General features: G+C 71.9%; 51 protein-coding genes, 1 pseudogene and 1 riboswitch (2 of these 53 only partly in view). Of the genes and pseudogenes, 29 read left to right on the plus strand and 23 right to left on the minus strand.

What is annotated here, in order from left to right:
- The 3 genes in view from P2Q00_RS23385 to amaB are tightly spaced (at most 50 nt apart) and all read left to right on the plus strand, a layout consistent with a single transcriptional unit that may run on beyond the window.
- On the plus strand, positions 1-684 hold the 3' portion of the coding sequence (locus P2Q00_RS23385) for an NAD(P)/FAD-dependent oxidoreductase (protein ID WP_275774616.1). 492 nt of this gene lie to the left of the window's left edge; the window shows 684 of its 1176 coding nt (coding positions 493-1176); the start codon falls outside the window, past its left edge; it ends in the stop codon at positions 682-684.
- Positions 685-734: 50 nt separating this feature from the next.
- Positions 735-2126, plus strand: a complete 1392-nt coding sequence (gene hglS, locus P2Q00_RS23390; protein WP_275774617.1) for a 2-oxoadipate dioxygenase/decarboxylase — start codon at positions 735-737, stop codon at positions 2124-2126.
- 38 nt (positions 2127-2164) lie between these two features.
- Positions 2165-3697: an L-piperidine-6-carboxylate dehydrogenase gene (amaB, locus tag P2Q00_RS23395; RefSeq protein WP_275774618.1), complete on the plus strand. Its 1533-nt coding sequence runs from the start codon at positions 2165-2167 to the stop codon at positions 3695-3697.
- 4 nt (positions 3698-3701) lie between these two features.
- Here the strand turns inward: amaB and P2Q00_RS23400 are convergent, their stop codons facing one another.
- Positions 3702-4514, minus strand: a complete 813-nt coding sequence (locus P2Q00_RS23400) for an EamA family transporter (RefSeq protein WP_425579500.1) — start codon at positions 4512-4514, stop codon at positions 3702-3704.
- Positions 4515-4681: 167 nt separating this feature from the next.
- On the opposite strand from P2Q00_RS23400, the gene P2Q00_RS23405 reads away from it, so the two are divergent.
- Positions 4682-5539, plus strand: coding sequence for a LysR family transcriptional regulator (locus P2Q00_RS23405; protein WP_275774813.1), 858 nt, complete (start codon positions 4682-4684; stop codon positions 5537-5539).
- On the opposite strand, the gene P2Q00_RS23410 is transcribed toward P2Q00_RS23405, so the two are convergent.
- Complete coding sequence (locus P2Q00_RS23410; RefSeq protein ID WP_275774620.1) at positions 5524-6177, minus strand: TetR/AcrR family transcriptional regulator; 654 nt, start codon at positions 6175-6177, stop codon at positions 5524-5526. The two genes, P2Q00_RS23405 and P2Q00_RS23410, sit on opposite strands and share 16 nt — an antisense overlap.
- A 57-nt stretch (positions 6178-6234) precedes the next feature.
- Here P2Q00_RS23410 and P2Q00_RS23415 point away from each other — a divergent pair, with 57 nt between their 5' ends.
- From P2Q00_RS23415 to P2Q00_RS23435, 5 genes are all read left to right on the plus strand, one after another.
- Positions 6235-6921: a class II aldolase/adducin family protein gene (locus P2Q00_RS23415; protein ID WP_275774621.1), complete on the plus strand. Its 687-nt coding sequence runs from the start codon at positions 6235-6237 to the stop codon at positions 6919-6921.
- Positions 6918-7856: a carbohydrate kinase family protein gene (locus P2Q00_RS23420; RefSeq protein WP_275774622.1), complete on the plus strand. Its 939-nt coding sequence runs from the start codon at positions 6918-6920 to the stop codon at positions 7854-7856. Before P2Q00_RS23415 ends, P2Q00_RS23420 begins: the two co-directional genes overlap by 4 nt.
- 160 nt (positions 7857-8016) lie before the next feature.
- Entirely contained in the window at positions 8017-9498 is a 1482-nt protein-coding gene (locus P2Q00_RS23425) for an MFS transporter (protein ID WP_275774814.1), read from the plus strand.
- An 86-nt stretch (positions 9499-9584) separates the two neighbouring features.
- Entirely contained in the window at positions 9585-10505 is a 921-nt protein-coding gene (locus P2Q00_RS23430; RefSeq protein ID WP_275774623.1) for an NAD-dependent epimerase/dehydratase family protein, read from the plus strand.
- On the plus strand, positions 10502-11437 hold the full coding sequence (locus tag P2Q00_RS23435; protein ID WP_275774624.1) for an RNA polymerase sigma-70 factor: 936 nt from the start codon (positions 10502-10504) through the stop codon (positions 11435-11437). Before P2Q00_RS23430 ends, P2Q00_RS23435 begins: the two co-directional genes overlap by 4 nt.
- Positions 11438-11446: 9 nt before the next feature.
- Here P2Q00_RS23435 and P2Q00_RS23440 read toward each other — a convergent pair whose 3' ends face one another.
- The 4 genes and pseudogenes from P2Q00_RS23440 to P2Q00_RS23455 form a co-directional block, all read right to left on the minus strand.
- Entirely contained in the window at positions 11447-11872 is a 426-nt protein-coding gene (locus P2Q00_RS23440) for a VOC family protein (RefSeq protein ID WP_275774625.1), read from the minus strand.
- 13 nt (positions 11873-11885) lie between these two features.
- The gene (locus P2Q00_RS23445; RefSeq protein WP_275774626.1) at positions 11886-12674 is read right to left on the minus strand and encodes a helix-turn-helix transcriptional regulator; all 789 of its coding nucleotides are present in this window, start codon (positions 12672-12674) and stop codon (positions 11886-11888) included.
- Positions 12675-12804: 130 nt separating this feature from the next.
- Positions 12805-13581: an SDR family oxidoreductase gene (locus tag P2Q00_RS23450; protein ID WP_275774627.1), complete on the minus strand. Its 777-nt coding sequence runs from the start codon at positions 13579-13581 to the stop codon at positions 12805-12807.
- Positions 13582-13592: 11 nt separating this feature from the next.
- A pseudogene (locus tag P2Q00_RS23455) lies at positions 13593-14039 on the minus strand (enolase C-terminal domain-like protein); the annotation flags it as partial.
- A 251-nt stretch (positions 14040-14290) separates the two neighbouring features.
- Between P2Q00_RS23455 and P2Q00_RS23465 the strand changes: the two are divergent.
- A complete protein-coding gene (locus P2Q00_RS23465; RefSeq protein ID WP_275774628.1) occupies positions 14291-14854 on the plus strand; it encodes a LysR substrate-binding domain-containing protein in 564 nt (187 codons plus the stop codon).
- Between the two features lie 3 nt (positions 14855-14857).
- On the opposite strand, the gene P2Q00_RS23470 is transcribed toward P2Q00_RS23465, so the two are convergent.
- Both P2Q00_RS23470 and P2Q00_RS23475 read right to left on the minus strand, forming a co-directional pair.
- Positions 14858-16297, minus strand: coding sequence for a C40 family peptidase (locus P2Q00_RS23470; protein ID WP_275774629.1), 1440 nt, complete (start codon positions 16295-16297; stop codon positions 14858-14860).
- 56 nt (positions 16298-16353) lie between these two features.
- Positions 16354-16528: riboswitch (cyclic di-AMP (ydaO/yuaA leader) on the minus strand.
- 302 nt (positions 16529-16830) lie between these two features.
- Entirely contained in the window at positions 16831-17208 is a 378-nt protein-coding gene (locus P2Q00_RS23475) for a DUF5997 family protein (protein WP_275774631.1), read from the minus strand.
- A gap of 58 nt (positions 17209-17266) precedes the next feature.
- Here P2Q00_RS23475 and P2Q00_RS23480 point away from each other — a divergent pair, with 58 nt between their 5' ends.
- From P2Q00_RS23480 to P2Q00_RS23495, 4 genes are all read left to right on the plus strand, one after another.
- Positions 17267-18076: a LysR family transcriptional regulator substrate-binding protein gene (locus P2Q00_RS23480; protein WP_275774632.1), complete on the plus strand. Its 810-nt coding sequence runs from the start codon at positions 17267-17269 to the stop codon at positions 18074-18076.
- A 185-nt stretch (positions 18077-18261) separates the two neighbouring features.
- Positions 18262-19011 (plus strand): hypothetical protein, encoded by a 750-nt coding sequence (locus P2Q00_RS23485; protein WP_275774815.1) that lies wholly within the window; start codon positions 18262-18264, stop codon positions 19009-19011.
- Between the two features lie 116 nt (positions 19012-19127).
- A complete protein-coding gene (locus P2Q00_RS23490) occupies positions 19128-20162 on the plus strand; it encodes a permease (protein ID WP_275774633.1) in 1035 nt (344 codons plus the stop codon).
- Positions 20159-20893: a TIGR03943 family putative permease subunit gene (locus tag P2Q00_RS23495; protein WP_275774634.1), complete on the plus strand. Its 735-nt coding sequence runs from the start codon at positions 20159-20161 to the stop codon at positions 20891-20893. Before P2Q00_RS23490 ends, P2Q00_RS23495 begins: the two co-directional genes overlap by 4 nt.
- A 137-nt stretch (positions 20894-21030) precedes the next feature.
- Here the strand turns inward: P2Q00_RS23495 and glnA are convergent, their stop codons facing one another.
- Complete coding sequence (glnA, locus tag P2Q00_RS23500; protein ID WP_275774635.1) at positions 21031-22440, minus strand: type I glutamate--ammonia ligase; 1410 nt, start codon at positions 22438-22440, stop codon at positions 21031-21033.
- A gap of 86 nt (positions 22441-22526) precedes the next feature.
- Positions 22527-23405, minus strand: a complete 879-nt coding sequence (locus P2Q00_RS23505) for an alpha/beta fold hydrolase (RefSeq protein ID WP_275774636.1) — start codon at positions 23403-23405, stop codon at positions 22527-22529.
- Between the two features lie 120 nt (positions 23406-23525).
- Here P2Q00_RS23505 and P2Q00_RS23510 point away from each other — a divergent pair, with 120 nt between their 5' ends.
- Positions 23526-26126 carry an ATP-binding protein gene (locus P2Q00_RS23510; RefSeq protein WP_275774637.1) on the plus strand — a complete coding sequence of 867 codons (2601 nt, stop codon included), beginning with the start codon at positions 23526-23528 and terminating at the stop codon, positions 26124-26126.
- 106 nt (positions 26127-26232) lie between these two features.
- Positions 26233-27621, plus strand: coding sequence for an FAD-binding oxidoreductase (locus P2Q00_RS23515; RefSeq protein ID WP_275774638.1), 1389 nt, complete (start codon positions 26233-26235; stop codon positions 27619-27621).
- Between the two features lie 78 nt (positions 27622-27699).
- Here P2Q00_RS23515 and P2Q00_RS23520 read toward each other — a convergent pair whose 3' ends face one another.
- The gene (locus tag P2Q00_RS23520) at positions 27700-30831 is read right to left on the minus strand and encodes an acetyl-CoA carboxylase family protein (protein WP_275774639.1); all 3132 of its coding nucleotides are present in this window, start codon (positions 30829-30831) and stop codon (positions 27700-27702) included.
- A 92-nt stretch (positions 30832-30923) separates the two neighbouring features.
- Between P2Q00_RS23520 and P2Q00_RS23525 the strand changes: the two genes are divergently transcribed.
- The 3 genes from P2Q00_RS23525 to P2Q00_RS23535 are packed head-to-tail and all read left to right on the plus strand — an operon-like array spanning position 30924 to position 32126.
- On the plus strand, positions 30924-31577 hold the full coding sequence (locus tag P2Q00_RS23525) for a TetR/AcrR family transcriptional regulator (protein WP_275774641.1): 654 nt from the start codon (positions 30924-30926) through the stop codon (positions 31575-31577).
- Between the two features lie 7 nt (positions 31578-31584).
- Positions 31585-31797, plus strand: coding sequence for a hypothetical protein (locus P2Q00_RS23530; protein WP_275774642.1), 213 nt, complete (start codon positions 31585-31587; stop codon positions 31795-31797).
- A complete protein-coding gene (locus P2Q00_RS23535; protein WP_275774643.1) occupies positions 31788-32126 on the plus strand; it encodes a hypothetical protein in 339 nt (112 codons plus the stop codon). Before P2Q00_RS23530 ends, P2Q00_RS23535 begins: the two co-directional genes overlap by 10 nt.
- Here P2Q00_RS23535 and P2Q00_RS23540 read toward each other — a convergent pair.
- Entirely contained in the window at positions 32063-32758 is a 696-nt protein-coding gene (locus tag P2Q00_RS23540) for an HAD family hydrolase (protein ID WP_275774645.1), read from the minus strand. The two genes, P2Q00_RS23535 and P2Q00_RS23540, sit on opposite strands and share 64 nt — an antisense overlap.
- A gap of 19 nt (positions 32759-32777) precedes the next feature.
- Complete coding sequence (locus tag P2Q00_RS23545; RefSeq protein WP_275774646.1) at positions 32778-33254, minus strand: Lrp/AsnC family transcriptional regulator; 477 nt, start codon at positions 33252-33254, stop codon at positions 32778-32780.
- A 196-nt stretch (positions 33255-33450) separates the two neighbouring features.
- Here P2Q00_RS23545 and P2Q00_RS23550 point away from each other — a divergent pair, with 196 nt between their 5' ends.
- The 4 genes from P2Q00_RS23550 to P2Q00_RS23565 all read left to right on the plus strand — a co-directional run bounded on the left by P2Q00_RS23550 (position 33451) and on the right by P2Q00_RS23565 (position 38062).
- Positions 33451-34944, plus strand: a complete 1494-nt coding sequence (locus P2Q00_RS23550; RefSeq protein WP_275774647.1) for an FUSC family protein — start codon at positions 33451-33453, stop codon at positions 34942-34944.
- Positions 34945-35002: 58 nt separating this feature from the next.
- A complete protein-coding gene (locus tag P2Q00_RS23555) occupies positions 35003-35422 on the plus strand; it encodes a nuclear transport factor 2 family protein (protein WP_275774648.1) in 420 nt (139 codons plus the stop codon).
- Between the two features lie 217 nt (positions 35423-35639).
- Positions 35640-36971, plus strand: a complete 1332-nt coding sequence (locus P2Q00_RS23560; RefSeq protein ID WP_275774649.1) for a nitric oxide synthase oxygenase — start codon at positions 35640-35642, stop codon at positions 36969-36971.
- 59 nt (positions 36972-37030) lie between these two features.
- Complete coding sequence (locus P2Q00_RS23565; protein WP_275774650.1) at positions 37031-38062, plus strand: lactonase family protein; 1032 nt, start codon at positions 37031-37033, stop codon at positions 38060-38062.
- 230 nt (positions 38063-38292) lie between these two features.
- On the opposite strand, the gene P2Q00_RS23570 is transcribed toward P2Q00_RS23565, so the two are convergent.
- The 4 genes from P2Q00_RS23570 to P2Q00_RS23585 all read right to left on the minus strand — a co-directional run bounded on the left by P2Q00_RS23570 (position 38293) and on the right by P2Q00_RS23585 (position 42235).
- Positions 38293-39216: a sirohydrochlorin chelatase gene (locus P2Q00_RS23570; RefSeq protein WP_275774651.1), complete on the minus strand. Its 924-nt coding sequence runs from the start codon at positions 39214-39216 to the stop codon at positions 38293-38295.
- A gap of 127 nt (positions 39217-39343) precedes the next feature.
- A complete protein-coding gene (locus P2Q00_RS23575) occupies positions 39344-40327 on the minus strand; it encodes an N-acetylglucosamine kinase (protein ID WP_275774652.1) in 984 nt (327 codons plus the stop codon).
- Positions 40324-41001: a uracil-DNA glycosylase gene (locus tag P2Q00_RS23580; protein WP_275774653.1), complete on the minus strand. Its 678-nt coding sequence runs from the start codon at positions 40999-41001 to the stop codon at positions 40324-40326. Before P2Q00_RS23580 ends, P2Q00_RS23575 begins: the two co-directional genes overlap by 4 nt.
- A gap of 82 nt (positions 41002-41083) precedes the next feature.
- Entirely contained in the window at positions 41084-42235 is a 1152-nt protein-coding gene (locus P2Q00_RS23585; protein WP_275774654.1) for a WD40/YVTN/BNR-like repeat-containing protein, read from the minus strand.
- Positions 42236-42448: 213 nt separating this feature from the next.
- Here P2Q00_RS23585 and P2Q00_RS23590 point away from each other — a divergent pair, with 213 nt between their 5' ends.
- The 3 genes from P2Q00_RS23590 (at position 42449) to P2Q00_RS23600 (ending at position 45470) form a co-directional block, all read left to right on the plus strand.
- Positions 42449-43033, plus strand: coding sequence for an Rv1733c family protein (locus P2Q00_RS23590; protein WP_275774655.1), 585 nt, complete (start codon positions 42449-42451; stop codon positions 43031-43033).
- Positions 43034-43250: 217 nt separating this feature from the next.
- Positions 43251-44078 carry an MIP/aquaporin family protein gene (locus P2Q00_RS23595; protein ID WP_275774656.1) on the plus strand — a complete coding sequence of 276 codons (828 nt, stop codon included), beginning with the start codon at positions 43251-43253 and terminating at the stop codon, positions 44076-44078.
- A gap of 168 nt (positions 44079-44246) precedes the next feature.
- Entirely contained in the window at positions 44247-45470 is a 1224-nt protein-coding gene (locus P2Q00_RS23600; RefSeq protein WP_275774657.1) for an MFS transporter, read from the plus strand.
- A gap of 58 nt (positions 45471-45528) precedes the next feature.
- Here P2Q00_RS23600 and P2Q00_RS23605 read toward each other — a convergent pair whose 3' ends face one another.
- From P2Q00_RS23605 to P2Q00_RS23620, 4 genes are all read right to left on the minus strand, one after another.
- A complete protein-coding gene (locus tag P2Q00_RS23605; protein ID WP_275774658.1) occupies positions 45529-47418 on the minus strand; it encodes a phospholipase C in 1890 nt (629 codons plus the stop codon).
- Between the two features lie 197 nt (positions 47419-47615).
- Positions 47616-48839, minus strand: coding sequence for an iron uptake transporter deferrochelatase/peroxidase subunit (gene efeB, locus P2Q00_RS23610; RefSeq protein ID WP_275774659.1), 1224 nt, complete (start codon positions 48837-48839; stop codon positions 47616-47618).
- The gene (locus P2Q00_RS23615) at positions 48836-50065 is read right to left on the minus strand and encodes an EfeM/EfeO family lipoprotein (protein WP_275774660.1); all 1230 of its coding nucleotides are present in this window, start codon (positions 50063-50065) and stop codon (positions 48836-48838) included. The genes efeB and P2Q00_RS23615 overlap by 4 nt, the downstream gene beginning before the upstream one ends.
- 192 nt (positions 50066-50257) lie before the next feature.
- The gene (locus P2Q00_RS23620; RefSeq protein WP_275774661.1) at positions 50258-51925 is read right to left on the minus strand and encodes a DNA alkylation response protein; all 1668 of its coding nucleotides are present in this window, start codon (positions 51923-51925) and stop codon (positions 50258-50260) included.
- Between the two features lie 72 nt (positions 51926-51997).
- Between P2Q00_RS23620 and P2Q00_RS23625 the strand changes: the two genes are divergently transcribed.
- Complete coding sequence (locus P2Q00_RS23625; RefSeq protein WP_275774662.1) at positions 51998-52741, plus strand: PaaX family transcriptional regulator C-terminal domain-containing protein; 744 nt, start codon at positions 51998-52000, stop codon at positions 52739-52741.
- A 78-nt stretch (positions 52742-52819) separates the two neighbouring features.
- Here P2Q00_RS23625 and P2Q00_RS23630 read toward each other — a convergent pair whose 3' ends face one another.
- Both P2Q00_RS23630 and P2Q00_RS23635 read right to left on the minus strand, forming a co-directional pair.
- Complete coding sequence (locus P2Q00_RS23630; RefSeq protein WP_275774663.1) at positions 52820-53623, minus strand: pectate lyase; 804 nt, start codon at positions 53621-53623, stop codon at positions 52820-52822.
- 32 nt (positions 53624-53655) lie between these two features.
- The gene (locus P2Q00_RS23635; RefSeq protein ID WP_275774665.1) at positions 53656-54633 is read right to left on the minus strand and encodes a pectate lyase family protein; all 978 of its coding nucleotides are present in this window, start codon (positions 54631-54633) and stop codon (positions 53656-53658) included.
- 356 nt (positions 54634-54989) lie between these two features.
- On the opposite strand from P2Q00_RS23635, the gene P2Q00_RS23640 reads away from it, so the two are divergent.
- Both P2Q00_RS23640 and P2Q00_RS23645 read left to right on the plus strand, forming a co-directional pair.
- Complete coding sequence (locus tag P2Q00_RS23640) at positions 54990-55349, plus strand: non-reducing end alpha-L-arabinofuranosidase family hydrolase (protein WP_338059333.1); 360 nt, start codon at positions 54990-54992, stop codon at positions 55347-55349.
- Positions 55350-55409: 60 nt separating this feature from the next.
- Positions 55410-56681, plus strand: the 5' portion of a protein-coding gene (locus P2Q00_RS23645; protein WP_275774666.1) for an extracellular catalytic domain type 1 short-chain-length polyhydroxyalkanoate depolymerase. The gene runs 42 nt beyond the window's last position; only the first 1272 of its 1314 coding nucleotides appear in the window; the start codon lies at positions 55410-55412; its stop codon lies beyond the right edge, outside the window.

Here is a 56681-nt window from a genome sequence, read left to right on the forward strand (position 1 = left end):
GGATACGCCGAAGCCGCCGCCCGGGCCGGCGTCACCTTCGCCACGCACACCACCGTGACCGGCATCGACACCGCGGGCGACCGCGTCACCGCCGTCCACACCGACCGCGGCCGCATCGACTGCAGCACCGTCATCTGTGCGGCCGGCGCCTGGTCCGGCCAGATCGGCGACATGGCCGGCATCGACCTCCCGGTCCGGCCGGTGCGCCGCCAACTCGCCTTCACCGAACCCCTTGCGCCGCCGGCGCCCCGTATCCCCTTCACCATCGACTTCACGTCGTCGGCCTACTTCCACAACAGCGACGACGGCCTGCTGTTCGGTCTCGCCGACCCCCGCCAGCCCGACGGCTTCGACACGACCTGGACCCCGGAGTGGCTCGAACTGTTCCGGGACGCCGTACGGCAACGGGCCCCCGAACTCGCCGACATGAGGACCGTCGACGGCTGGGCCGGCCTCTACGAGGTCACCCCCGACCACAACGCCCTGATCGGACGCTCCGGCGAACTCGTCAACTTCCTCTACGCCACCGGGTTTTCGGGCCATGGCTTCCTGCAGGCCCCCGCCGTCGGCGAGATCCTGCGCGACCTCCACCTGGACCGCGCACCCTTCGCCGACATCTCCCCGCTCAGCGCGGACCGCTTCCGCTCCGGGGCCGACATCCGCCCCGAAGCCCACGTGGTGTGACCTCCCGCGAAGTCCCTGTGGCGTGAACCCCCGACCGGAAGGGCCCTTCGATGATCAGCCAGTGGCAGCTGCGCGCCGCATTCGCCGCCCGGCTCTCCGACATGTACGGCCGGGAGGTCCCCGCCTACACCACGCTCGTGGACGTCTCGCGCGAGGTCAACGAGGACGTCCTGCGCGCACAGGGCGCCGACGCCGAACGCCTGGGCTCCATCGGCCGCGTGACCGCCGAGCGGCACGGCGCCATCCGCGTCGGCACCCCCGCCGAACTGCACCAGGTCGCCCGCATCTTCGGCGCCCTGGGCATGCACCCGGTCGGCTTCTACGACCTGCGTGAAGCCGCCGCCGGCGCGGTCCCCGTCGTATCGACCGCGTTCCGCCCCGTCGACGGCGAGGAGCTGGCCTGCAACCCCTTCCGCGTCTTCACCTCCATGCTCACCCCGGCCAACCCCCGCTTCTTCGACGCCGGTCTGCGCTCCCGCCTGGAGAACTTCCTCGCCGGCCGTGAACTGTTCCCACCGGAACTGCTCGCGCTCGCCGATCGCGCGGAGGCCGAGCGCGAACTGCCCGACGGCGACGCCGAACGCTTCCTCCAACTCGCCGTCGCCGCCTTCGAATTGTCGTCCGAACCGATCGACAAGGCCTGGTACGAGACCCTGGAGCGCATCTCCGCCGTCGCCGCGGACATCGGCGGCGTACACAGCACCCACATCAACCACCTCACCCCGCGCGTCCTGGACATCGACGAGCTCCACCGCCGGATGACCGAACGCGGCATCGAGATGATCGACACCATCCAGGGACCCCCCGACTGGAAGGGCCCCGACCTCCTGCTGCGCCAGACCTCCTTCCGGGCCCTCGCCGAACCGCGCGCCCTGCGCACCCCGGACGGCAGTGTCACCGGCGGTGCCCTGCGGGTGCGGTTCGGCGAGGTCGAGGCCCGCGGCATCGCCGTGACCCGCGAGGGCCGCGCGCTCTACGACCACCTGCTCACCCTCGTCGACGAACAGGTGGCCCTCAACCCGGCAGCGGACCGCGCCGAACTGGCCCGCACCGTCTGGTCGGAACACGTCCCCGGCACCGAACGAGACCTCGCCGCACAGGGGTTGGCGTACTTCACCCACCAGATTGCCACCGACCGGCCGAGGTACGGCAGCCACCCGCCCACCACCGTCGGCGACTTGCTGGACCAGGGCTGGATAAGGGCCGAACCCCTCGTCTACGAGGACTTCCTGCCCCGCTCGGCCGCCGGCATCTTCCAGTCCAACCTCAGCGGCGAGGGCTCCCGGGACAACGACCGGCAGGGCGCCGCGTACGACGCCGCATGGCTCTCCGGCGCCATCGACCGCGAGGTCCTCGACCCCTTCGCCCTCTACGAGCAGCAGCAGAACCGCTCCCTGGACAAGGTGGCCCGGGAGCTCGGACTTTCCGCCCCGCTCCGCTGACAAGCCCGTTCCCCCTTCCCGACCCCTAAGGATCCACCGTGACCAGCAGCCCCGCCCTCCCCATCACCGAGGACCTGCGCGCCCGCGCCCGTACGAGCCTGGAGCGCATCGGCGTCTCCGTCCCGGAAGGCACCGACTTCCAGGCGCGTACGCCGATCACCGGCGAGGACCTCTTCGGACTGACGGCCGCGACCGAAGCCGACACCGAGGAGGCCGTCACGGCCACCCGCGAGGCCTTCCTCACCTGGCGCACCACCCCGGCCCCCCGCCGCGGCGAACTCGTGCGCCGCTTGGGCGAGTTGCTGCGCGAGAACAAGAGCGACCTGGCCGACCTCATCACCATCGAAGCAGGCAAGATCCGCTCGGAGGCGCTCGGCGAGGTCCAGGAGATGATCGACATCTGTGACTTCGCGGTCGGTCTCTCCCGCCAGCTCTACGGCCGCACCATCGCCTCCGAACGCCCCGGCCACCGCCTGTCCGAGACCTGGCACCCGCTCGGTGTCGTGGGCATCATCTCCGCGTTCAACTTCCCGGCCGCCGTGTGGTCGTGGAACACCGCCGTGGCGCTGGCCTGCGGCGACACGGTGATCTGGAAGCCGTCCGAGCTCACCCCGCTGATCTCCCTCGCCTGCGACCGGCTGCTGGCCCGGGCCGCCGAAGAGACCGGCGCACCGCGGGATGTGCACCGCCTCCTCCTCGGCGACCGCACCATCGGCGAGAAGCTCGTCGACGACCCGCGCGTCGCCCTCATCAGCGCCACCGGCTCCACCCGCATGGGACGCGAGGTCGGCCCCCGCGTCGCCGCCCGCTTCGGCCGCACCCTGCTGGAGCTCGGCGGCAACAACGCCGCCGTCGTCGCGCCCTCGGCCGACCTCGACCTCGCCGTGCAGGGGATCGTCTTCGCCGCGGCCGGCACCGCGGGCCAGCGCTGCACGACCCTGCGCCGTCTCATCGTCCACCGCGACATCGCCGACACACTCGTCGCCCGGCTCACGGCCGCGTACGCCAAGCTCCCCATCGGCGACCCCTTCGACGAGCACACCCTCGTCGGACCGCTCATCTCCGCCAAGGCCCTCGACGCCATGCAGGACGCCGTGACCCGAGCCCAGGCACAGGGCGGCAAGATCCTGGTCGGCGGCGACCGCCGGCTGGCCGACGCCGCACCGCGCGCCGCCTACGTCGAACCGGTCATCGTCCGCGTCGAGGACCAGACCGACGTCGTACGGGAGGAGACCTTCGCGCCGATCCTCTACGTCCTGACCTACGACACGCTGGAGGAGGCCATCGCCCTGCACAACGACGTCCCACAGGGCCTGTCCTCCAGCATCTTCACCCGCGACCAGCAGGAAGCCGAACTCTTCCTCTCCGCCGAGGGCTCCGACTGCGGCATCGCCAACGTCAACATCGGCACCTCCGGCGCCGAGATCGGGGGCGCCTTCGGCGGGGAGAAGGAGACGGGCGGCGGCCGCGAATCGGGCTCCGACGCCTGGCGCGCCTACATGCGGTCGGCCACCAACACCATCAACTACTCCGGCCGGCTCGCCCTCGCCCAGAACGTCAGCTTCCTGTAGGGGGTCACCCGCGCCGCGCGAGCATGCTCAGGCTGTTGGCGGCCACGATGGCGCCGATGCTCGCCCACTCCGTCCGGCCCAGGTTCTGGCCGAGGCCGATCCAGCCCACGACGGCGGCGAGGACCGGGTTGACGCTCATGAACAGACCGAACGCCTGGGCCGGAACCCGGCGCAGCGTGAACAGGTCGGCGAGGTAGGGCACCGCAGAGGAGAGCACCCCGGCCGCCACGGCGTAACCCACCGCCGTGGCGGCCGGCGGATGCCGCAGGACGACGGCGACGCCGACCGGCAGGAACATCAGGGCCGAGACACCGGCGGCCGCCGCGGATCCCGCAGCGCCGGGGATACGGCGGCCGACGGTGCGGTTGAGCAGGATGTACGAGGCCCAGCAGACGGCGGCGAGCAGCCCCAGACCCATGCCGAGGTAGTCGGCGGAGGGCTGCGGGCGCATCAGCGTGACCACACCCGCCGCGGCGATCACCGCACAGCACGCATCGACGCGGTTGCGGGTGGCGGCCAGGGCGACGGCCAGCGGGCCGAGGAACTCCAGCGTCACCGCGAGCCCCAGGCCGATGCGGTCGATGGCGCTGTACAGGGACAGGTTCATGGTGCCGAAGACCAGGGCCAGCAGCAGCACCGGCTGCCATTGACGCCAGGTGAAGGCGCGCAGCCGGGGCCGGCCGACGGCCAGCAGCACGATCGCGGCGACATACTGGCGGACCGCGACGACGCCGACCGGGCCGAGGACGGGGAAGGCGAGCGAGCCGATCGCGGCGCCGGTCTGGTTGGACAGACCGCTGCCGACCATCGTGACCACGCCGAGGAGACGTCGCCCGTCGGGAACTGCGCGCTCCCCAGAAGCAGTAGCGGGGGCTGAGACTGAGGCAGATACGGGTGCCATGGCGCGATCGTGCACCCGAAGATGACTTGCACAAAATGCGTCCCGCAGTGCATCTATACGCTTGAGTCATGGATGCTCGGGCCATGGATGTGGAACTCCGGCAGCTGCGCTGCCTCGTCGCGATCGTCGACGAGGGCACCTTCACCGATGCGGCCATCGCACTCGGCGTCTCCCAGGCGGCCGTGTCCCGGACGCTCGCCTCGCTCGAACGGGCCCTGGGCGTAAGGCTGTTGCGCCGCACGTCCCGCGAGGTGACACCGACCGCGACGGGGCTGCGGGTGGTGGCACAGGCCCGGCGGGTGCTCGGCGAGGTCGAGGACCTGGTCCAGACGGCCACCTCCGGTCACACCAGCCTGCGCATCGGCTACGCGTGGTCGGCGCTCGGCCGGCACACCCCCGCCTTCCAGCGCCGCTGGGCCCAGGCGCACCCCGGCACGGACCTGCATCTGGTCCGGGTCAACTCCGCCACCGCCGGGCTGGCGGACGGCGCCTGCGACCTCGCCGTGGTGCGCAGACCGCTGGGAGAGGACCGCCGCTTCGACTGCGCGATCGTCGGCCTGGAGCGTCGGCTGTGCGCCATGGCCGCCGACGACCCCCTCGCCGGGCGGCGCTCGGTCCGGCTCGCCGACCTCAGCGGACGCACCCTGCTGATCGACCGGCGCACCGGAACCACCACCACCGACCTGTGGCCGCCGGACGCCCGCCCGGCCACCGAGGAGATCCACGACATCGACGACTGGCTCACCCTGATCTCCAGCGGCCGGGCCATCGGCGTGACCGCGGAGTCGACCGCCCACCAGTACCCGCGCCCGGGCGTCGTCTACCGCCCGGTCCGCGACGCCGAGCCCATCGCCGTACGCCTCGCCTGGTGGCGCAACGACCCGCATCCCGCCACGCCCGCAGCGATCGAACTGCTCACGGCCCTCTACCGCAGCGGCTGATATCGCGCGGTGACGGCCGAAAGGTATCCGCGCAACATCACCTTGGCCTCGTCCAGGAGCTCGGCGTCCCCCTCCGCATCCCTCCGGAACGCCTCCTGCGCGAGCGCGTCGGCGGCCAGGACCGAGGCGTGGCAGGCGCGGGCCAGGGACTCGTCGTCGCGAGCCATGTCGAGCGTGAGCAGGACGCGGCGGATTCCGTCGGCCATACGGCGCTTGTGCTCGCGGTCCGCGGCCCGGGTCCGTTCGGTCAGGCCGCTGCCGAACCACAGGGCGCGGAAGCCGTGTTCGGTGCGGTAGATCCCGGCGAAGGCGTCGACGAGCACACCCACCGGGTCGTCCCACCCCTGCGTCGCCGCGGCCTCGACCAGGCCGTCCATGGCGGCTTCGAGCTTGGCGAAGTAATCGGCTGCCAGCGCGTCGATGATCGCGTCGCGGTCCGGCAGATACTGGTACAGCGAGCCGACCGACACCTTCGCCTCCGCGGCGACGCGCGTCGTGGTCAGCGCCTCCACCCCCTCGCCGACCAGCACACGTTCGGCGGCCTCCAGGACCCGCGCCAACCGGGCTTTGCTGCGCGCCTGTTGAGGGGTACGACGCAGGGGAGCAGCCCCGTCGGCAGCCACGGTCGCCTCGCCCACGAACAACCTCCGAACCTGAACGTGACTTTGTTTCAGCTTTAGGTTACGGTCCCGCACATGACCGACTCAAGCACGGTGCTGGGTCAGGAGCGGGCCGCCGTGGCGGACGCCTGCCGCAGGCTGGGAGCCGAGGGCCTGCTCATCGGCACGGCGGGGAACGTCAGCGTGCGCGCGGAGGACCGGGTCGCCATCACCGCGACCGGAGCGGTGCTCGCCGAACTCACCGCGGACCAGGTGACGGTGGTCGACCTGGACGGCAAGGTCGTCGCCGGGATGCTCGAACCGACCTCCGAACTCGACCTGCATCTCGGCGTCTACCGGCGCTACGGCACCGGCGCGGTCGTCCACACCCACGCCCCGATGGCCACGGCACTCTCCCTCGTCCTCGATGAACTGCCCTGTATCCACTACCAGTTGCTCACCCTGGGCGGCACCGTCCGCGTCGCGCCGTACGCCACCTTCGGCACCCCCGAACTCGCCGAGTCGGTGCTCGCCGCGCTGGAGGGCCGCAGCGCCGCACTGATGGCCAACCATGGCGCGGTCACCCACGCACCGACCCTGGACAAGGCGGTCGAGCACGCCCTTCTCCTGGAGTGGGCCTGCGGTGTCTACCAGCGCGCAGCCGCCCTCGGACCACCCCGTGTCCTCGACGAACACCAGCAACTCGCGGTCATCGAGGCCGCGATCGCCCGCAACTACGGCACCACCCGCCCCGTACCACCCGAGCAGGAGGGAACCCGATGAAGGCACAGCAGGTCGTCACGATGGGCGTGCACGTGCTGGACGTACTGGTACGGCCGGTGGAGGAGATACCCGAGGGTCAGGGCGCCACCCTCGTGGACGACATCCGGATGACCGCAGCCGGGACGGCCGGCGGCACCGCCCTCACCCTCGCCAAGCTCGGCGCCCGGGTCCGCACCGCCGGCGCGATCGGCACCGACCCGACCGGCGACATGCTCGTCCAGCTCCTCAACAGGGCAGGAATCGACACCGAGTTGCTCGTCCGCCGCATCGACACCTCCACCTCGGCGAGCGTCCTGCCCATCCGCCCGAACGGCGACCGCCCCTCCCTCCACCTCCTCGGCGCCAACATCACCTACGGCCTCGACGACGTGCCGTGGGACGCGGTCGCCGAGGCCACCCATCTGCACCTGGGCGGCCCGGAGTTGATCGGCGCGGACGTGGCGGCGCGCATCCTGTCGTACGCCAAGGACCACGACGTGGTCACCTCCGTAGACCTCCTCGCACCCGGCGAACTCGGCACCTTCGACCAGATCGAACCGCTGCTCCCGTACGTCGACTTCCTCCTCCCCAACGACGACCAGGTCCTCGGGTTCAGCGAGGAGGAAGACCTGGTGACCGGTGCGAAGAAGCTTCTCGTCGCCGGGGCCGGCCTGGTCGCCGTCACCCGCGGCGGCGACGGCGTACTCCTCGTGACGGCGGAGGGCACCGAAACGGTCCCCGCCTTCGCGGTCGACGTGGTCGACACCACCGGATGCGGCGACGCGTTCTCGGCCGGCTTCCTGCGCGGCGTGAGCCTCGGGCGCACCCCCCGCGAGGCCGCCGTACTTGGCTGCGCGGCGGCGGCACTCGTGGCGCAGGGCCTCGGCAGCGACCACGGAGACTTCGACCTTCCCGAAGCCGACGAGTTCGCCATGTCCCACAAGATCCGTACATGACGGCGGATTCGCCGATCGAGTGGTGACGGCCCCGGCAGGAGCGTACGGTCGAACAGTGGACGGCACCGTTCACTGAGAGCGACGCACCATGAGCAGCAGCCCGCAGCCGACCTCCGCATCACAGGCCGCCGCCCGCGCACAGGGCGGCGGCGGACACGGCATGGCGCTGCTGGTCATCGCGTCGTGCCAGCTGATGGTGGTCCTGGACATCACCATCGTGAACATCGCGCTGCCGCACATCCAGAGCGCCCTGGACTTCTCCACCACCAGCCTGTCCTGGGTGGTCAACGCCTATACCCTCACGTTCGGCGGCCTGCTGCTGCTCGGCGGCCGCACCGGCGACATCCTCGGCCGGCGACGCATGTTCATCTTCGGGGTGCTGCTGTTCGCGCTCGCCTCCCTGCTCGGCGGGCTCGCCCAGAACTCCGGCCAGCTCCTCGCCGCACGGGCCCTCCAGGGCGTCGGCGGCGCCATCGCGTCCCCGACAGCCCTCGCCCTGATCAGCACGACCTTCCGCGAGGGCCCTGAACGCAACCGGGCCTTCGGGGTGTTCGCCGGGGTCTCGGCGGGCGGCGGTGCCATCGGGCTGGTCGCGGGCGGCGTCATCGTCGAGTGGCTGAACTGGCGCTGGGTGCTCTTCGTCAACGTCCCGATCGGGGTACTCATCGCCCTCGCCACGCCCCGCGTGATCAAGGAGTCCGAACGCCACCCGGGCCACTTCGACCTGGCCGGCGCTCTGACCTCCACCGTGGGCATGGTGCTGCTGGTGTACGGCTTCATCAGAGCCGCCCAGGAGGGCTGGCGGGACCCGTTCACGCTGGCCTCGTTCGCCGCGGCCGTCGTGGTCCTTGCGGGGTTCATCCTGATCGAACGGCGCTCCAGCCAGCCCATCACCCCGCTGCACATGTTCGCCGACCGCAACCGCGCGGGCACCTACGGCATCATGCTGAGCCTCGCCGCCGCGATCTTCGGCATGTTCTTCTTCCTCACGCTCTTCGTGCAGGACGTGCTGGGCTTCAGCCCACTGGCCACCGGGTTCGCCTTCCTGCCGGTCAGCGCGGTCATCGCCGTCGGCGCCGGGCTGGCCTCGCGGTTCCTGCCCACCTTCGGACCCAAACCCTTCATGGTGGTGGGCGCCGTTCTCGCGGCGGCGGGCCTGGCCTGGCTGACCCTGACCGACGTCCACTCCACCTACGCGGGCAGCATCCTCGGCCCGATCCTCGTCTTCAGCCTGGGCATGGGCCTGGAGTTCGTCTCGCTCACCCTCATGGCCCTGTCCAACGTCCCCGTCGAGGAGACCGGCGCGGCCTCCGGACTCCTCAACGCCACCCAGCAGGTGGGCGGTTCACTGGGCCTGTCCATCCTGGTCACGATGTTCGGCACGGCCAGCACCAACGAGGCCCACAAGCAGATCCCGCTCTTCCTCGCCCAGGCCACCCCGGCCGAACGCCTTCGCTTCCGGCACACCGGGCAGCTCCCGAGCCCCTGGTCCGACCACGTCCTCACGGCCGGGATCTCGGCGGCCTTCATCATGGCGGCGATCTTCACCGTCGTCGCCGCCCTGGTCGCCCTGTTCGCCATCCAGGTCCGCCCCTCCGACCTGGAACGCCTCAAGGGTGGGACGGGGCCCGGGCCGGCCTGAGAGCGATCTGTCCCGCTCCCGATGTCACAAACGACCGGGGCTGTCTCGTCCAGGTACCGAGAGGCAGTTCCGGACGCAGGAGGGTGATGGCTGTGCGAGTGTTCGTGGCGGGCGGGACGGGGGCTCTCGGGCGGCGACTCGTGCCGCAGCTCGTGGCCAGGGGCCATCAGGTGACGGCTACGACGACGAGCGCGGCCAAGCGTGCGCTGCTGGAGAAGCTGGGCGCTGAGGCCGTCGTGATGGACGGGCTGGACGCGATCTCGGTCGGCGAGGCGGTGGCGCAGGCCCGGCCGGACGCGATCGTGCATGAGATGACCGCGATCTCCGGCAAGCCCGACATGCGGCACCCGGACCGGTTCTTCTCCACCACCAACCGGCTGCGCATCGAGGGTACGGACCACCTGCTGGCCGCCGCCGAGGCGACCGGCGTACCCCACGTCGTCGTGCAGAGCTTCGCGCAGAGCTTCGGGCCCGGCGCAGGGCTGCTGACCGACGAGGACCCGATGGACCCGGGCACGGCGACAATGGCGCGCAGGCTCTCGGCGGGTGTCATGCACATCCAGGACGTGGTGCCCGAGGCCGGCGGCACGGTCCTGCGCTACGGCGGGTTCTACGGGCCGGGCGCCAGTGACGACGTCGTCGAATTCGTGCGCAAGCGGAAGTTCCCGCTCGTAGGCGAAGGCACCGGCTGGAACTCTTGGGTGCACCTCGACGATGCGGCGAGCGCCACCGTCCTGGCCGTGGAGAAGCAGGCCAGGGGCGTGTTCAACATCGTCGACGACGAGCCCGCCCAGGTCCGCGAGTGGCTTCCGTACCTGGCCGCGTGCGCGGGGGCGAAGCGGCCGATGCGGGTTCCCAAGTGGCTCGCCAAGCTGCTGGCCGGGGAGTTCGCGGTGACCCTGATGACCGAGGGCCGCGGCTTCTCCAACGCCAAGGCCAAGCGGGAGCTCGGCTGGCAGCTGCGCTACCCGTCGTGGCGCCAGGGCTTCAAGGAGGAGCTCGCGTGACCCGCACCGAGGAGTTCGAGGAACTGCGCCCGCTGCTGTTCGCGATCGCCTACCGCATCCTCGGCAGCGTGAGCGAGGCCGAGGACGCGGTCCAGGAGACCTGGCTGCGCTGGGCGGGCACCTCGACCCGGCCCACCTCGACCCGGGCCTACCTCTCCGCCGTCGTCACCCGGCTCTCCGTCGACGTACTGCGGTCGGCGCGGGTACGGCGCGAGGAGTACGTCGGACCGTGGTTCCCCGAGCCCCTGCTGACCGATCCCTACGAGGACCCGGAACGTGCCGCGGAGCTGTCCGACTCGCTGTCGATGGCCGCCCTGCTGCTGCTCGAACGGCTGAGCCCGCTGGAGCGCGCGGTCTTCGTGCTGCGGGAGGTGTTCGGCTTCGGCTTCACCGAGATCGCGTCGGCCGTGGGCCGCTCGGAGTCCGCCTGCCGGCAGCTCGCCGTGCGGGCGCGCCGGCACATGGATGCGGGCCGCCCCCGGTTCGAGACCGACCGCAAGGAGCGCGATGAGCTCGCCGAGCGGTTCTTCGACGCCTTCCGGGAAGGCGACGTCGAGGGGCTGCGCGAGCTGCTCGCCGCCGATGTGCAGATGGTCGGCGACGGCGGCGGCAAGGCACCGCAGCTGGCCAACGCCGTCATCGGTCCCCGGAACGTGGCCCGGGTGCTCGCCGAGTTCGCCCCGCTGCTCGGCAAGGTCGGCATCGTTGTGGAGCTGCAACAGCTCAACGGCCAGCCGGGCGGGATCTTCCGCGACCGGGACGGCAAGGTCGTGAGCACCATGGTGCTCGACATCCTCGGCGGACGGATCCAGACGATCCGATCCGTGATCAACCCGGACAAGCTCGGTCACATGGGGCCGGTGGCGGATGCCTGGGCGCTCAAACGAGAGGCGAACGAGGCCCGTCGGCCGACGACCGGCCACAAGGGCTGACAGCGCAGGTCAGGACACGGAAGTCCCGCCCCATTCCTCAGGGGCGACATCCGCGAGCGTCTCCGAGAACGTCCACTGATGGCCCGCAAGGTCCTCGGCGGTGTACTGGCGTTCCCCGTACTCGAAGTCGGTCGGTTCCATGACGATGCGCGCGCCGTGTTCCCGGGCCTGCTGGCAGTGGGCCCGGGCGTCCTCCACGCGCACCGTCACCGAGTGCGTGACCTCGCCGGGGCGCGGGGGACGGCGGTCCTTGCGGGTGTCCCCGACGATCACGGCGCCCTCGCCGTACGCGAGCTGGGCGCGGTGGTCCTCGCCGATCCGCACCCGTTCCACGAACCCGAAGGCCGCACCGAGCCAGGCGACCGCGGCGCGCACATCGGGATAGATCAGGACGGGGATGACGGTCGAGGAGGGGATGGACCGGTTCGGCTTCATGGCGGACTCCCTTTCATCGGTCCTTCATCGGTACCAGCCCGAGTCGCTGCGCCCGCAGGACCGTACTGATGCGGTCGCGGGTGCCGAGCTTGCGGTAGATCTTCTCGATGTGCTTGTGGACCGTACGGTCCGAGATGCCGAGCCGCCGGCCGATCGCGGCGGCGGTCAGCGCGTCCGTGAGCAGGAGCAGGACGGTCGTCTCCCGGGGAGTGAGGGCACAGTCGGCGGCCGGCGTGTGAACTGCTCTCGGAGCGGCCGTCCGCTGCCGGCGTTCCAGAAGCTGCCGCTGCTGCTCCACCGCCGCCAGCAGCGGCTGCAGCTGCCGGGCCGTGCGCAGGTGGTCGTCGGTGAAGTCCGTACCGGAGCGGTAGACCATGCATCCGGTGATCGGGGTCGTCGTCCCGGGCAGCGGTATTGCCAGTACGTGTTCGGCGTCCATGATGTCGCCGATCAGCCGCGCGGTCGGGCTCGCGGACCAGGCCGCGCCGGCGGCCCGGCGCGCGGTGAGGGGAGTCCGGTCGGGCCCGGCCGCGTAGCGGTGCGCGAACGGATACCCCGTGCGCAGGAGGCCGAGTTCCTCCTCCGCGAGCCCGTCGAACCCGGCGGCGGCCTCGGGCGGCATGCCGACCGTGCCCTCGGCCTCGTTCCAGTCGTCGAGCTTGTAGATCAGGGTCTCGCCGCCGCACAGGCCGGGCAGCGCGCCCGCCAGCAGCGGCCACAGCCGCTCCGGATCGCGTTCGTGGAGCGCGGCCACGGCCACCGACAGCATGCGTTCATGGGCCCCGCCCGTCACCTGTGCCATGGTCTTCTCCGCTCGTCCGCCGCGTACGCACTTGTACCCATACCAGCGACGGCATCCGCTGCTCCAGACTGCAGGCGAGCAACAGCCACGCCGTGCGGGGCCGCCGGCGCGGGGGACCGGCGGCCCCGGCTCACGCCGGCGAGGACGGATCCGTACGCAGCGTATCCCTACGCATCGCGTCCGAGATCGACTTGACGCCACCGTGCGCGGTGAGGCCCCCGTCCACCGGAATCTCCGCCCCGGTGATGAACGACGACTCGTCGGACAGCAGGAAGACCACCAGCGGCGCGATGTCGTCGACGCTTCCGCTGCGGCCCAGCGGGGTCTCACGGATGGTCGTCTCCCGGAACGCGGGAGTGGCGGCGGCCGTCATCTCGGTCTCGATGTAGCCGGGGTGGACGGTGTTCACGCGGATGCCCCGGGGCCCCAGTTCCATGGCCGCGATCTTCGACACCCCGCGCAGCGCCCACTTGCTGGCCGTGTACGCCACCGGGTAGTAGCCGGTGAGCGCGGCCGACGAGCCGACGTTGACGATCGACGAACCGGGCGGCATCAGCGGGGTCAGGTACTGGATACCGAGCAGCGGTCCGATCGTGTTCACCGCCTGGACCTGCGCAAAGTCCTCGGGACGCACCTCGCCGAGCCGCTCGCGCCGGATGATGCCCGCATTGTTGACCAGCCCGTGGACCTCCCCGTACGACTCCTTCAACTCCGCCGCCAGCGCCGCCCACTCGCTCTCGCTGCTGACATCCAGCCGGCGCACATCGCCCTGCGGCCGCACATCGGTGGCGACCACCCGGGCGCCGGCCCGGGCCAGCGCCTCCGCCTCGGCGGCGCCCTGGCCCCCGGCGGCCCCGGTGACGACCACGACCTTCCCGGCCAGCCGCCGCGTGTTCTCGTTGCTCACCGGGCCATCCTTCACCACCGGGGCAGCCTGAGCTCGTACTCCGGGTGGATCCGCCGCATGTACCCGGTGTCGTCGCGGCTGCGCACCCCCGACTCCACATACAGCCGGTGCAGCCGGTCGAGGGCGTCGTGGTCCAGCTCCACACCCAGACCCGGTCCGGTCGGGACCGCCACCTCGCCGTCACGGAACTCCAGCACGCCGGGGACGATCACATCGTCGGCCGAGTTCCACGGGTAGTGCGTGTCGCAGGAGTGGTCGAGGTGGGGGATGGCCGCCGCGACATGGGTCATGGCGGCGAGGCTGATGCCCAGGTGCGAGCTGGAGTGCATGGACAGAGCGAGCCCGAACGCCTCGCAGACGGCGGCCAGTTCACGGGTGCGGCGCAGTCCGCCCCAGTAGTGGTGGTCGGTGAGGAGCACCTGGACGGCGTTCTGCTCGATCGCGGGCTTCAGACGCTGAATGTCGCCCCGTCGGCCATCAGCCGCCAGATCGCCAAGCTGGAGTCCGGAGTCGGCGTGCCGCTGTTCGTGCGGCACCCGCGCGGGATGAGGGTGACCGACGCCGGTTCCCGGCTGCTGGCGCACGCCCGCCGCAGCGAGGCCGAGTCGGCCGCGCTCGTCGACGAACTGCGCACCGGACGCGGCGCGGACGTTCGCAGCGTCACCGTCGCCTGTTCGGAGGGTTTCGCCCGGCGGGTCGTACCGGCGCCATGGCCTCCTTCCGGCGTGCGCACCCGGACGTCACCTTCCGCCTCGACACCGTCGACCGGCAGGAGGCGACCCGGCGGGTGGTCGAGGGAATCGCCGACGTCGCCGCCACTTACGCAATGGGCCCGCAGCATGACGTACTGGTGGAGTGCGCCGTCGTCATCCCGGTGGCCGCCATCGTCCCGTCCGGCCACGAGCTGGCCGGACGGGACCGGATCACCCTGGCCGAGCTGTGCGCCCACCCGCTCGCGCTCGGCCCGGCGGGCACCAGTCAGCGCGAACTCTTCGACATCGACGCCCAGTTGGAAGGGCTGACGGTGCGCCCCGCGCTGGTCTGCGACGCACTCGCCCCGCAGTACGAGTTCGTCCGCTCCGGCGGCGGCATCGCCCTCGTCGGCGACCTGCACGAGGGCGCTTCCGCCGAGGGCGTCGCCTACGTCCGCGTCGACCACCCGGTCTTCCGGCAGCGCGAGGCGCAGATCCAGACGATGCTCGGCCGCCGACTCCCGTGGGCGGCCTCGCAGTTCACCGAGCTGCTGGTGTCACGACTCGACCGGCGGCAGTGAGCCTCAGGCGGGGCGCACGGCGATGCGGATCGCCGCCTCCCCGGCGTTGTGGACCGACTCCTCGCGTATGACCGAGCCCGGGCCCGGCGCATGGATCATCAGGCCGTTGCCGGTGTAGAGGCCGACATGGCTGAAGTTGTCGTGGAAGAAGATCAGGTCTCCCGGGCGGCTCTCGGCGAGAGGGATCACCGTGCCGGTGTTCGCCTGCTCGGCAGTGGACCGCGGCAGGGAGACCCCGGCGGCCCGCCATGCGGCCTGGGTGAGGCCGGCGTTGTCGTAGGACTCCGGCCCGACCGCACCCCACAGGCACGGCCGGCCGATCTGCGCCTGCGCGAAGGCGACGGCCCGGTCGGCCTTCGTGCCGGTGGGCACCTGCGGTGCCGGGACACCCGTGTCGAGGACGGTCAGCTCCTGCGGGCGCCACTCCTGGGCCGCGGGTATGCCGGTGTCGAGCACCGACGGTTGCTGCGAGGGCCATTGCCGGGCCATGGACAGGCCGGTGTCGAGCACCGTCTGCTCCTGCGGGAGCCACTGCTCGGCCGCGGGTACGCCGGTGTCGAGCACGGACGGCTGCTGCAGCCGCCACGCCTCCTCGGCCGCACGACGGGCCTGTTCCTGTGCCACCGGGTCCTGCCAGCTTGCCTGGGACGGCTGCACAACCGCCTGCTGGGCCGTGGTGGCCCAGGCGGGCTGCGGTGTCCGGGCCTCGATCGCCGCGGGCGGCGCGCTCTGCTGCGCCGTCGTCTGCCAGGTGTTCCCGGCCGCCGGAGCCTCGACGGCGGGGCGCGGGGCCGAGGTCTGCCGGGCGGTGTACCGGTACAGCAGCTCGCTGGCGGCCGCGATCCTGCGCTGGCTCTCCTGCTTGGACCTCCGCAGCGAGGTCTGCTTCGACTCGGGGGCCGCCGGCAGGGCGGCGACGGCCTCCTGGCGGGGTGCCGGCACGGCGGGCAGCGCGTTCGCGGGGCCGGCGGTCAGCTCGGCGACGGGACGGCGGGCGCCTGCCGCGGGCAGCTCGGGCACGGGCCGCCGGGCCGCCTCCAGCTCACGGCCGACACGGCTGTCGCCTGCCCGTTCCGCCGGACGCGGGCGCCGGGGCTCGGCCGGGCGGCTCGGCGTGCGGTCGGCAGGCAGTACCGCCGGGACCGTCGGGCCCAGCGACGCCCGCGCCCCGTCGAACCACTGCCTGGTGACGTTGTCGAGGTCGGGATCGGAGCGCCTGGCCCCGCCCCCCGGGGTGCCGCGCCCGCGCTTGCCCGCTCCCTGAATGCGGGTCAGGTTGTACTGGCCGGTGTCGTCCTCGGCCTGGTCGTAGAGGCTGCTCACGCGCTGCCGGACGGCTTCGCGGCTGGGGCCCTCGTCCCCCGTCGTCGGTGCGGCCTCGGCGGTCTGCGAGAACAGGGCCACCGAGGTGAGGGCAGCGGTCGCGAGAGCGGAATTACGCATACCGGGCAGGCCGAGCCCTCCGGTGCGCGATGGTCGATCCGGCGCCATGGGAGCCGTACTCCTTCCGTACTCCGCCTACCGAGTTAGCTGTCGGGTTCGGGCGGTCGGTTCCGGAAGGCATGCCCTACGGCCCTTGCCCTGGCGGGCAGTTGGGCCGATTCACCCCATCGTTCGGTTGGGTCCCCGGCTCCGGCTGCCACGGGGGCGCACCGGACTCGGCGGAGGCCACGCGTCCCGGCGGGGTTCGCCGGAGGAACTCGTGCGGCCTGATGCCACGCTAGCCAACTTGTGCGGCTCGTGTGAAGGTTGAAGGCCGGAATGTCCGATACGCTTTTGTGACCTTCGTCGTGACGGTCCGTCAGATCCTTGCGTCATACACGCAGCGGATCCAGACGGCAACCGACTGTCGCGGGTGGAGGGAGGTCGCGTCCTGAAGGGGCGCGGGGCTGTATAGATATGCGGCTCCGCCGCGCGGGCGCGACAAGCCGCGACGGAGCCGCAGACGACAACCGGCATGCTGCGAACCGCGGAGCTCAGCCCTCAGTGTCCCGCTTCTTGATCCGCGCCGCCTCCTTGCGGACCTCGGCCTGCGTGGCACGCTCCTTCACCAGCCACTCGGGCTGCTCCTGCTTGAGGGCCTCGATCTGCTCGGTGGTGAGCGCGTCGGTGATCCCACCGCGCGCGAGACCCGAGATGGAGACGCCCAGCTTCTCCGCGACCACCGGACGGGGATGCGGCCCCTTGGCCCGCAGCTCCCGCAGCCACTGAGGCGGATCGGCCTGGAAGGCGTCGAGCTCGGCGCGCGAGACGACACCCTCCCGGAACTCGGCGGGGGTGGCCTCGAGGTACACACCCAGCTTCTTCGCCGCGGTCGCGGGCTTCATCGTCTGGGTGCTCTGGTGCGACTTCATGCCGTCCAGGGTATCGACCCTGTTCGAGACCTCCGACCACGGCCGGTAGCCTGGCCTGGTGACAGGCTCGGAAGCATCCCCAACGTTCCGGCTTGCGTACGTCCCGGGGGTGACGCCCGCCAAGTGGGTGCGGATCTGGAACGAGCGCCTGCCCGACATCCCGCTGAACCTCCTCGCCGTACCGGCCGCCGAGGCATCCGACGTGTTGCGTGCCGGTGACGCCGACGTGGGGCTCGTGCGGCTGCCGGTCGACCGTACGTTCTTCAGCGCGATCCCCCTCTACACCGAGACGACGGTCGTCGTCGTCCCCAAGGACCATGTGATCACGGCGGCGGACGAGGTGACCGTCGAGGACCTCGCGGAGGAGGTCGTCTTCCACCCGCTCGACGACGTCTTCGACTGGGACCGGCCGCCGGGCGAGCCCGCCTTCGAGCGCCCCGCCACCACCGAGGACGCCGTGGAACTCGTCGCGGCGGGCGTCGGCCTCCTGGTCGTCCCCCAGTCCCTGGCCCGTCTGCACCACCGCAAGGACCTCACGTACCGGCCGCTCGTGGACGCCCCCGAGTCGGGCGTCGCCCTGGCGTGGCCCGAGGGGGCGACCACGGACCTGGTGGAGGACTTCATCGGGATCGTCCGCGGCCGCACGGCCAACAGCTCCCGCGGCCGCAAGGCACCGGCGCCGGAGCCGAAGGGCAGGGCGGACGGCAGGACCGGCGACACGGCCGGCGCCCGGCGCAAGCCCGCAGCAGGCAGGACGGCAGGTAATGCGACGGGGAAGACGGCCGGGAAGTCGACGGCACGGAACCCGAGGGCCGGTTCCGACGTCTCCAAGGGCGCCAAGCGCAGGAAGCCCCGCCGCCGGGCCTAGCCTCGGTCGGGGCGCCCTCGCCCCGTTCCGATCCATGCGGTGGGGCGTGGACGGGAGACGGGGGAGTTTTGCTTCGCAACGGGGTGCGATGCAGAGACGGCGCCGCGGACCAGCAGCGCGCCGACGGGCTGTGGGGCGACCGGGTCGGCCAGAGACACAGGCAACGGCGCGGCGGATGGTGGCGGGTGGCCGCGTTCGTCGGGCGCACGCTGCGAGGCGAGTGGCAGGGCATCGTCGTCGATCCGGTACGGCAGCTCAGACGTCGTGGGCTGCCCGCACTGTCCCTGGCGTTCCTGGCCGCCTTCGGTGTCATCTTCTTCCATGCGCTTGCGCAGCGGCCGACCGGCGCGGTGGTGGTGCGGCTGCTCGGCGGCGTCAAGGGCGACCTGCCGTTGTGGCTGGCCCTGCTGCGCACGCCGGTGTCGCTGTACGTCCCGGCCCTGGACCTGCCCGTGTGGGCGGGGATCACTCAGTTGTTCCTCGCGTTCGCGCTGGCCGAACTCAGCTTCGGCCGGGCCAGGACGCTCGTCATGTCGTACGCGACCACACTCGCCGGCACCCTGATGGTGCGCGTGATGATCGCGCTCGGTCCGGGCTGGGGCGGCCTGGGGCTGCCGCGCGAGATCGGACAGGTGCTGGACACCGGACCATCTGCCGCTGTCGTGGGCCTTTTCACCTATCTCGCCGTCGTGCGTCGCGCACCCATCGTGTTCGCCCTCACCGGAGGGTCGATGGTGTGGGAGTCGATTGCCGTACCCAATCTGGCGGGCCGCGAGCATCTGATAGCGGTCGGCACCGCGATCGCCCTGGCTCTGTTCCATGAACGCGGCCGCAGACGGCAGCCCGTCCGGCCCCTCCTGCCGGTACGACGACAGGAGCCGCCGGGGGCAAGGGCCGAGCGTGCGTGCCCGGACGACCACGTCGCGGTCGGCTGAGCACGGGCAACTCTGTTCCCGCCGCCTTCATTCATCCGTCTGTGGCGGCGTGTGTGCACCGTGAGGGGAGTGATCCTGGCTTATCTTCGCCACGAAATCTGACATCCGGAGTAAAAATGAATAAAACGGATGAACTGGTTGATGTGGCGGAGCGGCCGGTGGTCCTGGCGCCGGCCGACCGGCACGGGCGCCGCGTCACCGTACGGCCCTTGCCCGTCGTCATCGTCACCGCCGTCGGCGCGGTGGCGGTCCTCACGCTCACCGGCGTCGGATGGCTGAGCCAGCCCGCTGTCGCGGCCTGGCGCACGGTCTGCCTTGCCATCACTGTCCAGGCGCTGCCCTTCCTCCTCCTGGGGACGATCCTGTCCGGGGCGATCAACGCCTTCGTACCGGCCGACCTGTTCACCAGGATCCTGCCCCGGCGCCCCGCCCTCGCCGTCCCGGTGGCCGGCGTCGCGGGAGTCGTCCTGCCGGGCTGCGAGTGCGCCTCGGTGCCGGTCGCGAACAGTCTGATCCGCCGTGGTGTCACCCCGGCCGCGGCCTTCGCGTTCCTGCTCTCCGCGCCCGCGATCAACCCGATCGTGCTCACCGCCACGGCCGTCGCCTTCCCGGGAAACCCCGCCATGGTCGCCGCCCGGCTGCTGGCCTCCCTGGTCACCGCAGCCGCGATGGGCTGGCTGTGGCTCTGGCTGGGACGCGAGGAGTGGCTGCGGCCGGCAGTGCGCCATGCCGGACACCGGCCGGGGCGCAGCCGCCTGCGGGAGTTCCGCCTCGGCTTCCAGCACGATTTCCTGCACGCCGGAGGCTTCCTGGTGCTGGGTGCCATGGCCGCGGCCACCTTCAACGTGGCCGTGCCGCGCTCCGTCCTCGACACCTTCTCCGGCTCGCCCTGGCTGTCGGTGCTCTTCCTGGCCGCGCTCGCCGTCCTGCTCGCCGTCTGCTCGGAGGCCGACGCCTTCGTGGCCGCCTCGCTCACCGGCTTCTCGCCCACCGCCCGGCTGGTCTTCATGGTGGTCGGCCCCATGGTCGACCTGAAGCTGATCGCCCTTCAGGCGGGCACGTTCGGCCGGGCCTTCGCCCTCCGCTTCTCCACCGCGACGACGGTGGTGGCCGTGGCCGTCGGCGTCCTGATCGGAGGCGTACTGCTGTGAAGCGCCGCGCCCAAGTCCTCCTGCTGGTCCTGACCGGCCTGGGCCTGCTGCACGCAGCCCTGTTCAGCGACCTCTATCTGCGCTACGTCAAGGAAGGTCTGCGCCCCCTGCTGATCGCCTCCGGTGTGCTGCTCCTGCTGCTGGGCGTGGCAGCAGCGGCGCCGGACCGCGCGGACCCCGAAGCCGACGGGCACGCACACGCACACGGCCACGACCACTCCACCGCCCCCCGCATCGCCTGGCTGCTGTTCCTGCCCGCGCTCAGCCTGCTCCTCTACGCCCCGCCCGCCCTCGGCGCGTACACGGCTTCGCACGCGAACAACAAGGCCGTGACGAAGGAGCAGCGGTTTGACCCGCTGCCCGCGACCGTCCCTCTGCCGATGACCCTCAGCGACTTCACCGCCCGGGTCCAGCAGGACCGCGAACAGGCCATCAGGGGCCGCAGCATCAGCATGACCGGCTTCGCCACCCCGGCGGGACAGGGCGGCGGCTGGTATCTGACCCGGATCATCTTCACCTGCTGCGCGGCGGACTCCCAGTCGGTCAAGGTCCGGATGTACGGCACTCCCGCACCGCCCGCCAACACCTGGGTGGCCGTCACCGGAACCTGGCACCCCAGAGGCACACTCGGCACGAAGTCCGCGACGGCGGCCCTCGACATCCACCACACCGAGCGGATCTCCCCGCCCGTCAACGCGTACACGGACGACCTTCCGCTCACGCCCTCGTGATCGGCCGAGGCCCGGGAATGCAGGTCGGGCCGGAAGGCGAGCGAGCGAACCTGTTCAGCGCGTCCAGCATGTTGATGTACGACGGGCTGCCCTGCACCACCCGCACCGGCCGGCGGCCCGGCCGCACCGGAGGCTTGTCACACGTCGAAGTACAGCTCGAACTCATGCGGATGCGGACGCAGTTGCAGCGGCGCAATCTCGTTGGTGCGCTTGAGGTCGATCCACGTCGCGATCAGGTCGGACGTGAAGACGTCCCCCTGCAGCAGGTACTCGTGGTCGGCCTCCAGGGCGTCCAGGACGGAGGGGAGGTCGGTGGGGACCTGGGGGACGTTCGCGTGTTCCTCGGGGGCGAGTTCGTAGAGGTCCTTGTCGACCGGCTCGGGCGGTTCCGTCTTGTTCTTGATGCCGTCCAGGCCCGCCAGCAGCATGGCCGAGAAGGCCAGATACGGGTTGCAGGACGGGTCCGGGGCGCGGAACTCCAGCCGCTTCGCCCGCGGGTTGGCGCCCGTGATCGGGATCCGGATGCACGCCGAGCGGTTGCGCTGGGAGTAGACGAGGTTGACCGGCGCCTCGAAGCCGGGGACCAGGCGGTGGTACGAGTTCACCGTCGGGTTGGTGAACGCCAGCAGCGACGGGGCGTGTTTGAGCAGGCCGCCGATGTAGTGGCGGGCGTATTCGGACAGGCCTGCGTAGCCCCCCTCGTCGTAGAAGAGCGGGTTGCCGCCCTGCCAGAGGGACTGGTGGCAGTGCATGCCGGAGCCGTTGTCGCCGAAGATCGGTTTGGGCATGAAGGTGGCCGTCTTGCCGTTGCGCCAGGCGACGTTCTTGACGATGTACTTGTACAGCTGCAGGTCGTCGGCGGCGTGCAGGAGGGTGTTGAACCTGTAGTTGATCTCGGCCTGTCCGGCCGTGCCGACCTCGTGATGCTGCTTTTCCACCAGGATGTTGACCTTGATCAGTTCCAGGGTCATCTCGGCGCGCAGATCCGCGAAGTGGTCGACCGGAGGGGCCGGGAAGTAGCCGCCCTTGTAGCGGACCTTGTAGCCGCGGTTGTCCTCCAGCGCGCCGGTGTTCCAGGCGCCCGCCTCCGAATCGATGTGGTAGAAGGCCTCGTTGGTCTTTGTCTCGAAGCGCGCGCTGTCGAAGACGTAGAACTCCGCCTCCGGGCCGAAATACGCCGCGTCCGCGATGCCCGTCGACACCAGATACGTCTCCGCCTTCTTCGCCACGTTGCGCGGGTCGCGGCTGTACTGCTCGCCGGTCACCGGGTCGTGGATGAAGAAGTTCACGATCAGGGTCGTGTCCTTGCGGAAGGGGTCGAGGCGGGCCGTCGACAGGTCGGCGCGCAGGGCCATGTCGGACTCGTGGATGGCCTGGAAACCGCGGATCGAGGAGCCGTCGAAGGCCAGCTCGCCGTCCGGGTCGAAGATCTCCACCGGCACGGTGAAGTGCTGCATGATGCCCGGCACATCGCAGAAGCGGACGTCCACGAACTTCACGTCCACGTCCGCGATGAACTTCCTGGCTTCCTCGGCGTTCTGGAACATCCGACTCACCCTTCAAACCGCGGGGCGTCCTGCTGTGCACTGTAGGCACGGGGCGTGGACCCGGGAAGGCCGAGAGGACGGGTCCGTCAGGGCACCTCCGTGGCGCGCACGAACTCCCGGATGATCCGCGCCAGTTCGGCAGGCCGGTCCAGGGGGAGCAGTGTGTAGCCGTCGTCCACCTCGACCAGCCGACCCTGCGGCAGCAGCGCGGCCAGACGCCGGCCGTGCTCAGGCGGCATCACCCGGTCCTCGCGCGCCCAGATCACCAGGGCGGGTCGGTCGAAGCGCGGCAGACGCTCGGCGGCCGTTTCGAGCAGGCGGCGGGTGGCGCGGTTCGCCGTGCGCAGGAGGCGTACGGCGTCCCGGCGGATCCCCGGCTGCCGCAGCACTGGCCGCATCCAGCGCGCGGTGGCCGCATCTCCCCGCTTGGTCAGCCAACCGAACGCGATCGGCAGCCGGCGTACCGACCGCACCCGCATCTGCTGCATGAACAGCCCGAAAAGGCGGGGCGAGAGACGACCGGTGAGAGCCAGGGTGCGGCCCGTCAGCCCCGGCGGGAAGTTGTCGAACGCATCGCAGGACACCAGCACCGCCCGCCCCACCCGTTCCTCCCCGTCGGCCATCAGGAACTGCACCAGCATCCCGCCCGTGTCATTCCCGACCAGGGTGACCTCCCGCAGATCCAGCCGCTGAAGGAATTCCGCGACGAGCCGCGCCACCCCGGGCAGCGACAGCTCCGCGTCGGCGCGCATCGGATGGCGGTGTGCGCCCAGGGGCAGCGTCGGGGCGATGCACCGGTGGTCGGCCGACAGGTCGGCCGACGGGCCCGCCCAGAGCGAGGCGTCCATCATCAGGCCGTGCAGCAGCACCAGTACGGGACCGTCGCCGCCGGTGTCCTCGTACGCGATCGTCCCCGCGGACAGCTCGATCTCGTACGCGCCTGCAGTTCGGGCAGTGGTGTTCATCAAGGCCTCCCGTGCGTGTCTGCCGTGTGTCCGCACTCAAGAGGGCCGAGCGGCCCGGAGTGTGACATCCGACCGGCAGGACCCGCCTTCCCGTCCCGCCCCGGTGGCAGAATCGGCGGCGTGGACCGGGGGATCCTCGAGCGCGAGCCCGAGCTGGTACAGCTGGCCACGGCCGCACGGGAGGCGGCGGACGGGGCCGGTTCGGTGGTGCTCGTCTTCGGCGAGGCCGGAATCGGCAAGTCGAGCCTGGTGAGGGCCATGCCCGACCGGCTTCCGCTGCAGGCCCGGGTCCTCGTCGGACAGTGCGACGACCTCGCCACCCGGCGGCCCCTGGGCCCGTTCCGCGACCTCGTCGGCAGTGTCGGCGCCGAACTCGCCCGCGCCGTCACCGAGGGCGGCGACCGCCACCGCGTCTACGAGGCCCTGCACGGCGAGCTGGCAGTGACTCCGCACCCTGCGGTACTCGTCGTCGAGGACGTGCACTGGGCCGACGAGGCCTCCCTGGACGCCCTGCGCTTCCTCGTGCGGCGCATGGAGCGGCTGCCCGCCCTGCTCGTCCTCACCTACCGTGACGACGAGTTGAGCCGCGGACACCCCCTGCGCCACCTCCTCGGCCAGGTCTCCCGCGCACCCCGCGTGCACCGACTGCCCCTGGCCCGGCTGTCACTCGACGCGGTGCGCACCCTCAGCGCGCCCGGCGGGCTCGATGCGGCGCAGGTGTACGAGGTGACCTCGGGCAACCCCTTCTTCGTCAGCGAGGTCGTGGCCGCGGGCGGCACCGGGGGAGTGCCCCCGACGGTCGTGGACGCCGTGCTCGCCCGGCTGCGCGGACTCGAACCGGCCATCGTCGACGCCCTGGAGCAGCTCGCCGTCGTCCCCTCCGCGGTCGAACGCCCCCTGGTCGACGCCCTGCTCAACGGAGGGGTGGCCGTCCTCGCGGCGGCCGAGCAACGCGGGCTGCTGGCCGTGGCCCCGGAGCGGGTGGCGTTCCGGCACGAGCTGATCCGACGGGCGGTCGCCGACTCGGTGCCCGCCGCCCGGCGCATCGACCTCAACCGCCAGGTCCTCGCCGCGCTCGTCGCCCGCCCCGGCTCCGACGCCGCCCGCATCGTCCACCACGCCGCCCAGGCCGGCGACCAGGACGCCATCGCCCGCTACGGGCCCGACGCGGCCCGGGACGCCGCCTCGGCCGGCGCCCACCGCGAGGCCGCAGCCCAATTGCGGCTCGTCCTGCAGCAACGGCACCGCTACACCCCGCCCGACCTCGCCGACCTGCTCGAACGCTACGCCGTGGAGAGCTACACCATCGCCGACTCGGCCGCCGCCGTCACCGCCCAGCGCGAGGCGGTCGCCCTGCGCCGCTCACTCGGCGACACCCTCGCCCTCGGCGCCGACCTGCGCTGGCTGTCCCGTATCCACTGGTGGGCGGGGGACGCCGACGAGGCGCAGGACGCCGCCCGCGAGGCCGTCGCCGTCCTGGAACACGCGGGCGACGACCGGCTGCTGGCCCTTGCAGTCAGCAACATCGCCCAGCTGCGGATGCTCTCCGACCGCTACCCCGAGGCCGTGGAACACGCCGAACGCGCCATCGTGCTGGCTCAGAAGACGGAGGACGCGGCGATCCTCTCGCACGCCCTCAACAACCAGGGCACGGCCCGCTGGCGGGGCGGAGACCCCGGCGGGCGGCACCAGCTGGAGGAGAGCCTCGAAGTCGCCCTCGACGCCGGCGAGGTCGAGCACGCCTGCCGCGCCTACGCCAATCTCATCTGGACCCTCCTCGACAATCTGCAGTACACCGAGGCCGACCGCTTCCTGCCCCCGGCCATGGACCTGGCCGACCGCGCCGAACACCTCGGCTTCCTCACCTACCTGCACGTCGAGCTGGCCCTGCGCCGGCTCGCCGCCGCCGACTGGGAGGACGCCGAGCGGCACGCCGAGTTCGGCATCCACGACTTCCTGCCCGCCCGCTGCCCGGCCCTGACCGTCCTGGCCCGGATACGCACCCGCTGCGGCCGGCCCGGCGCCGGTGAACTCCTCGCCGAGGCCCGGGAGATCGCCGTACGGACCCGGGAACTCCAGCGCACCGGGCCGGTGGCGGCCGCGCTGGCGGAGGCCGCCTGGCTGCGCGGCGACCACGCCGCCGTCGTCGAGGCCGTCGCCCCCATCCACGCCCAGGCCCGCCACCTGGCCGGCGTCCCCTACCGGGCCGAACTCGGCTACTGGCTCACCAAGGCCGGGCACCCGGTCCCCGCGGACGACTCGGCGCACCCGTACGCGCTGCAGGCCCGCGGGCAGTGGCGGCGGGCCGCGGCCCTGTGGCACACGGCGGGCTGCCCCTACGAATACGCCGCCGCGCTCGCGGAGAGCCCGGAACCCGCCGACAAGCTCACCGCCCTCGCCCGGCTCGACGCGCTGGGCGCCGAGCCGCTGGCCCGGCTGGTCCGCGCCGAGCTGCGCCGGCTCGGCGTGCGCCACATCCCGCGCGGCCCGCTCGCCGCCACCCGCGGCAACCCGGCCGGCCTCACCGAACGCCAGCTGCAGGTCATGCGGCTGCTGGCCGAGGGCCTGACCAACTCCGAGATCGCCGCCCGGCTCGTCCTGTCCGTCCGCACCGTCGACAACCACGTCCGCGCGGTCCTCGACAAGCTGGACGCACCCACCCGGCGCCACGCCGCCGTCCGCGCCGCGGAGCTCGGACTGCTCGCCGAGCGCGAAACGTAGGTACCCCGCCGGCCCGAGCTAGGTGGCACCCACGGATGCCCGGGCTCGCGCAACCCGAGTAGAACGTGCAGATCGACCCGACTCCGAAAAAACGGGGGATATCCGTATGTCCAGCACACCCGCCCAGGCGGCACGCAGGGAACTGGCCGACTTCACCGGGGAGTTGATCGGACCCGAGGACTCCGGCTACGAACAGGCCCGCGCCGTCTACAACGCGATGATCGACCGGCGCCCGGCACTCGTCGCACGCTGCACCGACGCGGACGCCGTCGCCCGCGTCATCGGCTTCGCCCGCGCGCACGACCTGCCCCTCGCCGTCCGCGGCGGCGGCCACCACGGAGCCGGCCTCGGCACCACCGACGGCGGCGTGGTCGCCGACCTGTCACCCCTGAAGGACATCCACGTCGACCCCGTGGCCCGCACCGTCCGGGTCGGCGGCGGCTGCGTCTGGGGCGAGGTGGACCGCGCCACCAACCCGCACGGCCTCGCCACCCCCAGCGGCATCGTCTCCACCACCGGCGTGGGCGGCCTCGCCCTCGGCGGCGGGCTCGGCCATCTGACCCGCAAGTGCGGGCTGACCATCGACAACCTGCTCTCCGCGGACATCGTCCTGGCCGACGGACAGCAGGTGCGGGCGAGCGCCGACGAGAACACCGACCTGTTCTGGGCGATCCGCGGAGGCGGCGGCAACTTCGGCGTCGTCACCTCCTTCCAGTTCCGGCTGCACCAGGTCGGCACCGTCATCGGCGGCCCGACCTTCTGGCCCATCGAGACCAGCCCCGAAGTCCTCCGCGCCTACCGGGACTTCCTGCCGAACGCACCGCGCGACCTCAACGCCTTCTTCCTCCACGGCACCGTCCCGCCCGCCCCGCCGTTCCCCGAGGACATCCGGCTGCGCAAGACCGCCGGCGTCGTCTGGTGCTACGCGGGCGACGACCCCGAGGCCGCCGCACGCGAGATGGCCCCGCTGCTCGACGCCCTGCCGACGCCGATGCTGCACGCCGTCGGACCGATGCCCCATCCCGACCTGCAGTCCATGTTCGACGGTCTCTACCCGCCCGGCCATCAGTGGTACTGGCGCGCCGACTTCGTCAACGAGATCCCCGACGAGGCCGTCGAACTCCACGCCAAGTTCGGCGCCGAGGTGCCGACGGTCCAGTCGACCATGCACCTGTACCCGATCGACGGCGCGGCCCACGACGTCGGCCCCGACGACACCCCCTGGGCCTACCGCGGCGCCCGGTGGTCCACCGTCTACGCCGGCGTCGACCCCGACCCCGCGGGCGCGGACCTCGTCAAGCGGTGGACCGTCGACTACTTCGAGGCCCTGCACCCGTACTCGGCGGGCGGCGCCTACGTGAACATGATGATGGACGAGGGCCAGGACCGGGTCCGCGCCAGCTACCGCGGCAACTACGACCGCCTGGCCAAGGTCAAGGCCGACCGAGACCCGGACAACGTGTTCCGCCTCAACCAGAACATCCGGCCGAGCTGACCCCTCCCGGTTCGCTCACCAGGCGTCGATGAACGGGCGGTGCCCCGGGCGGGGGACGGGGCACCGCCAGGCCTCGGATCACCAGGTGTCGACGAACGGACGGTGTCCTGCCTCCGGTACGGGGCACCGCTCCAGCGCCGCCAGGATCCAGGTGCGCGACCCGGCCGGGTCGATCACCGCGTCGATCTCCAGCGCGGCCGCCGCGTTGACCGCCTTCCCGCGTTCGTACAACTCGGCGACCCGCTCCTCGAAGACGCGCGCACGCTCGGCCGGGTCCGCGATCGCCGCCAGCTCCCTGCGGTAGCCGAGCCGGACGGCGCCCTCCAGCCCCATCCCCCCGAACTCCCCGCTCGGCCAGGCCGCCGTGGCCAGCGGGGCCCGCGTCGAGCCGCCCATCATGGCCATCGCCCCCAGCCCGTACGCCTTGCGCAGCACCAGACTCACCAGCGGCACCCGCAGATTGGCGCCCGTCACGAACAGCCGCGCGAAGTGCCGTACGGTGGCGGTCCGTTCGGCGTCCGGGCCGACCATGAACCCCGGGGTGTCGCACAGCGAGACCACCGGCAGCCCGAACGCGTCGCACAACTGCAGAAACCGCGCCGCCTTGTCGGCCGCGTCCCGGTCGATCGCCCCGCCCAGATGCGCCGGGTTGCTGGCCAGCAGCCCCAGGGGACGCCCCTCGATCCGGACGAGACAGGTCAGCACCCCCACGCCGAACTCCCGTCGCAGCTCCAGCACCGAGTCCGTGTCGGCGAGCCCGGTGACCGCCGCCCGCACGTCATAGGCCCGCCGCCGGTTCTCCGGCACCACCTGCCTGAGCAGCCGCTGATCCGGCGCCTCCCAACTCCCTTGCTCGCCTTGGGCGTACGACGGCTGCTCCTGGAAGTACGACAGATACCGCCGCGCCACGCGCACGGCCTCCGCCTCGTCGGCGACCGCGACGTCCACGACCCCATTGGGCACCTGCACGGACAACGGCCCCACCTCCTCCGGCCGGTACACGCCGAGCCCGCCGCCCTCGATCATCGCGGGCCCGCCCATCCCGATCGTCGCGTCGGGCGTGGCGATCACGACGTCGCAGCAGCCCAGCAGCGCCGCATTGCCCGCAAAACACCGCCCCGAGACGATGCCCACCAGCGGGACCAGCCCGCTGAGCCGCCCCATCCGCTGAAAGGTGGTCACGTCAAGACCGGCCACGGACGTGGTGTCGGTGTCCCCGGGCCGCCCGCCGCCGCCCTCCGCGAACAGCACCACGGGCAGCCGCCGTTCCTCGGCGATCTCCAGCATCCGGTCGGTCTTGCGGTGGTTCTGCAGCCCCTGGGTGCCGGCCAGGACCGTGTAGTCGTACGACATCACGACGCACGGCCGGCCGTTGATGCGCCCGGTGCCGGTGACCAGGCCGTCCGCAGGCGTCGACCGGATCAGGTCGTCCAGGGTGCGGCGGCTGCGCTGGGCGGCGATCGCGAGCGCGCCGAACTCGGTGAAGGTGCCCGCGTCGCACAGGTCCTCGATGTTCTCGCGGGCCGTGCGCCTGCCGAGGGTGTGCCGCCGCGCGACCGCCTCCGGCCGGTTCTCGTCAAGACCGAAGGAGTGCCGGGACACCACCTCGGCGAGGTCCGCGCGCACGGCATCCGGATCGACCGGCTCCGCCGCGGGCCCGTCGCCCTGCGCCCCGGTGACATCGTCCAGGGTGGCCAACGGGGAGCCCTCGCCCACCGTTTCGCCCACGCGCGCGTGCAGCAGCCGTACCACTCCGGAGCCCGGAGCCCGCACCACGTGCTCCATCTTCATCGCCTCCAGCACCAGCAACTGCTGCCCGGCACACACCGGTTCACCGGGAGAGACATCGACGGAGACGACGGTGCCGCCGAGCGGCGCCACGACCGTGCCGTCCAGGGACTCTTCCCCAGGAGCCGAGGGAACGGCGTGGGCCTGCGCAAGCTCCGCCACCACCCCGGTATGGGCCCAGAAGCGCGGCCGGGCCAGCACTTCCCGCAGCAGCGGAATGCCCGTCCGCACCCCCTCCACGGCGAACTCGCCCAACGCCCGCCGCGCCCGCGCGCAAGCCGCCTCCGCATCGCCCGCCGGGACATGCGCGATCACCTTGGCCAGCAAGGGGTCGTAGCGGACCCCGACCTCGGCCCCCGCACGCATCGCCGTGTCGACCCGCACACCAGGCCCCGACGGCAGGTCGAAGCGCGTGATCCGCCCCGCCCCCTCCGCAGTGACCCGCGCCTGCACGGCGAACCCGCGCGGTGCGGCCGGCGGCCCCGACAGCCCGAGCTCGTCCAGCGTGGCCCCGGCCGCCAGACGCAGTTGCACGGCGACCAGGTCGACCCCCGTCACCTCCTCGGTGACCGTGTGCTCGACCTGCAGCCGGGGATTGGCCTCGATGAACCAGAACTCCTCGCCCCGGAGCATGAATTCGAAGGTGACCAGGCTCGAACAGCGGGCGGCCAGGGCCAGCCGCAGAGCGGCGCCGAGGATCCGCTCCCTGGTGTCCTCGGGGAGCTCGGGGGCGGGCGCGATCTCGATCACCTTCTGATGGCGGCGCTGCGCGCTGCAGTCCCGCTCCCACAGATGCGTGACGGCCCCGGTCGCATCGCCGACCACCTGCACCTCGATGTGCCGGGCTCCCTCCAGCAGCCGTTCCGCATACAACTCGCCCCGCCCGAAGCCCTGTTGTGCCTCCGAGGCGCACCGCTCCCAGGCCTCGTCCAGCTCCTCGGCCCGCCGCACCACCCGCATCCCACGACCGCCGCCCCCGCCCACCGCCTTGATCATCACGGGCCCCGAAGCCAGCAACTCCCGCGCCCCGTCCGGCCCGTCGGCCCCGGCGAGCACGGGAACCCCCGCCCCGACGGCGAACTCACGGGCGCGCGCCTTGTCCCCGAAGACGGCCAGCACCTCGGGCGCGGGCCCGACGAAAGTGATCCCGGCCTCGGCGCAGCGGCGCGCGAAATCCGCGTCCTCGCTCAGAAAGCCGTACCCGGGGTGGAGGAAGTCGCATCCGGTGCTGCGCGCGGCGGCGAGCAGGGCATCGCCATCGAGATAGCTGCTCAACGGCATGGCCTCGTCGGCCAGTTGAAGATGCCCGTCATCGCCCTCGACATAGACGGCGACCCCTCGCAGCCCGACCTCCGACGCGGCCCGCAGGACGCGTACGGCGATCTCCCCGCGGTTGGCGACGAGCACGGCGGCAGTACCCATGGGAGCCCTCCAGGACAGGGACCTCGGCGGACCTCATCGACCGGCCCCGCCATGCTCATTGACATTGACGTCAACGTCAATACGCTCCCCGTGTGGCACGCACACACAAGGCCTGGGCGGTCCGCACCGCCCGCGACCGCACCGAGGCCCCGGCCCGCGCCCGGCTCCTGGACGCCGCCGAGACCGTCTTCGCGCGACTCGGACTCGGCCCCGCCACCGTCGCCGACATCACCACCGAGGCCGAGGTCTCCCGGGCGGGCTTCTACGTCTACTTCGCATCCAAGGAGGAGATCTTCCGCGTCCTCGCGGTCCGCGTACGGGATGCGTTCCTCGCCGCGCAGGAGGTGCCGGGCGTCGACACGGACGACCCGCACGCCGTCGCCCAGGCGTCCATCGGCGCCTTCATCGCTGCCTACGCCCGACACCAGCCGCTGCTCGGCCTGCTGGAGCAGCAGGCCCGCACCGACCCCGGCATGGCGCAACTCTGGGACGAGATCCGCGAACGGCCCGTCCACCGACACGCCCGCTACATCCGCCGCCTCACCGACCGGGGCCGGGCCGCCCCGGCCGCCGAACCCCTTGCGCTGGCCCGTGCGGTGGGCGGCATGTGCGTCGAGTTCGCCCGCCGCGTCGCCACCCGCCCCGACACGTACGACGACGCCGTACGCGAGGTCACCGCCATATATCTGCACCTGCTCGGAGCCGGACCGAATCGTCGAGAGAAGCCCCGCCCACGTCAGGAGTAGCCGCGCCATGACGCCGACGCCACGCACCGACGAATACCTCGCCGACCTGCGCGCCCGCTGGGCCAAGTTGCGGTGGGGCAGGCAGCCGGGCACCACGACGCACCGCGCCGGTGAGCGGACGGCGCCGGGGTACGTACGGCACCGGGCGCGGGAGACACCCGACCGACCCGCGTTCGCCGCCTCGCGATCCTGCGGCTCGGAGCGGTGCACGTGTCGGTGAACCCGATGTTCAAGGCCGCGGAGATACGACACGAGATCGACGACTCCGGCGCCGAACTGGTGCTGTCCTTCGAGCCGTTGCGGCACGTGCTCGCGGAGGCGCTCGACGGCACGCGCGCACGCGCGGCACTGCTGGAGGACGAGTGGCCGGGCATCATGGACCACCCTCCCCTGGCCGCACCGGCCGACGACCTCGACGCGCTCGCCGCCCTCAACTACACCGGCGGTACGACCGTGCCGCCGGAGACCAGCGGGGTGAGGAAAGATCAGGAAGACCGAGCTGAGCGCACGAGCCAGTCGTACGCGCCCCGCGCCGTGAACCCCGCCTGACCGCCGCGCAGCAGCAGGTCGGCGGTGGCGAACTCCGGGGCGCCGGACTGCGCGGCGACGTACGGGATCGCGATGCAGCGCATACCGGCGGAGTACGCCGCTGCGGCGCCGGGGGCCGCGTCCTCCAGGACCACGCAGTCGGCCGGGGTCACCCCGAGGCGCCGGGCCGCCTCCAGGAAGACGTCCGGGGCGGGCTTGCCGCGGGGCACCTCGTCGGCCGACACGACCGTGCGCAGGTAGGCGTCCAGGCCGGTGCCGGCCAGGATCGCCTCGATGGCCTCGGGCGACGACCCGGAGGCCACGGCCATCGGCACGCCCTCGGTCGCGAGCAGTTCCACGAACTTCCGCATCTCCGGGTACGCGCGCGTGGCGGCGCGCGCCAGCTCCAGATAGCGGCGATTGGTGTCGGCGAGGAGCTCGTCGACGGAGGCGGCCAGGGCGTACTTCTGCTTCCACAGGACGGCCGTCTCCAGGGTGCTGACACCGACGTACCGCTCGTGCTCCGCCCAGCTGAAATCCGGGACGCCGTGCTCGGCGAGGGTCTGCCGGCCCGCTTCGTAGTAGTTCGGCTCGCTGTCCACGAGCGTTCCGTCGAGATCGAAGATGACCGAGAGGTTGCCGAACTTGCTCATGGCCCCAGCATGGCAAAGGTCAGGTGCGGGCCGCGCGGCCGATCGACTCGACCAACGGCAGCAACCGGTGCTGCACCCTCTCGCGCAGCGCCACCTCCGTGCGGGTACGGACCACGCCCGGCAGGCTGATCAGCTTCTGGATCACGTCCTCCAGATGCGCGTTGTCCCGCGCCACCACCCGCGTCAGCAGATCGCCGCCGCCCGTGATCGAGAAGGCCTCGACGATCTCCGGTACGGCGGCCAGTGCGTCGCCCACGTCGTCCAGATGCCCCTGAGTGACCTCGATGTGCACGAACGCCAGCACCGGGTGGCCGAGGGCGGCGGGGGAGAGGACCGGACCGGTGCCGGTGATCACACCGTCCCGTTCCAGCCGGTCCAGGCGGGCCTGCAGCGTGCCGCGGGCGACGCCGAGGATGCGGGCGTACTCGCGCACGCTCGTGCGCGGCTGCTCCATCAGAAGCCGCAGGATGCGGGTGTCGAGCTCGTCGACGGCCATGGTGTCCGGCCTCCTCGCGCATGGTCCGTTGGCCCGCCGGTGGACGGCGGTGGAACGAAATGTCTGTGCCAATGGTCCAGCATATTCGGGACGACTTGAGCCAGTCGCGCCGAGGATGCTGCAATGAGCCTGTCGATGGCGCTGCGAACCCCGCGGCGCCTTTTTCGTGCCGAGAATCGGGCAGGGGCGGGAAGCAGTGCTGAAGAGGGTGTTCATGGCTCCGGATCCGGGGCGGCTGCGGCTGCGCTTCGCCGCGCGGGCCGTCGTCGGTATCGGGCTCGCGGTCGTCGTCTGCGGCCTGGCCGGACTGCCCCTCGTCGGCACCGTCACCGGTGGGCTGGCCGCGATGCTCGCCCTGTTCACCGTCACGGATGCCACGGTCCGCGGGCAGGCCGTCACCACCGCCCTGCTGCCCGCCGTGGGGCTTCCGGTGCTCGCCGCCGCGGCCGGGCTGCACGACCACCCCGTGGCCCGCGACCTCACCTTCCTCGCCGTCATCGGCGCGGGCGTGTACGCGCGCCGCTGGGGGCCGCGCGGGCACAGCCTCGGCGTGTTCGCGTTCATGACCTTCTTCGTGGCGCAGTTCCTGCACGCGACCACGGACCGGCTGCCCGAGCTGTACGCCGCCGTAGCCCTGTCCCTGCTCGCCGCATCCGCGGTGCGCTTCGGCCTGTGGTGCTACGAGGCCCACCTGCCCCCGGCACCCGTACCCGCCCCGCCCGCCGGCACGGGCCTGGCCCGCGTCACCACGCGCCAGGCCGTCCAGGCCACCGCGGGCGCGGGCTTCGCCCTGGTCGTGGGCCAGCTGGTGTCCGGACAGCGCTGGTACTGGGCCGTCGGCGCCACCTGGTGGATCTTCGTCAACACCGCCTCGCGCGGCGAGACCCTGGTCCGCGGCTTCCGCCGGGTCCTGGGCACGGTGATCGGCATCGGCCTCGGCGTGCTGATCGCCGTCCCCGTGAACGGAGCGCCCGTCCCCACGGCCGTACTCCTCACCGCCTGCGTCTTCGGCATCTTCTACACCGCCGCCGTGTCGTACACCTGGATGATGCTCTGGGTCACCCTCCTCGCCGAACTCCTCTACGGCCTGCTGGGCGTGCTGAACCCTGGCCTGCTCGCCCTGCGCCTCGCGGAGACCGGCGTCGGCGCGCTCGGAGCCGCGCTGGCCGTGCTCTTCGTCCTGCCGGTGACCACCCACACCGCCACCGACGCCTGGATCCAACGCGCCCTGCGCTGCGTGCATGCGTGCACGGCAGAAGCCGCCGCGCGGCTCGCCGGCTCCGCGGACGTCGACCCGGCGGGACGGGTGGCGGAGCTGGAGCAGCTGCTGGGCCGCGTCCGGCTCTCGGTCGCCCCCCTGGTGCACCCGCTCAACCCGATGCTCGGCCGCAAACGGCGCGCCCGCCAGGTGCTCGCCCTCCTCGACGACTGCGCCCGCGAGACCCGCGGCCTGGTCGCCGTCGCCGCCGACCCGGAGGCCTCCCACGACGCCCGCCTGGCAGCCGCCTGCTGGCGCGTGGAGGCGGCGGTCGAGGCCCTCACGGGCGGCGACGGCGACCACGTCACGGCCGCCCCCGATACACCCGCGACCGAGCCCGCCCTCGCCCATCTGCACGGCCTGGAACGGGCTCTCGCGGAGCTGGCCGCACCGCTGCGGACGCCGTCGGGGTCGCCGCTCGTCGGCGCGTGAATCCACGAGGCTGGTTAGCCTGGAGAGACGGCACCGGGACAGCAAAAGAGGTGGCGTCATGGCACAGGCACCCGGCAGTCAGACCGGCCCGGACACGGTCCGCGAGTACGACGAGGTGCGCGGGGTCGTGCAGCTCTTCCTCGACGGCGAGGCGAAGGGCGACACCGCGAAACTCAAGGAAGCCTCGCACCCGGACGCCCGGATGTTCGGCTCGGTCGCCGGCACCCGCTACGACATGCCGATCGCGGAGTTCATCGAGCTGGCGGCGAAGGAGCCGGGCGACACGGGCAGCCACCGGGCACGCATCCTCTCGGTACAGCAGACGGGAGACGCGGCGGCGGCCGTGGTCGCCGAGGAGGGCTACTGGGGGTCGCTCTCCTTCGTCGACTACTTCCAACTCGCGCGTATCGGGGGGACGTGGAAAGTGGTCAGCAAGCTGTTCGCCCACACTTTCGGGGACGTGCCCCCATCGACGTAGCCCTTGTCCTCGGCGAAACGTCAAAACGCCGACTCCGCCCCTTCCCACCCCGAGGCACTTTTATTGGCCACCTAGAGGGTGGATCAGGCCACCCCTTGGGTAATCCCGCCGCTATCGGACGCCCGATCCCCGCGGCCGTGCGGGAGCGGTCCGCGGGTGAGCCTCCTGGGGGTGCACCATGCGCAACTTCCCGCGCAGCAACGGACATCGGAAACCCATGACCGACGCCGGAGGCTGCCCGCCGCCCGGGGCGGACGATCCGGGCGGGTGGTTGGAGCGGGTCGAGGCCGATGGTCGTCCCGAGGCTCGCGCGGCGCGTTCCGCAGTCGCCCAAGTGACCGGACTTCAGGGGCGGGTGCTGACCGGCGGCCTCGCAGACCCCGTACGACGCGACCCGCCGCCGTACGAACTCCTGCGCGCCGCCGCCGAGTTCCTCACCCTGCACCACACCGAGGAACGGCTCGGTGATCCCGCCCGCCGGATCGCCGCCGCGCACGCCGAGATCGCGGCGACGGGCACCTACCGCCACACCACCGAGGAGCTCGTCTTCGGTGCCCGGGTGGCCTGGCGCAACGCCAACCGGTGCATAGGGCGCCTGTACTGGCGGTCCCTGCGGGTTCGCGACCTGCGGGAGGTGCGCGGCGCGGACGCCGTGGCCGAGGCGTCCGCCGGGCATCTGCGGGAGGCGACCCGCGACGGCCGGATCCGCGCCCTCATCTCGGTCTTCGCCCCCGACGAGCCGGGCCGTCCCGGACCTCGCATCTGGAACGAACAGCTCGTCCGCTACGCCGGCTACACCCGTCCCGACGGCACGGTCACCGGCGACCCGCGCAACGCAGGTATCACCGCCCTCGCCCTCCGCCTGGGCTGGCCCGGCGGCCCCGGAACCCCCTTCGACAGGCTGCCGCTGATCGTCCAGGGCGCCGGCGAGGACCGGCCCGACTGGTTCGACGTACCGGACGACGCCGTACTCGAAGTCGACCTCACACACCCCGAATACACGTGGTGGCAGGAGCTCGGCCTGCGCTGGCACGCGGTGCCCGCGCTCGCCAACATGTGCCTGGAGATCGGCGGGATCTGCTATCCGGCGGCGCCCTTCAACGGCTGGTACATGGGCACCGAGATCGGCGCCCGCAACCTCGCCGACGCCGACCGCTACGACCTCCTGCCGCGCATCGCGGGCCGCCTCGGCCTGGACACCCGCACCGACCGCAGCCTCTGGAAGGACCGCGCGCTCGTCGAGCTGAACCGCTCGGTGCTGCACTCCTTCGACCGCGCCGGCGTCACCGTCACCGACCACCACACCGAGTCCCGGCGCTTCATCGACCACCTCGGCCGCGAGGAGCGCAAGGGCCGCCGGGTGGGCGCCGACTGGTCCTGGATCGTGCCGCCGATCTCGGGCAGCACCACGCCCGTCTTCCATCGCACCTACGACACCGTGGAGTGCCGCCCCGGCTATGTCCACCACCCCGAGGCCCTCGCGCGGGCCCGCGGCGAGACCGGCGCCGCCTCGCTTGTCCGTCGGCCAAATCCCCCGCGTATGGTCTAGACCGATGGTGATCGACTGCTAACGTCGCCCCGACGGCACAGGACCGAGAGGGGACTGCGGTGGCAGACGGCGGCAGGCGGCGGCGGGCTTTCATCGGGTCGTTCACGGCGGCGGGAGGCCCCGGTATCGTGACCGCGGCCGTCGCCCCGGACAGCGGCGCACTGACCGCCCTGAGCAGCGTGGACGGCGTACCCGACCCCTCGTACCTGGCGCCCGCGCCCGACGGGCGGACCCTCTATGCGGTCAGCGAGACCGCCGACGGCGCGGTGGCCGCCTACCGGGTCACGGGGGACCGGCCGGAGAAGGCGGGTGCGCCCGTGCCGGTCGGCGGGAGCGGCCCCACACACCTGAGCATCTTCGCCGGCCACGTCCTGACCGCCAACTACGGCTCCGGCAGCGTCACCGCCGTGCCCGTCCGCTCCGACGGCACCCTCGCGGGCACCGCCTCCGATGTCCTGCGGCACAAGGGCTCGGGCCCGCACACCCTGCGCCAGCAGGGGCCGCACGCCCACCAGGTGCAGCCCGATCCGAGCGGACGGTGGGCCGTCAGCGTCGACCTCGGCACCGACTCGGTGCGGGTGTGCACGCTGATCGGCGGCCGCCTCGAAGTGCACCGGGAGATCGCCCTGCGGCCCGGCTGCGGACCGCGCCACCTGGCCTTCCATCCGGACGGCACGCGCGCGTACGTCCTCAACGAACTGACACCGACCGTCACCGTCTGCCGCTGGGACGCTGCGCTCGGCTCCCTGGAGCCACTGACCGAGCGGCCAGTACTGCCCGGCGCCCCGACCGGCGACGCCTACCCGTCCGGCATCGTCACCTCGCCCGACGGCCGCTTCGTATGGACCGCCACCCGCGGCGAGGACGTCCTGTCCACGTTCGCCGTCGAGGGTGACGAGCTCCGGCTGATCGGCACGGTCCCCTGCGGCGGCCACTGGCCCCGCGCACTTGCCGAGTCCGGAGGCTTCCTTTACGCCGCGAACGAGCGCTCCGGCGAGGTGACCTGGTTCGCGCTCGACCAGGCCACGGGCCTGCCGCGCTACGAGGGCGCCCTCGCCGTCCCTGCCGCGTCCTGCGTGGTCTTCGGCTGAGCTGCATGTCGATGCGGCAGCCGCGCCCCAAAGGGGCGCGGGGCTGTGTCGATATGCGGCTCAGCCGCGGGGCGCGACCAGCCACGACAGGCCCCCAGACGATCCACAGCCAATCGTGGCCCCGCGGCGGAGCGGCTCCGCAGCCCGGCGCACGCCGAAGGGCCCGCTCCGGTGCGTGGAGCGGGCCCTTCGGCGTTCGTGCATTTTGAGCAGCGGAGCTGCCATGCGCCTCAGCGGACCGGCGCGCCCTGCGGCTGCGGCGGGGCGATGCCCAGGGCCGTCGTGTACTTGGCCAGCGCGAGCTTGCCGATCGCCGGGTAGGGGCCGAGCGCCTCGGCGGCGGAGCAGCCCGCCTCCTTGGCCGCCTCCTCGATCAGGCCCGGGTCGATCTCCGGCCCTATCAGGTAAGGCGCGAGCGCCAGCTGCTGCGAGCCCGAGCCGCGCAGCTGCTCGGCGACGGCCGCGATCGAGCCGTCCTGGTCCAGAGCCGCGGCCATGACCGGCACGGCGAGACGCGCGGCGAGCAGCATGCCGGTGATCCCGGCCGCCTGAACGGCCTCGTCACCGCCCACCGAGGCCAGGATGATGCCGTCCGCGGCGGTCGCCACCGTGAACAGGCGAGCGCGGTCCGCACGGGCCAGTCCGGCCTCCGACAGGCGCACATGCAGCCCCTCGGCGAGCAGTGGGTGCGGGCCCAGCACATCGGTCAGGTCGGCCGCGACCCGGCTGTCCATCACGGCCTGGCGGATACGGCGCAGCAGTGCACCGTCCGGGCCGGCCAGCAGCGGTACGACGACGGCGACGGGGCCGTCCGGCTCCTTGACGTCCAGACCGGCGGCGCGGGCGTGCTCGTAGCGGGCCGCACGCTCCTCGGCGGCGTGCGCGAGCACGGCCTGCAGCGTGGGGAACTCCGCCTCGTCCCCCTCGAGGTACCCGATCCGCGCATCGAGGCCGGGGAGCTCGGAGCGGGCGATGCTCACGACTTCCTCGGCGAGGCTGCGGGTGGCGGCGCCGGGAGTGCCCGGCACCGCGAGCACAAGCGCGGGCGCGCCCTCGGGAGCCGCCAGTGGCTCGGGTCGGCGGTGCCGCCCGGGCTGGCGAGGTCGCGGCATTCGTACTGGCAGGCCGGACGCGGGCCCAGTGGGGGAGCTCATGGCGACGCATGTTACTGGCTTCCTGGGCTCCCCTGTTCGGGGAGGGTGCAGGTGAGCGGTTTCTGTCCCATTTTGTCTGATGAGTTACAAGCGGATCAGAAATGATCAGGGGGCAGAGGGAGGGAAGTCAGTCCCCCTCCGGGGTCAGCACGGACAGCATCACCCCGTCACCCGGCAGGGTGAGCGTGCCCGCGGCGACGTCGGTCGCGATGCGCAGCGCACCCGTGAGCGGATCGCCCGCGGCCGTCACCCGCCGCGCGTGCGGCAGCACTCTCGTCAGCTGTTCTTCCAGCGGTACGAGCAAGGGCGCGCCCATCTTCAGGAGGCCGCCTGTGAAGGCGACTTGGGGCTCGCCCTCGGCCGGGCACACCGCCGCGGCCGACTCGGCCATGTGCCGGGCCGCCGCTCGCAGGATGCCTTCGGCGACCGGATCGTCCGTGGCGCAGGCGGCAACCTGGGGCGCGAAGGAGGCGAGGACGGCGGGGCGGTCCGGGCGCGGGTACAGCTGCCCGGGCAGCTGCGGCATGGGGCCGAACGACTCCTCGGCGCGGGCCAGTAGAGCCGTCGATCCGCCGGGCCGCCCGTCGTAGGCGCGCAGCGCCGCCTCCAGCCCGGCCCGCCCGATCCAGGCGCCGCTGCCGCAGTCGCCCAGCAGATGCCCCCAGCCGTCCGCGCGACGCCAGCGGGTCAGGTCGCTGCCGATGGCGATCAGGCCCGTGCCCGCGGCGACCACGGCACCGGGGTTCGCTCCGAGCGCACCCGTGTAGGCGGTGACCGCATCAGCGGCCAGGGCGACCGTCCGAATGCCGAACTCGCGCCTCAGGGCGGCCGGGAGCTCGGCGCGCAGGCCGTCGCCCAGGGAGACGAGCCCGGCGGCACCGACGGCGGCCGCGCGCAGCTCCGTCACACTGCTCTCGGCGAGCAACACCCGGACCATGGGCACCAGTTGCTCCATCAGATGCCCGGGGTCGATGCCTCGCGCCCCGGTGCGCACCGGCTGCGGCGAATCGCGCTGCGCCAGGGCGGCCCGGTGGACGTCGGCGACCACGACACGCAGGCCGGAGCCCCCGGAATCGACGGCGAGGACACCGACCGTGTCCGCACCGCTCACGGCAGGCGCCAGTCCACCGGCTGTCCACCCTGTCCGATCAGGAGGTCATTGGCCCGGCTGAACGGGCGCGAACCGAAGAAGCCGCGGTCGGCCGACATCGGGGAGGGGTGGGCGGACTCCACCGACGGGAGGCTGCCGAGCAGCGGGCGCAGATTGCGGGCGTCCCGGCCCCAGAGGATGGACACCAGGGGCTTGCCACGCCCGGCCAGTGCACGGATGGCCTGCTCGGTGACCTCCTCCCAGCCCTTGCCGCGGTGCGCGCCGGGCTTGCGCGGGGCGGTGGTGAGCGCCCTGTTGAGCAACAGCACGCCCTGCTGGGTCCACGGGGTCAGATCGCCGTTGGAGGGCTGGGGCATTCCTATGTCGGTGTTCAGCTCCCGGAAGATGTTGATGAGGCTGCCGGGCAGCGGACGCACCTCGGGCGCCACCGAGAACGACAGCCCCACCGCATGCCCCGGCGTCGGATACGGGTCCTGTCCGACGATCAGGACGCGTACGTCGTCGAAGGGCTGCTGGAAGGCCCGCAGAACATTCGCTCCGGCCGGCAGATAGGTCCGCCCCGCGGCGATCTCCGCACGCAGGAAGTCCCCCATCCCGGCGATCCGTCCGGCCACGGGCTCCAGGGCCTTCGCCCAGCCCGCCTCGACGATTTCATGCAACGGTTGTGGTGCCACGGCCGTCACCCTACTGCCGTAAGGGCGACGGAGATCAACCGGTGGCCAAGGCCGTGCGATCCCCCCGCGGGAGTCATCAGGTTCATCCGACCACCGCGGCCCGCACGCACAGCACGTCCGGCAGATGCGACACCAACTGCCGCCAGCTGTCGCCGTCGTCGGCCGATGCGTACACCTCGCCGTTGCGGTTGCCGAAGTACACGCCCGCGGGATCCGCGCCGTCGGTGCACATCGCGTCGCGCAGCACCGTGCCGTAGTGGTCCTCCTGCGGCAGGCCCGCCGACAACGGCTCCCAGCTCTTGCCCGCGTCGGCCGTGCGGAAGACCCGGCACCGGTGGCCGGCGGGCACCCGGTCCGCGTCCGCGTTGATCGGGAACACATACGCCGTGTCGCCGCGGCGCGGATGGGCGACCGCGGCGAAGCCGAAGGTGGACGGAAGGCCTTCGCCGATGTCGGTCCAGTGCCCGCCCGCGTCGTCGCTGCGGTACACGCCCCAGTGGTTCTGCAGATACAGGCGGTCCGGGTTGGCAGCGTCCCGCGCGACCTTGTGGACGCACTGCCCGAACTCCGGATTCGGATCGGGCAGGAACACCGCGGAGACACCGGAGTTGGACGGCGCCCAACTCGCCCCGCCGTCAGCGGTCCTGAACACCCCGGCCGTCGACACGGCGACCGTCACCGCCTGCGGGTCGCGCTTGTCGGTGAGCACGGTGTGCAGGCCCTCACCGCCGCCGCCCGGCACCCACTTCGAGCGGGTGGGATGCTCCCACAGGGGGCGCACCAGCTCGAAGGTCTCCCCGCGGTCCTCGGAGCGGTACAGCGCGGCCGGCTCCGTGCCCGCGTACACCACGTCCTGTTCCGCGGCCGCCGGGTGCAGCTGCCACACCCGCTCCAGTGAAGCCCCGGTGTCCTTGGGGAACTTGACGGCCGGCTGGGCCGGTTCCGTCCAGGTGCGGCCCAGGTCGTCGGAGTGGAACACGGACGGGCCCCAGTGGGCGCTGTCGCCGCCGGCCAGCAGACGCGGACGCTCGCCGCGGGTGTCGACGGCGACCGAGTACACGGCCTGCGCGTTGAAGTAGGGACTCTCGTCGAACTCCCATGCGCCACCGCGCCGGCGCCCGATGAACAGGCCTTTGCGCGTGCCCACGGCGAGCAGTACCTCGGTCATGCCGATCACCTCCGCTGTGCCTTCGGCGTCATTGCCCCAGACACCCGCCAGTCTGCACCCCGCCACTGACAGTCACCTCTGATATTGCAATCGCCGCAGGTCACAGCGGTGGTGGCGGCTTCAGCGGCGATAACCGGCCCCGTTTGCGAAGACGCCTGCGCGACCGACGGGACCCGTGCGACCGTCGAGTCGGTGGAGTCGACCTGAGCAGCCGGCGGCCTTCGCCCGTATGGGAGGGAGGTTCCGGGTGATCGTGCGCTCATGAGGAGGATGCCTTCGATGGCGTTCCGTGGTCCGAAGGTGTGGCTGTGGCGCTGGCGGCGCAACCCGCTCAGGCGTCGCGCCGACGCGGTGGAGGCGTGGGTCGTGCTGGGTGCCTGGCTGGTCACCGTCCTGGCAGGGGTGCTCGCCGGTCTGACGGCCACCAGATCCGTCGAGGACGGTCTGGCCCGCGAGCGCGTGGAATGGCGGCAGGCCGCGGCCCGGCTGACGGAGAAGGCGCCCGGAACGGCCTCCGACCACCCCTCCACCTCCAGCGGCGAACAGGTGTGGGGAAACGTGCGCTGGACCGCTCCGGACGGCTCCACGCACACGGGGCAGGTCCGGGTCGCCCCCGGCAGCGGCGCCGGCACGGCGGTCACCATCTGGACCGACCCGCAGGGCCACCTCGTCTCCAGGCCCGCCACCGCCGCCCAGGCCCAGCTGCGGTCCTCGCTGATCGGCGTTCTGGTCGGCCTGAGCGCCGCGGCGGTGCCCTTCATCGGCGGCCGCGTCCTGTGCGGCCGTCTGGAACGCCGCCGCCTGTCCCGATGGGACACGGAGTGGGCCCGCTTCGGGCCCCTGTGGGGGCGCAAGACGAGCTGACGATCCGGCTCGCGACGGCGCCGCGGGAGGGCGTCGCGCTGCGGGCTCATGGTCCCTGTGCCATCGTCGTAGGTGACGCCCCGACGGCGGCGCATGCAGGCGTTGTGTCAGAGCGGAAGTGGTGGCGGTTGCTCCAGTTGATGCTGGGCCCCTGGACGCCTCGCGCCTGACAACTACCCTCGCGGACACAACCATTTCTGGCGGAAGGCGGTGCCTCATGGCGGAGCAGACTTCCAGAAGGGGACTGGTCGGCGAACTGTCGGCGGAGTTCCTGGGCACCATGATCCTGATCCTGTTCGGCTGTGGTGTGGTCGCCCAGGTCGTGGCCGGCGGCTACGGCGACCATGACAGCATCGCCTGGGCCTGGGGTCTCGGCGTCACGATGGGCGTGTACGTCGCCGCCCGGCTCAGCGGCGCCCATATCAACCCCGCAGTCACCCTGGCCCTGGCCTGCTTCAAGGGCTTCGAGTGGAAAAAGGTCGTGCCGTACTGGGTGGCGCAGACCGCGGGCGCTTTCGTCGCCGCGCTGCTGGTGCGCTGGAACTACACCGAGGTCCTCGCCAAGACGGACCCCGGCCACACCATCAAGACACAGGGCGTCTTCTCCACCCTCCCGGGCAACGGCGTCCTCCCGGTGAGCGAACTGGGCGCCCTGCGCGACCAGGTGATCGGCACCGCCATCCTGGTCCTGGTCATCTTCGCCGTCACCGACCTGCTCAACACCCCGCCCGGCGCCAACATGGCCCCGTTCATCATCGGTCTGCTGGTCGTGGCGATCGGCATGGCCTGGGGCACCGACGCCGGCTACGCCATCAACCCGGCCCGCGACTTGGGGCCGCGGCTCGCCAGCTACTTCACCGGGTACGGGACCGCCTGGCGGGACCAGTACGGCAACCTCTACTTCTGGGTGCCGATCATCGGGCCCCTGGTCGGCGGCCCGGTCGGCGCCGCAATCTACAAGCTGTTCATCTCGCCGTTCCTGACCGGTACGGAGGAACAGGAGCCGGGCGACATCCCGACACCCGACGCCACCAAGACGGAGTAGCGGCGACGACCCCACCGAGCCGGGCGGGCGCCGGCGCCCAGTAGTCGCGCCTGCCGCCCGCCCGGCCGCTCTCGGCCCGAAGGGTGCAGTTACCGTCGTACGAGGCGGTGTGCGCCCGTTCGCGCAGGGCGACGAAGTGCCGCACGCCGGGCGAGGAGCGCCACGGGCATGCGCGCGACGGGCGGCAGGGCCACACCGGAGGCCGCGGCGGCCGGGCCGGGGATGCGTCCGTGGCGGTTCGTCGTCGCCTTCGGCACGGTCAGTCTGCTGGCCGACTTCGTCTACGAGGGCGCCCGTTCCGTCACCGGCCCCCTGCTCGCCTCGCTCGGCGCGTCCGCTCTGGTCGTCGGCGTGGTCACCGGAGTCGGCGAGGCCGCCGCGCTGGTGCTGCGGCTGGCCTCCGGGCCGCTGACGGACCGCACCCGCCGCTTCTGGGCGTGGACGATCGCCGGATACACGCTCACGGTGGTCTCCGTGCCCGTACTCGGTCTGAGCGGGGTGCTGTGGGTGGCGAGCGCGCTGGTGATCGCCGAACGCGTCGGCAAGGCGGTGCGCTCACCGGCCAAGGACACCCTCCTGTCGCACGCCACCGCCGCCACTGGCCGCGGCCGTGGCTTCGCCGTCCACGAGGCGATGGACCAGGTCGGTGCTCTGATCGGCCCACTGGTGGTGGCCGGGATGCTGGCCGCGACCGGCGACGACTACGCGCCCGCACTGGGCGTCCTGGCCGCCCCCGGAGTGGCCGTACTGGCCCTGCTGGTGTGGCTGCGCCACCGGGTGCCGGATCCGGCAGCCTACGAGTCCGGACCGCAGCCCACGGCCGCCGTGGCGCAGGACGGACGGGAGCGCCTGCCGCGCGCCTTCTGGGCGTATGCCGCCTTCACCGCCGCGACGCTGGCCGGGTTCGCGACCTTCGGCGTGCTCTCCTACCACCTGGTCCAGCGGCATCTGCTGCCCACCGCCGCGGTGCCGGTGCTGTACGCCGCCGCCATGGGCGTCGACGCGCTCGCCGCGCTGGCCACCGGCTGGGCCTACGACCGGCACGGTGCCCGCACCCTGGCCGTACTGCCCGTCCTCGCCGCCGGTGTGCCCCTGCTCGCCTTCACCGACACCGTCGCGGCGGCCGTGGCCGGCGCGCTGCTGTGGGGCGCCGCCATGGGCGTACAGGAGTCGACATTGCGGGCCACGGTCGCCGACCTCGTCCCGCCAGGGCGCCGCGCCACCGCGTACGGCGTGTTCGCCGCCGTGGTGGGCGCGGGCACGCTGGTCGGCGGTGTCCTCGCGGGAGCCCTGTACGCCCGCTCGATCCCGGCGCTGATCATCGTCACCCTGGTCATCCAGGCCCTGGCGCTCGTCCTGCTCGCCGTCACCCGCCCGGGGCGTCCGTCCTGAACAGCGCGGACGGGCCGCGGGCGAGTGCCCACGGCCCGTCCGATGCAGGCTCAGGCTCCTACCGGGCCGCGGCCGCGGGCCCGATGCGCCGCTTGCGGCGGTGCAGGGCGAAGGCGGTGCCGGTGACGCCGGCGGTGAGGAGACCGGCGGCGACGGCTATCGGCAGAGCCTGGGAGGCGGAGCCGGAGTCGGCGACGTTCTGTGCCTTGAGGTCCTGGACGTAGGGCGGGTAGGCGCCCTGGGCGGAGACGGCGGTCGCCGTCCCGCTGTGGTGCGGGATGCCCTTCACGGACTTGACCGAGCCGTCCGTGTTCAGCAGCACCTGCTTGTTGTTGGGGTGCTTGAAGTCGAACAGGCCGCTCAGGGAGCCGGAGCGCCGGTCGAAGGAGGCGTCACCGATGCGGCCGGTGTGCCAGTTGTTCTCGATGAACCGGGTGATCGACGCCTGCTCGGTGGCGGTGTGGTCGACCGAATTGACCTTGCTGTAGGGGGAGATGACCAGCAGCGGCTGCCGGGTGCCGGGGCCGCAGCGGTCCGCGTAGCCGCCGGCCGGGGCCGGGCCGGACTGGCAGGCGGGGCTGTCCAGGGCCTTGCCGTTGGAGCCGGTGGTGGAGTCCTTGGAGCCGTTGAGCACCTTGGCGGCCACGTGGTCGTACCAGCCGTCGGAGTCGTCGTAGGCGAGTACGACCGCGGTGGACTTCCACTGCGGCGACTGCTGCAGCGCGTTGATCTCCTTGATCAGGAAGTGCTGCTCGTCCGTCGGGTCCGAGTAGCCGGCGTGACCGTCCTGGTACTCGGCCGCCTTCAGGAAGCTCACCCCGGGCAGGCTGCCGGCCTTGAGGGCCGCGTCGAAGTCCGTCAGGTCGTAGTTGTGGTTGGCCCGGCCGCCGTGTCCGATCTCGGCGACGCTCTTGGGGGCCAGGTGGTGCGGGTTGGACGTCGACTTGTAGTACTCGAACGGCGAGTGGTGCGGGCTGTAGTCCTCCGACGCCGCGCCGCCGATGTTGGCGTGGGTGGTGCCGCCGCACTTGGCGTAGTCGCCCTGCTTGCCGTCCCAGGCGGTGCTGGGCCGGAAGCCGCCCTGGAACCAACCCCAGCTCACACCCCTGGAGTTGAGCAGGTCACCGATGTTCTTGCCCTGCATCACCGCCAGGGCGTTGGTCGAGGTGTGGTCCTTGTCCGAGCAGTCGTCGAAGGCGGGGTCCGGGTCGTTCACCAGCGTGCCGACGCCCTTGGCGTCGGGGGAGAGGACCGTGTACGGGTCCGGCTTCGCGGTCTGCTTCGGGTCCTCCGTGCCGGAGGCCGGGTCGACGGAGATCACGCCGTGGGTCTGGCCGGAGATCAGGTTGAGCGCGCCGGGTGTGGAGGGCCCGTAGACCGAGCTGAACGACTTGTCGTTCAGGGCGTAGTGCTGGGCGTAGTTCCACAGCGCGGTGACGGTGTTGCCGTCGTAGTAGTCCATCACCAGGCCGGGCTCGCCGAAGAGCCCGCTGCACTTGTTGACCTCGGTGTTCTCGACGTACTTGTCGGCCTTGCCGCCGTTCGCCGCGTACTGCTCGGGGCCGTAGGAATGGTTCTGGTCGCAGGTCATGGCCTGCGAACTGGCCAGCCGCTTGGGCTTGTAGAGGTTCGGGTTCTTCTCCAACAGCCCGGCGTTGAGGAGGTTGTCCGCCTTCGGCGTGTGCGCCGCCGCCTTGAAGGTGGTGCCGTCGGTGTTGGCGGCCTTCGGATAGGTGGCGAAGTAGTGGTCGAACGAGATGTTCTCGTCGTAGATCACCACCAGGTGCTTGATCGGCGTCGCGGTGTGCCCGCCGGAGTGGTCCTGACCGCCGGAGGCCGCCATGGCGGGGACGGCACCGCCCGCGCTCGCCAGGGCCGCCGCACCGAGCAGGGCGCCCACGCGGGTCAAGCGGCGCCGCGCCCTTGAGGTTCTACCTGTGCCGATCATGCTGTCTCGCCTTCCGAGAGCACTGAATTCCACTGCATCCCATGGCCAATTGCATCCGTGGCCATGACATCTACGGCTGGATCCTGGGCAATGGTGGCGGCGGGGCGGCGGAGCGGCAATGACGGGTCAGCGAATGTTCGGTCAGGAAATCCTCATCGTCTTTTGGCGTGCTCTTGACCGGTGCCTGCGGGGCGGGTTCAGGCCAGCAGTGTCCGCCCCAGCCAGTCGGAGCCGTCCCGCACACCGGGCAGGGCGAAGAAGTAGCCGCCGCCGAACGGGGTGATGTAGTCGACCAGCGGCTCGCCGGCCAGCCGCTTCTGCACCGTCTCGAACTGGCGGGCAAGGTCCTGCTGGTAGCAGCAGAACAGCAGGCCCATGTCGAGGTTGCCGTTGCTGTCCGTGCCGCGGTCGTAGTTGTAGCCGCGGCGCAGGATGCGCTGGTCGTCTGTGGCGCCGGTGCGCGGGTTTGCCTTGCGTATGTGGCTGTCCAGGGGGATCACATCGCCCTGGGGGTCCTGCGGGTAGTTGGGGGTGTCGCTCTCGTGGCGTCCGTCCAGGGGTGCGCCGGTGTCCCGGGCGCGGCCGAACATCCGCTCCTGCTCTGTGATCGACACCCGGTCCCAGAACTCCACCAGCATGCGGATCAGCCGTACGACCTGATAACTGCCGCCGACCGCCCACTCCGGCTCGCCCGCGCCGCCGCCCACCCACACCAGGCGGTCCATCGCGCGGGTGTCGCGCCGGTCGGGATTGGCGATGCCGTCCTTGAACCCCATGTGGTTGCGGGGCGTGCCCGAGGGGCGCGGCGGGCTGATGAAGCCGTCCATGCGCCAGCGCACCTGCATACCGCCGCGGGTGTGCCGGGCGAGGTCGCGCAGGGCGTGCAGCACCGTGTCCTGGTTGCCGGCGCACAGCTGCACGCTCAGATCGCCGTGGCACCAGGCGGCATCCAGGTCGTCGTCGGGGAACGACGGCATGGCGGTGAGCCGGTGGGGCTTGCGGGAGCCCAGGCCGTACCGTTCGTCGAAGAGCGAGGCGCCGACGCCGACGGTGACGGTCAGGGCGTCCGCGGGGACCTCCGGGCCGAGGGTGCCGGAGTCGGCGGGCGGGGCGGTGATGCCCGGTTCGTCCGGGCTGCCACCGGCCGTGAGAAACCTGGCCCGCTCCGTCAACGTCCGCAGAAGATCCGCCAGTTCACGGCGGTTGTCCGCGGTCGAGTCGAAGGACACGAACGCCGCGGCGCGCTGCGCCGGAGTGACAATGCCGGCCTGATGCCGCCCGTGAAAGGCCACCCGCGCACTCTCCCGGGGCTGCGCCGCGGCGGAGGCGGCCCCGCGGTCGGCGGCCACCAGCCCGGTCCCGGCGATGGCGGCGGCGCCGGTCAGGAGGCCGCGGCGGGCGATGTCGGGTGCCGGGGTCATGCGGTTCTCCGTACGTCGGTGAGGGCGGCTACGGCGGAGAGCCGCTCGACCAGCTCGCCCACATCCGCGTCGGTCTTCTCCCGCTGGGCGCGGCCGAGTCGGTCCAGCGGTGTCCAGCGGCCGTCGTGTTCGCCGCCGGAGAGGGTGCGCCGGGTGCGGGCCATCCAGGAGTCGAGGCCGGACAGGTCGGTATGGCGGGTCTTCAGCAGCGGCCGCAGATACCCGAGCAGCACACGGGTGCCGTCGAGGTTGGCGCGGGCGGTGGCCAGATTGGTGCCGCTGCCGTAGTCGGTACGGCCGGTCAGCTCGAACTGCACGGTGTTCTCCAGGATCTCGTGCGCACGCAGACCGACGTCGGCCGGATCCATCCGCTGGTCGGGCCAGCTGTCGCGCAAGGCGTGCACGGCCTTGGCGAGCCGGCCGGCCGGACCGCGCAGACTGCTCGCGGACTCGCCGTGCCACAGCCCGTACTCGAGCCGGTGGAACCCGGTGAAGTCGGCATCGTGGACCCCGCCGGACAGCCCGGCCGTCGTGCCGTTGATCGCCGAGTCCGCGTCGCCGAAGGTGCCGTAGGCGGCACCCATCCGCTCGTACACGAGGTGCGCGGGAAGCCAGGCGGCGCGGGCGGCCGCCAGGTCCCCGCGGTCGATCGCGTCGCGCAGCACATCGGTCTTCTGCGCCAGCTCGACCGTGCGGGCTTGGATCCACTTCTGATAGGCGAGCGTGGGCGGGATCAGCTCCTGCTGGGTCACCGGGAGGGCCGCCGGACCGCTCTTCACATGCCCGCCGGTTATGTGCACGGTGGGGCCTGTGACGGCGTCCGCGTCGTCGGGCAGGCATTTGAAGGCGTACGCGCCGTTGCCGAGGGTCACCCGTATCGGGCGCTCGGTACCCGGCGCCAGCCCCTCGACCTCGCCATAGACCGCGCCCGTCCTCGCGTCGGTCAGATAGACCTCGGCCGCTGTGCCGGAGGTGTTGTGCAGATCGAAGACCTGGCGGCCCGGTTCGGGGTGGGTCCAGCCGCGGCCGCAGGCGGCGGACGTCACCTCGACGGTGGTGTGCCGCACCCCGTCGGCCGTCCTCGCCTGTTGCCGCCCCTCGCCGAAACCACCGGCAGCCAGCACCGCGGCCGCCATCGCTGCCGCGGTGGCCAGGGCGCCGCCCGCGAGCAGCGCGGTGCGCCGCCCGGCCGGCGGTGTCGGCGGACCGGATGCGGTTTCGGGCATGCCGGCCCTCCTTGAAGTCGTACGAACGAGTCGGCGCCGAATGATCCTAAGCAGGCCGCCGGCCCGCGACCGCGTTCCTGACCGGCTTCTGACCGGAGGGAGGGCCAGAATTCGTCCGCGGTTCACTCGCCCGTCCGGCGGCGTGCCGGTGCCTCACCCGCGGCGATTGCGCCCCGGAGGGCACCTTGTGGCTCAACTCCCGCCCGGCAGCGCCCGGTTCAGAACGGCGTCCAGATCGACGGCGTCCGGCAGCGTGCCGAAGGCGTGTCCCCAGTCGCCGCCCAGCCTGCTCGCGCAGAAGGCGTCGGCGACGGCGGGCGGGGCGTGCCGGACCAGGAGGGAGGCCTGCAGGGTCAGAGCCATCAGCTCCACCAGGCGGCGGGCACCGGACTCGGACCCGCTCGCCAGCTGGCTCTCGAGCCGGACCACGGCGGCGTCCAGCCGGGCGTCCGCCCCCCGCGCCAGGCTGAGCTCGCCGAAGAGGGCCTCCGCGGTACCGGCCTCACGCGTCAACGCCCGTAGTACATCAAGGGCGTTGACGTTCCCGGACCCCTCCCAGATCGACAGCAGCGGAGCCTCCCGGTAGTGGCGGGGCATGCCCGACTCCTCCACATAGCCGTTGCCGCCGAGGCACTCCAGGGCCTCCGCGGTGAAGGCCGGTCCCCTCTTGGTGACCCAGTACTTGCCCACGGCGGTCGCGATCCGCCGGAACGCCGCCTCGCCGGCGTCCCCGCGCACCGCCCGGTCCGCCGCGCCCGCCAGCCGCAGCGTGAGCGTCGTGGCGGCCTCCGACTCCAGCGCCAGGTCCGCCAGGACGTTGCGCATCAGCGGCTTGTCGATCAGCCGTGCCCCGAAGGCGCTGCGATGGCGCACATGGTGGCCCGCCTCGACGAGCGTCTTGCGCATCAGCGTGGCCGACATCATCACGCAGTCGAGCCGGGTGCAGTTGACCATCTCGATGATCGTCTTGACGCCCCGGCCCTCGGGCCCGACCAGCCAGCCCACGGTCCCGTCGAACTCCGGCTCGGAGGAGGCGTTGGACCGGTTGCCCAGCTTGTCCTTGAGCCGCTGGATGCGGAACGTGTTGCGGCTGCCGTCCGGCAGGATCCGCGGCACCAGGAAGCACGACAGCCCCTCCGGAGCCTGCGCCAGCACCAGGAACACATCGCACATCGGCGCCGACGTGAACCACTTGTGCCCGCGCAGCTGGTACACGCCGGGCTCGGCGGTCGGCCACGCCGTGGTGGTGTTCGTACGGACGTCGGAGCCGCCCTGCTTCTCGGTCATCCCCATGCCGGCGAGCAGACCGCGCTTCTCGGTCGGCACACGGAGCCCCGGCTCGTACTCCCGGCTGGTCAGCAGGGGTTCGTAGATCTTCGCGAGCTCGGGCTGTGCACGCAGGGCAGGTACGGCCGCGTACGTCATCGACGTGGGACAGCCGTGCCCCGCGTCGGTGTGCCCCCACACCAGCCCGCCCGCGGTACGGGCGACATGGGCCCCGGCCCGGTCCTCCGCCCACGGAGCGGCGGCGAGGCCCTCGGCGACCGCGGTCCGCATCAGATGGTGCCAACTCGGATGGAAGTCGACCTCGTCGACGCGATTGCCGTAGCGGTCGTGCGTGCGCAGCACCGGCTCGTGCACGTTGGCCTGCTCGGCCCACTCCTGCGCCTCGGCACTCCCGGCCCGCAGGCCGAGCCGCCGGACGCCCTCCTCGGCCCATCCGGCGCCCTCCCGGTGCAGCGCCTCCATCAGGGCCGTGTCCTCGGAGGCGTCGTACGGCGTCAGGGCGGGGGGCTGGTTGGTGACGTCATGGGTGGCGTACTGGCGGCGGGGCTGCGCGGGTGCGGGTGTCGAGACCATACGGCCATGTTGCATGTTTTCTGCGACCGTAGCAATGATGCAACAAGTTGTGCGCACGTAAAGTACCGGGCCATGCGGATGAACCTGTCAGTGGAGTCCGGCGAGCTGGACCTGCCGCCGCTGTCCGCGCGGTCGGTCGTGCTGAGCCTGCTGCTGGGCACGCACCCGCCGGAGCTTCCGGTGAAGGAGCTCGTCCGCGCGGTCGAGCCCTTCGGCGTGGGTGGCTCCACGCTGCGTGCCGCCCTCAGTCGCATGGTGGCCGCCGGTGACCTGCGGCGCACCGACTCCGTCTACCGGCTCAGCGACCGTCTGCTGGCCCGCCAGCGCCGCCAGGACGAGGCGGTGGAGGCCTGCACGCGCGCGTGGGACGGCGACTGGGAGATGGTGGTGATCACGGCGACCGGCCGCGGCCCCGCCGAACGCGCCGACCTGCGCGCCCGGTTGACCACCCTGCGCCTGGCCGAACTGCGCGAGGGCGTGTGGCTGCGCCCCGCCAACCTCAGCCGGCCCCTGCCGGACGACCTGGAGGAGGTGGCCCAGTCCTACACCGCCCGCCCCGACCGGCCCGTGCATCAACTGGCCGCGCAGCTGTGGCCGTTGGACGCCTGGGTCGCCACGGCCCACGCCCTGCTCGCCCATGTCGCTGAGGCGCACCGCCCGGCCGACCGCTTCACCGTCTTCGCCGCGGTCGTCCGCCATCTGCTGGCCGACCCCGTGCTGCCGCCGGAACTCCTCCCTGCCGACTGGCCGGGCGCGACGCTGCGTGCCGCGTACGCGGCGTACCAGGGGGAGATCACCCGGTCGATCGGGCACTGAATCCGTCACTGGCACGACGGCGGCCGTACGAAGCGCCGTGCGGGTGCGCTTCGTACGGCCGGGTTCACCGTGGGGGGCCTACTTGTAGGTGATGTCCGAGCTCGCGTACTTGCAGTACGTGCCGTCGGGGCCCGAGCCGTTCTTGGGCGGCTCCGCCCCCGTGTTGTTCCCGATGTACTTCTGGCAGGGCACGATCTTCTTGCTGCTGTCCCCGACGATCGTGATCTTCTTCAGGGTCGCGCTGTCGCCGTAGTTGGTGTTGATCCCGACCAGCGCACCGCCCTTGTAGGTGGCCTCGATGGTGTTGAGGTTGATGGTCCGCTTGTACTGCGTCTTGCAGTTGCCGCAACTGCGCACCAGCTTGCCGAAGTTCTGCACCGCGAAGTTGGAGACGTTCAGCGTCCCGGCGCCGTTGAACTGGAACACCTTGTCGCTGGCCTCCTTCGCGCCGCCGCCGGAGACGGTGTACACGTTGGACGAGGAGGAGCCCCGGAACGTCGCCGCGTCCTCGCCGACGTCCTCCCACCACACGTTCTGCAGGGTGCAGCTGCCCTCGCAGTGGATGCCGTCCGCCGCGGGGGCGCCGATGATGACGTTCTTCAGGACGGTCCCGGCCGCCAGGTCCAGGATCGGGTCCTGGTCCTCGCTCTGGCCGCCGGTGCCCAGGTCTCCGCTGCCGTAGAGGCGCTTCATCCCGTAGTCCTTGGTGCCGGACAGCTTGATCGTGGCGGTGACGGCCTGGCTGCCGTTCGCGGTGGGCCAGGTGGCGGCGTTCGCGGACGACGCACCATCGGTCATGATCATGCCAACCGAGAGGCCGAGTGCGGCCAGTCCTCCGGCGAGTGCGCGCCGGCGGGCGCGCGGGTGTGCTGGTGAAGTCATGTCCCGATGCCTTTCTCGGGGTGGGGGGTGGGTCAGAGCTTTCCGGCGCCCGCGCCGCCGGTCACCGAGGCGACGACGGAGGAGGCGGGCTCGGCGGTGTAGCTGTAGGGCGGGCTGGTGAAGGTGCCGACCTGCGAGATCTCGGTCGTGGCTCCGCCGAGGTCGTTTCCGGACAGGTTGGCGTAGCCGTCCTCGTCGCTGTCGCGGTTGGTGGTGACGGCGACCTGGGTGTCGCGGAACACGTTGTTCTGCACGAGCATCTGGGCGCCCATGCGGGAGTGCACCGCGGTCTCGGCGCCGACGACGTAGTTGTCGTAGAAGTGCCCGGTGCCGAAACGCAGGCTGGGAATGCGTGAGTTGACGTTGTTGAACCAGTTGTGGTGGTACGTCACCCGCAGATGCCCGGTGTCCTCGCTCGCGTTGCTGTCGCTGTGCCCGACGAGCGAGCCCTTGTAGTGGTCCTTGAAGGTGTTCCAGGAGACGGTGACGTAGTCGGCGCCGTGAGTGATGTCGACCAGGCCGTCGTAGTAGTCCTTGCCGTGGTCGCGGTCCGAGGAGAGCGAGTTGTGGTCGATCCACACCTTCGTGGAGGCCTGGACGGTGATCCCGTCCGTCTTGACCGCCTTGCTGATGTTCAGATTGCGGATGACGACGTTGGACACCTTCTTCAGGCGCAGCCCGCCGCCGGTGAACCCGGAGGACGAACCGACGCCCAGCACCGTGGTGTTGGAGCCGATGTCGACCTGACCGCTCAGCGAGATCAGGCCGCTCACCTTGACGACCTTCGCGGCGCTGCCGGAGACCGCCGACTTGAAGGCGTCCAGCGTGGAGACGGTGACCGCGGTGGCGTTCCCGCCGCCGGTCGTCCCGGCGCCGAACCCGACCGGCGAGGACTCGGCTGCCCCGGCCGACTGGGGGAGCGTGAGGGCGGACACCGTCGCGAGGGCGGCCGCCGCGGCCACCACCAGGGCGGACCTTTGCGCGTGTGTACGTGGGGGGTGAGTACGCATGCGGGTGCGTCCCTTCAGGAGGACTTGCTCGATCGTGTACATGAACGATGTACGCCATGCTGAACGCTGCGCGCGAGCGGCGGTGACCGCGCAGGCCTGAAAGGGCGCCTACCGGTCACACTGCTGAACGGAACGTAGGGGGCAAGCGCTTTCTAGTCAACGCTTTGCGCAGAAGACATCAGGGAAGGCCTGGTGGGCGACAAGGGCTGTCTCAAACCGCGCGGAACGGCTGCGGCGAAGTCGCGTGGGAGCGCTTCCATGACGGTCGTGTCCATGCCACCATGCGGGGCGGACGCTTCCCGAAAGGGGCGAGTCGATTGGCACGTCTACATGACCACCGCCGACACCTCCGGGCGGTGGAGCCTGGCCCACACCAGCTTCGCCGACTTCGCCCAGGCGGCGGCCGCCCCGCAGGCCTTCTGTTCTTCTCGGACGACAACGGCCACGAGTACCGCGCGCGGACCACGGTCACCGAGTCCCCGCACGGCTTGGCCACCGGGTCGGACTGGCGCCGCTACTTCCGGGCCTGGACCGCCGACAGTCTCTCCGGCGCCTGGACACCGCTCGCCGACACCGAGGCCAATGCCTTCATCCGCTCGAACAACGTGACCTTCGCGGGCGGACAGCCCGCCTGGACGAGCGACAGCGCGAGCGGCGACTACTCCCAACTCCCTTGGCACCTGGGGTTGTTGACCCGTACGAACTCCTCCTGCTGAGACCGCCCCCGCTGAGAACTCCTCCTGTCGAGAAACTCCTGTCGAGAAAAGAGCAACGACGTGCCCACCCCCACCCCCACCTCCACCGGAAGACTCCTGCGGACGGCGCTTCTGGCACTGGTCGCCGCGCTGGTGCCGTTACTCGCCGCGGTGACCCTCACCGCACCCCCGGCCGCCGCCGCACGCCCCGCCGTCCCCACCGCGACCCTCACCGAGGTCACGGACTTCGGCACCAACCCCAGCAGTCTGCGGATGTACCTGTACGTGCCGGACAGCGTCACAGCGCACCCCGCGGTCGTCGTGGCCGTGCACTACTGCACCGGCTCCGGACCGGACATGTACAACGCCACCGAGTGGCACCAACTGGCCGACACCTACGGCTTCGTCGTGATCTACCCGTCGGTCACCCGCGCCAGCAAGTGCTTCGACGTCTCCTCGCCGCAGGCCCTCAAGCGCGACGGCGGCAGCGACCCCGTCGGCATCAAGTCGATGATCGACTGGGTCACCCACACCTACTCCGCCGACACGACGAAGATCTACGCCACCGGCATCTCCTCCGGCGCGATGATGACGAACGTCCTGCTGGGCGACTACCCCGATGTGTTCGCGGCCGGCGCCGCCTTCTCCGGCGTGCCCTTCGGCTGCTTCGCCACCACGGACGGCTCCGAGTGGAACAGCGCGTGCGCGAACGGCACCGTCACCCACACCCCGCAGGAATGGGGCGACCCGGTCCGCGCCGCCCATCCGGGCTATGCCGGCCACCGCCCCCGCATGCAGCTGTGGCACGGCACCGAGGACGCGACGCTGCGCTACCCGAACTTCGGGGAGGAGATCAAGCAGTGGACCAATGTCCTGGGCGTCGCCCAGACCCCGGCCGCCACCGACTCGCCCGTCTCCGGCTGGACCCGCACCCGCTACGGCGCCACCGGTGACCAGGCCCCCGTCGAGGCCATCAGCCTCCAGGGCGTCGGCCACAACCTCTACAGCTACGGCATGGCGTCCCGAGCGCTGACCTTCTTCGGCCTCGACAGCTCCGGCCCCGCACCCCAACCCCCGCCCGGCGCCTGCAAGGTGACCGCCACCACCAACGCCTGGAACACGGGCCTGACCGCCTCCGTGACCATCACCAACACCGGCCCGACGACGATCAACGGCTGGCAGCTCGCCTTCACCCTGCCCGCCGGGCAGGCCATCACCAACGGCTGGGGCGCCGGCTACGCACCGGCGACCGGCGCGGTGACGGCCACGAACGCCTCGTACGACGGCACACTCGCCCCGAACGCGAGCGTGACGATCGGCTATCAGGCGAGCCACACGGGCAACAGTGCGGCT

The organism is Streptomyces coacervatus, assembly GCF_029223485.1.
Taxonomy (GTDB): domain Bacteria; phylum Actinomycetota; class Actinomycetes; order Streptomycetales; family Streptomycetaceae; genus Streptomyces; species Streptomyces coacervatus.

Coding starts and splice junctions, on each gene's coding strand:
- hglS (WP_275774617.1), top strand. CDS start 735: ATGATCAGCCAGTGGCAGCTGCGCGCCGCATTCGCCGCCCGGCTCTCC.
- P2Q00_RS23405 (WP_275774813.1), top strand. CDS start 4,682: ATGGATGTGGAACTCCGGCAGCTGCGCTGCCTCGTCGCGATCGTCGAC.
- P2Q00_RS23415 (WP_275774621.1), top strand. CDS start 6,235: ATGACCGACTCAAGCACGGTGCTGGGTCAGGAGCGGGCCGCCGTGGCG.
- P2Q00_RS23420 (WP_275774622.1), top strand. CDS start 6,918: ATGAAGGCACAGCAGGTCGTCACGATGGGCGTGCACGTGCTGGACGTA.
- P2Q00_RS23425 (WP_275774814.1), top strand. CDS start 8,017: ATGGCGCTGCTGGTCATCGCGTCGTGCCAGCTGATGGTGGTCCTGGAC.
- P2Q00_RS23430 (WP_275774623.1), top strand. CDS start 9,585: ATGGCTGTGCGAGTGTTCGTGGCGGGCGGGACGGGGGCTCTCGGGCGG.
- P2Q00_RS23440 (WP_275774625.1), bottom strand. CDS start 11,872: ATGAAGCCGAACCGGTCCATCCCCTCCTCGACCGTCATCCCCGTCCTG.
- P2Q00_RS23445 (WP_275774626.1), bottom strand. CDS start 12,674: ATGGCACAGGTGACGGGCGGGGCCCATGAACGCATGCTGTCGGTGGCC.
- P2Q00_RS23465 (WP_275774628.1), top strand. CDS start 14,291: ATGGCCTCCTTCCGGCGTGCGCACCCGGACGTCACCTTCCGCCTCGAC.
- P2Q00_RS23470 (WP_275774629.1), bottom strand. CDS start 16,297: ATGCGTAATTCCGCTCTCGCGACCGCTGCCCTCACCTCGGTGGCCCTG.
- P2Q00_RS23475 (WP_275774631.1), bottom strand. CDS start 17,208: ATGAAGTCGCACCAGAGCACCCAGACGATGAAGCCCGCGACCGCGGCG.
- P2Q00_RS23490 (WP_275774633.1), top strand. CDS start 19,128: ATGAATAAAACGGATGAACTGGTTGATGTGGCGGAGCGGCCGGTGGTC.
- glnA (WP_275774635.1), bottom strand. CDS start 22,440: ATGTTCCAGAACGCCGAGGAAGCCAGGAAGTTCATCGCGGACGTGGAC.
- P2Q00_RS23505 (WP_275774636.1), bottom strand. CDS start 23,405: ATGAACACCACTGCCCGAACTGCAGGCGCGTACGAGATCGAGCTGTCC.
- P2Q00_RS23515 (WP_275774638.1), top strand. CDS start 26,233: ATGTCCAGCACACCCGCCCAGGCGGCACGCAGGGAACTGGCCGACTTC.
- P2Q00_RS23520 (WP_275774639.1), bottom strand. CDS start 30,831: ATGGGTACTGCCGCCGTGCTCGTCGCCAACCGCGGGGAGATCGCCGTA.
- P2Q00_RS23530 (WP_275774642.1), top strand. CDS start 31,585: ATGACGCCGACGCCACGCACCGACGAATACCTCGCCGACCTGCGCGCC.
- P2Q00_RS23540 (WP_275774645.1), bottom strand. CDS start 32,758: ATGAGCAAGTTCGGCAACCTCTCGGTCATCTTCGATCTCGACGGAACG.
- P2Q00_RS23545 (WP_275774646.1), bottom strand. CDS start 33,254: ATGGCCGTCGACGAGCTCGACACCCGCATCCTGCGGCTTCTGATGGAG.
- P2Q00_RS23555 (WP_275774648.1), top strand. CDS start 35,003: ATGGCACAGGCACCCGGCAGTCAGACCGGCCCGGACACGGTCCGCGAG.
- P2Q00_RS23560 (WP_275774649.1), top strand. CDS start 35,640: ATGACCGACGCCGGAGGCTGCCCGCCGCCCGGGGCGGACGATCCGGGC.
- P2Q00_RS23570 (WP_275774651.1), bottom strand. CDS start 39,216: ATGAGCTCCCCCACTGGGCCCGCGTCCGGCCTGCCAGTACGAATGCCG.
- P2Q00_RS23590 (WP_275774655.1), top strand. CDS start 42,449: ATGGCGTTCCGTGGTCCGAAGGTGTGGCTGTGGCGCTGGCGGCGCAAC.
- P2Q00_RS23595 (WP_275774656.1), top strand. CDS start 43,251: ATGGCGGAGCAGACTTCCAGAAGGGGACTGGTCGGCGAACTGTCGGCG.
- P2Q00_RS23600 (WP_275774657.1), top strand. CDS start 44,247: ATGCGCGCGACGGGCGGCAGGGCCACACCGGAGGCCGCGGCGGCCGGG.
- P2Q00_RS23605 (WP_275774658.1), bottom strand. CDS start 47,418: ATGATCGGCACAGGTAGAACCTCAAGGGCGCGGCGCCGCTTGACCCGC.
- efeB (WP_275774659.1), bottom strand. CDS start 48,839: ATGACCCCGGCACCCGACATCGCCCGCCGCGGCCTCCTGACCGGCGCC.
- P2Q00_RS23615 (WP_275774660.1), bottom strand. CDS start 50,065: ATGCCCGAAACCGCATCCGGTCCGCCGACACCGCCGGCCGGGCGGCGC.
- P2Q00_RS23620 (WP_275774661.1), bottom strand. CDS start 51,925: ATGGTCTCGACACCCGCACCCGCGCAGCCCCGCCGCCAGTACGCCACC.
- P2Q00_RS23625 (WP_275774662.1), top strand. CDS start 51,998: ATGCGGATGAACCTGTCAGTGGAGTCCGGCGAGCTGGACCTGCCGCCG.
- P2Q00_RS23630 (WP_275774663.1), bottom strand. CDS start 53,623: ATGACTTCACCAGCACACCCGCGCGCCCGCCGGCGCGCACTCGCCGGA.
- P2Q00_RS23635 (WP_275774665.1), bottom strand. CDS start 54,633: ATGCGTACTCACCCCCCACGTACACACGCGCAAAGGTCCGCCCTGGTG.